Origin of the sequence: Streptomyces sp. NBC_00370 (genome assembly GCF_036084755.1) — a bacterium.
GTDB lineage: Bacteria > Actinomycetota > Actinomycetes > Streptomycetales > Streptomycetaceae > Streptomyces.
Genome location: NZ_CP107968.1, coordinates 2,052,501 through 2,107,750, shown reverse-complemented (window position 1 = coordinate 2,107,750; position 55,250 = coordinate 2,052,501). Strand labels below are relative to the sequence as shown.

59 protein-coding genes and 1 riboswitch (2 of these 60 cut by a window edge) are annotated in these 55,250 nt (G+C 71.0%); of the genes, 32 read left to right on the top strand and 27 right to left on the bottom strand.

Annotation, left to right across the window (positions count from 1 at the left end; translation table 11 throughout):
* The 5 genes from OHS57_RS09125 to OHS57_RS09105 form a co-directional block, all read right to left on the bottom strand.
* Positions 1-453 carry the start of a putative cobaltochelatase gene (locus OHS57_RS09125; protein ID WP_328581590.1) on the bottom strand. 1,521 nt of this gene lie to the left of the window's left edge, so the window shows 453 of its 1,974 coding nt (coding positions 1-453); it begins with the start codon at positions 451-453; its stop codon lies beyond the left edge, outside the window.
* Positions 454-997: 544 nt separating this feature from the next.
* Positions 998-2,530: a cobyric acid synthase gene (locus tag OHS57_RS09120; RefSeq protein ID WP_328581589.1), complete on the bottom strand. Its 1,533-nt coding sequence runs from the start codon at positions 2,528-2,530 to the stop codon at positions 998-1,000.
* The gene (locus tag OHS57_RS09115; protein WP_328581588.1) at positions 2,527-3,534 is read right to left on the bottom strand and encodes a cobalamin biosynthesis protein; all 1,008 of its coding nucleotides are present in this window, start codon (positions 3,532-3,534) and stop codon (positions 2,527-2,529) included. The genes OHS57_RS09120 and OHS57_RS09115 overlap by 4 nt, the downstream gene beginning before the upstream one ends.
* Before the next feature lie 33 nt (positions 3,535-3,567).
* A riboswitch (cobalamin riboswitch) is annotated at positions 3,568-3,690 on the bottom strand.
* 112 nt (positions 3,691-3,802) lie between these two features.
* Complete coding sequence (locus OHS57_RS09110) at positions 3,803-4,000, bottom strand: hypothetical protein (RefSeq protein WP_041991036.1); 198 nt, start codon at positions 3,998-4,000, stop codon at positions 3,803-3,805.
* 12 nt (positions 4,001-4,012) lie between these two features.
* A complete protein-coding gene (locus OHS57_RS09105) occupies positions 4,013-5,251 on the bottom strand; it encodes an inorganic phosphate transporter (RefSeq protein WP_041991038.1) in 1,239 nt (412 codons plus the stop codon).
* A gap of 207 nt (positions 5,252-5,458) precedes the next feature.
* Here OHS57_RS09105 and OHS57_RS09100 point away from each other — a divergent pair, with 207 nt between their 5' ends.
* The 3 genes from OHS57_RS09100 to OHS57_RS09090 all read left to right on the top strand — a co-directional run bounded on the left by OHS57_RS09100 (position 5,459) and on the right by OHS57_RS09090 (position 8,838).
* Complete coding sequence (locus tag OHS57_RS09100; protein WP_041991040.1) at positions 5,459-6,109, top strand: class II aldolase/adducin family protein; 651 nt, start codon at positions 5,459-5,461, stop codon at positions 6,107-6,109.
* 81 nt (positions 6,110-6,190) lie between these two features.
* A complete protein-coding gene (locus OHS57_RS09095; protein WP_041991042.1) occupies positions 6,191-7,318 on the top strand; it encodes an alpha/beta hydrolase in 1,128 nt (375 codons plus the stop codon).
* Positions 7,319-7,452: 134 nt separating this feature from the next.
* On the top strand, positions 7,453-8,838 hold the full coding sequence (locus OHS57_RS09090) for a hypothetical protein (RefSeq protein WP_443042858.1): 1,386 nt from the start codon (positions 7,453-7,455) through the stop codon (positions 8,836-8,838).
* Positions 8,839-8,903: 65 nt separating this feature from the next.
* Here the strand turns inward: OHS57_RS09090 and OHS57_RS09085 are convergent, their stop codons facing one another.
* Positions 8,904-9,305 (bottom strand): VOC family protein, encoded by a 402-nt coding sequence (locus tag OHS57_RS09085; RefSeq protein WP_041991045.1) that lies wholly within the window; start codon positions 9,303-9,305, stop codon positions 8,904-8,906.
* A 255-nt stretch (positions 9,306-9,560) separates the two neighbouring features.
* Here OHS57_RS09085 and OHS57_RS09080 point away from each other — a divergent pair, with 255 nt between their 5' ends.
* The 3 genes from OHS57_RS09080 (at position 9,561) to OHS57_RS09070 (ending at position 12,693) form a co-directional block, all read left to right on the top strand.
* A complete protein-coding gene (locus OHS57_RS09080; RefSeq protein WP_041991046.1) occupies positions 9,561-11,159 on the top strand; it encodes an ABC-F family ATP-binding cassette domain-containing protein in 1,599 nt (532 codons plus the stop codon).
* A 375-nt stretch (positions 11,160-11,534) separates the two neighbouring features.
* Positions 11,535-11,756: a helix-turn-helix domain-containing protein gene (locus OHS57_RS09075; protein WP_006123601.1), complete on the top strand. Its 222-nt coding sequence runs from the start codon at positions 11,535-11,537 to the stop codon at positions 11,754-11,756.
* Between the two features lie 145 nt (positions 11,757-11,901).
* The gene (locus OHS57_RS09070) at positions 11,902-12,693 is read left to right on the top strand and encodes an enoyl-CoA hydratase/isomerase family protein (RefSeq protein ID WP_328581586.1); all 792 of its coding nucleotides are present in this window, start codon (positions 11,902-11,904) and stop codon (positions 12,691-12,693) included.
* Between the two features lie 44 nt (positions 12,694-12,737).
* Here the strand turns inward: OHS57_RS09070 and OHS57_RS09065 are convergent, their stop codons facing one another.
* The gene (locus OHS57_RS09065; RefSeq protein WP_328581585.1) at positions 12,738-13,451 is read right to left on the bottom strand and encodes a hypothetical protein; all 714 of its coding nucleotides are present in this window, start codon (positions 13,449-13,451) and stop codon (positions 12,738-12,740) included.
* Positions 13,452-13,544: 93 nt separating this feature from the next.
* On the opposite strand from OHS57_RS09065, the gene OHS57_RS09060 reads away from it, so the two are divergent.
* From OHS57_RS09060 to amaP, 5 genes are read left to right on the top strand one after another with little or no spacing between them, the layout of a single operon-like run.
* On the top strand, positions 13,545-14,021 hold the full coding sequence (locus tag OHS57_RS09060; RefSeq protein WP_041996718.1) for an Asp23/Gls24 family envelope stress response protein: 477 nt from the start codon (positions 13,545-13,547) through the stop codon (positions 14,019-14,021).
* 42 nt (positions 14,022-14,063) lie between these two features.
* A complete protein-coding gene (locus tag OHS57_RS09055; RefSeq protein WP_041991053.1) occupies positions 14,064-14,255 on the top strand; it encodes a hypothetical protein in 192 nt (63 codons plus the stop codon).
* Between the two features lie 5 nt (positions 14,256-14,260).
* Positions 14,261-14,608 carry an Asp23/Gls24 family envelope stress response protein gene (locus OHS57_RS09050; RefSeq protein ID WP_107070202.1) on the top strand — a complete coding sequence of 116 codons (348 nt, stop codon included), beginning with the start codon at positions 14,261-14,263 and terminating at the stop codon, positions 14,606-14,608.
* Positions 14,605-15,306: a DUF6286 domain-containing protein gene (locus OHS57_RS09045; RefSeq protein WP_107070112.1), complete on the top strand. Its 702-nt coding sequence runs from the start codon at positions 14,605-14,607 to the stop codon at positions 15,304-15,306. Before OHS57_RS09050 ends, OHS57_RS09045 begins: the two co-directional genes overlap by 4 nt.
* Positions 15,307-15,310: 4 nt before the next feature.
* A complete protein-coding gene (amaP, locus tag OHS57_RS09040) occupies positions 15,311-15,889 on the top strand; it encodes an alkaline shock response membrane anchor protein AmaP (RefSeq protein WP_328581584.1) in 579 nt (192 codons plus the stop codon).
* Positions 15,890-15,940: 51 nt separating this feature from the next.
* Here the strand turns inward: amaP and OHS57_RS09035 are convergent, their stop codons facing one another.
* The gene (locus tag OHS57_RS09035) at positions 15,941-16,771 is read right to left on the bottom strand and encodes a helix-turn-helix transcriptional regulator (protein ID WP_328581583.1); all 831 of its coding nucleotides are present in this window, start codon (positions 16,769-16,771) and stop codon (positions 15,941-15,943) included.
* A gap of 101 nt (positions 16,772-16,872) precedes the next feature.
* Between OHS57_RS09035 and OHS57_RS09030 the strand changes: the two genes are divergently transcribed.
* A complete protein-coding gene (locus OHS57_RS09030; RefSeq protein WP_041991060.1) occupies positions 16,873-17,580 on the top strand; it encodes an SDR family NAD(P)-dependent oxidoreductase in 708 nt (235 codons plus the stop codon).
* Between the two features lie 56 nt (positions 17,581-17,636).
* On the opposite strand, the gene OHS57_RS09025 is transcribed toward OHS57_RS09030, so the two are convergent.
* From OHS57_RS09025 to OHS57_RS09010, 4 genes are all read right to left on the bottom strand, one after another.
* Positions 17,637-18,392 carry an SDR family oxidoreductase gene (locus tag OHS57_RS09025; protein ID WP_041991062.1) on the bottom strand — a complete coding sequence of 252 codons (756 nt, stop codon included), beginning with the start codon at positions 18,390-18,392 and terminating at the stop codon, positions 17,637-17,639.
* Positions 18,393-18,397: 5 nt separating this feature from the next.
* Positions 18,398-20,182 carry a glycoside hydrolase family 15 protein gene (locus OHS57_RS09020; RefSeq protein ID WP_328581582.1) on the bottom strand — a complete coding sequence of 595 codons (1,785 nt, stop codon included), beginning with the start codon at positions 20,180-20,182 and terminating at the stop codon, positions 18,398-18,400.
* A gap of 43 nt (positions 20,183-20,225) precedes the next feature.
* Positions 20,226-21,023, bottom strand: coding sequence for an SURF1 family cytochrome oxidase biogenesis protein (locus OHS57_RS09015; protein ID WP_328581581.1), 798 nt, complete (start codon positions 21,021-21,023; stop codon positions 20,226-20,228).
* A gap of 139 nt (positions 21,024-21,162) precedes the next feature.
* Entirely contained in the window at positions 21,163-22,155 is a 993-nt protein-coding gene (locus OHS57_RS09010) for a DEDDh family exonuclease (protein ID WP_328581580.1), read from the bottom strand.
* 64 nt (positions 22,156-22,219) lie between these two features.
* On the opposite strand from OHS57_RS09010, the gene OHS57_RS09005 reads away from it, so the two are divergent.
* Complete coding sequence (locus tag OHS57_RS09005) at positions 22,220-22,942, top strand: VIT1/CCC1 transporter family protein (RefSeq protein ID WP_041996724.1); 723 nt, start codon at positions 22,220-22,222, stop codon at positions 22,940-22,942.
* A gap of 56 nt (positions 22,943-22,998) precedes the next feature.
* On the opposite strand, the gene OHS57_RS09000 is transcribed toward OHS57_RS09005, so the two are convergent.
* Entirely contained in the window at positions 22,999-24,540 is a 1,542-nt protein-coding gene (locus OHS57_RS09000; RefSeq protein ID WP_328581579.1) for a S8 family peptidase, read from the bottom strand.
* A gap of 238 nt (positions 24,541-24,778) precedes the next feature.
* On the opposite strand from OHS57_RS09000, the gene OHS57_RS08995 reads away from it, so the two are divergent.
* From OHS57_RS08995 to moaA, 3 genes are all read left to right on the top strand, one after another.
* Positions 24,779-25,192, top strand: coding sequence for a DUF485 domain-containing protein (locus OHS57_RS08995; protein WP_078863703.1), 414 nt, complete (start codon positions 24,779-24,781; stop codon positions 25,190-25,192).
* Entirely contained in the window at positions 25,189-26,820 is a 1,632-nt protein-coding gene (locus OHS57_RS08990; protein WP_041991072.1) for a solute symporter family protein, read from the top strand. Before OHS57_RS08995 ends, OHS57_RS08990 begins: the two co-directional genes overlap by 4 nt.
* Before the next feature lie 184 nt (positions 26,821-27,004).
* Positions 27,005-27,994 carry a GTP 3',8-cyclase MoaA gene (moaA, locus tag OHS57_RS08985; RefSeq protein WP_041991074.1) on the top strand — a complete coding sequence of 330 codons (990 nt, stop codon included), beginning with the start codon at positions 27,005-27,007 and terminating at the stop codon, positions 27,992-27,994.
* Here moaA and OHS57_RS08980 read toward each other — a convergent pair.
* Both OHS57_RS08980 and OHS57_RS08975 read right to left on the bottom strand, forming a co-directional pair.
* Positions 27,977-28,201, bottom strand: a complete 225-nt coding sequence (locus tag OHS57_RS08980; protein ID WP_041991076.1) for a hypothetical protein — start codon at positions 28,199-28,201, stop codon at positions 27,977-27,979. The two genes, moaA and OHS57_RS08980, sit on opposite strands and share 18 nt — an antisense overlap.
* A 268-nt stretch (positions 28,202-28,469) precedes the next feature.
* Positions 28,470-28,829 (bottom strand): DUF3099 domain-containing protein, encoded by a 360-nt coding sequence (locus tag OHS57_RS08975; RefSeq protein WP_041991078.1) that lies wholly within the window; start codon positions 28,827-28,829, stop codon positions 28,470-28,472.
* A gap of 202 nt (positions 28,830-29,031) precedes the next feature.
* Between OHS57_RS08975 and OHS57_RS08970 the strand changes: the two genes are divergently transcribed.
* Entirely contained in the window at positions 29,032-29,310 is a 279-nt protein-coding gene (locus tag OHS57_RS08970; protein ID WP_041991080.1) for a GlsB/YeaQ/YmgE family stress response membrane protein, read from the top strand.
* A gap of 50 nt (positions 29,311-29,360) precedes the next feature.
* On the opposite strand, the gene tyrS is transcribed toward OHS57_RS08970, so the two are convergent.
* The 3 genes from tyrS to OHS57_RS08955 all read right to left on the bottom strand — a co-directional run bounded on the left by tyrS (position 29,361) and on the right by OHS57_RS08955 (position 33,652).
* Positions 29,361-30,638, bottom strand: a complete 1,278-nt coding sequence (gene tyrS / locus OHS57_RS08965; RefSeq protein ID WP_041991082.1) for a tyrosine--tRNA ligase — start codon at positions 30,636-30,638, stop codon at positions 29,361-29,363.
* 90 nt (positions 30,639-30,728) lie between these two features.
* The gene (locus OHS57_RS08960) at positions 30,729-32,132 is read right to left on the bottom strand and encodes a metallopeptidase TldD-related protein (protein WP_041991084.1); all 1,404 of its coding nucleotides are present in this window, start codon (positions 32,130-32,132) and stop codon (positions 30,729-30,731) included.
* Positions 32,129-33,652: a TldD/PmbA family protein gene (locus OHS57_RS08955; RefSeq protein WP_328581578.1), complete on the bottom strand. Its 1,524-nt coding sequence runs from the start codon at positions 33,650-33,652 to the stop codon at positions 32,129-32,131. Before OHS57_RS08955 ends, OHS57_RS08960 begins: the two co-directional genes overlap by 4 nt.
* Positions 33,653-33,889: 237 nt before the next feature.
* Between OHS57_RS08955 and fabG the strand changes: the two genes are divergently transcribed.
* From fabG to OHS57_RS08940, 3 genes are all read left to right on the top strand, one after another.
* The gene (gene fabG, locus OHS57_RS08950; protein ID WP_041991088.1) at positions 33,890-34,609 is read left to right on the top strand and encodes a 3-oxoacyl-[acyl-carrier-protein] reductase; all 720 of its coding nucleotides are present in this window, start codon (positions 33,890-33,892) and stop codon (positions 34,607-34,609) included.
* Between the two features lie 4 nt (positions 34,610-34,613).
* Entirely contained in the window at positions 34,614-35,381 is a 768-nt protein-coding gene (gene fabI, locus OHS57_RS08945; protein ID WP_041991090.1) for an enoyl-ACP reductase FabI, read from the top strand.
* Between the two features lie 202 nt (positions 35,382-35,583).
* Positions 35,584-36,051, top strand: a complete 468-nt coding sequence (locus OHS57_RS08940; RefSeq protein ID WP_328581577.1) for a hypothetical protein — start codon at positions 35,584-35,586, stop codon at positions 36,049-36,051.
* Here OHS57_RS08940 and OHS57_RS08935 read toward each other — a convergent pair.
* The gene (locus OHS57_RS08935) at positions 36,026-36,700 is read right to left on the bottom strand and encodes a FadR/GntR family transcriptional regulator (RefSeq protein ID WP_041991092.1); all 675 of its coding nucleotides are present in this window, start codon (positions 36,698-36,700) and stop codon (positions 36,026-36,028) included. The genes OHS57_RS08940 and OHS57_RS08935 overlap by 26 nt on opposite strands.
* 78 nt (positions 36,701-36,778) lie before the next feature.
* Here OHS57_RS08935 and OHS57_RS08930 point away from each other — a divergent pair, with 78 nt between their 5' ends.
* The 4 genes from OHS57_RS08930 (at position 36,779) to OHS57_RS08915 (ending at position 39,362) form a co-directional block, all read left to right on the top strand.
* On the top strand, positions 36,779-38,077 hold the full coding sequence (locus tag OHS57_RS08930) for a CynX/NimT family MFS transporter (RefSeq protein ID WP_328581576.1): 1,299 nt from the start codon (positions 36,779-36,781) through the stop codon (positions 38,075-38,077).
* Between the two features lie 4 nt (positions 38,078-38,081).
* A complete protein-coding gene (locus OHS57_RS08925; RefSeq protein WP_277816765.1) occupies positions 38,082-38,198 on the top strand; it encodes an SGM_5486 family transporter-associated protein in 117 nt (38 codons plus the stop codon).
* 347 nt (positions 38,199-38,545) lie between these two features.
* The gene (locus OHS57_RS08920; RefSeq protein ID WP_041991096.1) at positions 38,546-38,752 is read left to right on the top strand and encodes a hypothetical protein; all 207 of its coding nucleotides are present in this window, start codon (positions 38,546-38,548) and stop codon (positions 38,750-38,752) included.
* Positions 38,753-38,843: 91 nt separating this feature from the next.
* Positions 38,844-39,362: a SixA phosphatase family protein gene (locus tag OHS57_RS08915; protein WP_041991098.1), complete on the top strand. Its 519-nt coding sequence runs from the start codon at positions 38,844-38,846 to the stop codon at positions 39,360-39,362.
* Positions 39,363-39,473: 111 nt separating this feature from the next.
* Here OHS57_RS08915 and serB read toward each other — a convergent pair whose 3' ends face one another.
* Positions 39,474-40,709, bottom strand: coding sequence for a phosphoserine phosphatase SerB (gene serB / locus OHS57_RS08910; RefSeq protein ID WP_041991100.1), 1,236 nt, complete (start codon positions 40,707-40,709; stop codon positions 39,474-39,476).
* A gap of 174 nt (positions 40,710-40,883) precedes the next feature.
* Here serB and OHS57_RS08905 point away from each other — a divergent pair, with 174 nt between their 5' ends.
* Positions 40,884-43,433: an ABC transporter ATP-binding protein/permease gene (locus OHS57_RS08905; protein ID WP_328581575.1), complete on the top strand. Its 2,550-nt coding sequence runs from the start codon at positions 40,884-40,886 to the stop codon at positions 43,431-43,433.
* Positions 43,434-43,511: 78 nt separating this feature from the next.
* Here OHS57_RS08905 and OHS57_RS08900 read toward each other — a convergent pair whose 3' ends face one another.
* From OHS57_RS08900 to OHS57_RS08890, 3 genes are all read right to left on the bottom strand, one after another.
* The gene (locus OHS57_RS08900; RefSeq protein ID WP_041991104.1) at positions 43,512-44,294 is read right to left on the bottom strand and encodes a transglycosylase SLT domain-containing protein; all 783 of its coding nucleotides are present in this window, start codon (positions 44,292-44,294) and stop codon (positions 43,512-43,514) included.
* A gap of 271 nt (positions 44,295-44,565) precedes the next feature.
* The gene (locus OHS57_RS08895; protein ID WP_328581574.1) at positions 44,566-45,675 is read right to left on the bottom strand and encodes an S-adenosylmethionine:tRNA ribosyltransferase-isomerase; all 1,110 of its coding nucleotides are present in this window, start codon (positions 45,673-45,675) and stop codon (positions 44,566-44,568) included.
* Positions 45,672-46,370 carry an SDR family NAD(P)-dependent oxidoreductase gene (locus OHS57_RS08890; RefSeq protein ID WP_328581573.1) on the bottom strand — a complete coding sequence of 233 codons (699 nt, stop codon included), beginning with the start codon at positions 46,368-46,370 and terminating at the stop codon, positions 45,672-45,674. Before OHS57_RS08890 ends, OHS57_RS08895 begins: the two co-directional genes overlap by 4 nt.
* A gap of 198 nt (positions 46,371-46,568) precedes the next feature.
* On the opposite strand from OHS57_RS08890, the gene OHS57_RS08885 reads away from it, so the two are divergent.
* From OHS57_RS08885 to OHS57_RS08875, 3 genes are all read left to right on the top strand, one after another.
* On the top strand, positions 46,569-47,726 hold the full coding sequence (locus OHS57_RS08885; protein ID WP_041991108.1) for a GAF domain-containing sensor histidine kinase: 1,158 nt from the start codon (positions 46,569-46,571) through the stop codon (positions 47,724-47,726).
* Positions 47,719-48,363, top strand: a complete 645-nt coding sequence (locus tag OHS57_RS08880) for a response regulator (protein ID WP_041991109.1) — start codon at positions 47,719-47,721, stop codon at positions 48,361-48,363. The genes OHS57_RS08885 and OHS57_RS08880 overlap by 8 nt, the downstream gene beginning before the upstream one ends.
* Before the next feature lie 140 nt (positions 48,364-48,503).
* Positions 48,504-48,779 (top strand): chaplin, encoded by a 276-nt coding sequence (locus OHS57_RS08875; protein WP_041991110.1) that lies wholly within the window; start codon positions 48,504-48,506, stop codon positions 48,777-48,779.
* A gap of 433 nt (positions 48,780-49,212) precedes the next feature.
* Here the strand turns inward: OHS57_RS08875 and OHS57_RS08870 are convergent, their stop codons facing one another.
* Entirely contained in the window at positions 49,213-50,004 is a 792-nt protein-coding gene (locus OHS57_RS08870; RefSeq protein ID WP_328581572.1) for a hypothetical protein, read from the bottom strand.
* A 126-nt stretch (positions 50,005-50,130) separates the two neighbouring features.
* Between OHS57_RS08870 and OHS57_RS08865 the strand changes: the two genes are divergently transcribed.
* The 4 genes from OHS57_RS08865 to OHS57_RS08850 all read left to right on the top strand — a co-directional run bounded on the left by OHS57_RS08865 (position 50,131) and on the right by OHS57_RS08850 (position 53,355).
* Positions 50,131-50,922: an ABC transporter ATP-binding protein gene (locus tag OHS57_RS08865; protein WP_041991113.1), complete on the top strand. Its 792-nt coding sequence runs from the start codon at positions 50,131-50,133 to the stop codon at positions 50,920-50,922.
* Positions 50,923-51,057: 135 nt separating this feature from the next.
* Entirely contained in the window at positions 51,058-51,486 is a 429-nt protein-coding gene (locus tag OHS57_RS08860; protein WP_328581571.1) for an NfeD family protein, read from the top strand.
* A gap of 111 nt (positions 51,487-51,597) precedes the next feature.
* Positions 51,598-52,527 (top strand): SPFH domain-containing protein, encoded by a 930-nt coding sequence (locus tag OHS57_RS08855; RefSeq protein WP_041991117.1) that lies wholly within the window; start codon positions 51,598-51,600, stop codon positions 52,525-52,527.
* Positions 52,528-52,587: 60 nt separating this feature from the next.
* Entirely contained in the window at positions 52,588-53,355 is a 768-nt protein-coding gene (locus tag OHS57_RS08850) for a sulfite exporter TauE/SafE family protein (protein WP_328581570.1), read from the top strand.
* 33 nt (positions 53,356-53,388) lie between these two features.
* Here OHS57_RS08850 and OHS57_RS08845 read toward each other — a convergent pair whose 3' ends face one another.
* From OHS57_RS08845 to OHS57_RS08835, 3 genes are all read right to left on the bottom strand, one after another.
* Positions 53,389-53,898 (bottom strand): HNH endonuclease, encoded by a 510-nt coding sequence (locus OHS57_RS08845; RefSeq protein ID WP_041996737.1) that lies wholly within the window; start codon positions 53,896-53,898, stop codon positions 53,389-53,391.
* 153 nt (positions 53,899-54,051) lie between these two features.
* Entirely contained in the window at positions 54,052-54,591 is a 540-nt protein-coding gene (locus OHS57_RS08840; protein ID WP_041991121.1) for a YbhB/YbcL family Raf kinase inhibitor-like protein, read from the bottom strand.
* Between the two features lie 62 nt (positions 54,592-54,653).
* On the bottom strand, positions 54,654-55,250 hold the 3' portion of the coding sequence (locus OHS57_RS08835; RefSeq protein WP_041991123.1) for a sporulation protein. The gene runs 186 nt beyond the window's last position; 597 of the gene's 783 nt are visible here — the last part of the coding sequence; its start codon lies off the right edge, out of view; it ends in the stop codon at positions 54,654-54,656.

Below are 55,250 nucleotides of genomic sequence, written 5' to 3'. Positions count from 1 at the left end.
CAGCAGCAGGTCGACCAAGTGGTCGTGCAGCAGGTTGACTTCGTCCACGTACAGCACCCCGCGGTGCGCGTCGGCCAGCAGACCGGGCTCGAACGCCTTCACCCCCTCGGAGAGGGCGCGCTCGATGTCCAGTGCCCCCACCAGCCGGTCCTCCGAGGCACCGACGGGCAGCTCGACCACCCGGGCGGGCCTGTCCACCCCGTCGACCACCGCGTGCGGCCCGTCGGGGCACGCGGGATCGGGCGAAGCGGGATCACAGCTGAACCGGCACCCCGGAACGACGGACACCTCCGGCAGCAGCGCCGAAAGCGCCCGCACGGCGGTGGACTTGGCGGTGCCCTTCTCGCCACGCACCAGCACACCGCCCACGGCGGGACTCACCGCGTTGAGCAGCAGCGCGAGCCGCAGATCGTCCATCCCCACGACGGCGGTGAACGGAAAGGGTGTGCTCATGTATGACTCCTCCGTGCTGACGGATCTTGGCTGCGGTGTCGCCGTCCGGCGGGGGCGGCCGGGTTCGGTGGTTGCGGTTGTCGGTACGTGTGCCGGGTTCCGGGTCCTGCGGAGGGGGGTGTCCGGACTGCTTGTCGCATGAGCTCCTTCGCTTTACGTCCGGACACCCCCCTCCTCCGGCCCCGGCCCCCTCCCGTGGGCGGGTCCACCCAACCGCCCGCGTCAGCGCGGGTGAGCGGTGCCCTGCGGTCCGGGGGACACGTCCCTGGCGCGAACGCCCGGCCAACTGCCCTCGGTGGTCCGGCACACGTGTCCCGGACGGTCGGGGTGAAGGGGGTCGTGCAGGGGTGGTGTCCGGAGCGTAGAGCGTGATTTGTGGCGCATCTCGGCGGTGGCTCCGCGTCTCGGGAGTACGCGCCGTAAATCATGCAGCGCAGGACACGACCCCGGAACGGCACCCGGCAACCACCGCAACCACAACCGCCAACCGAACCGCGCCGGACGGCGACACCGCGCAGGACGGCGACACCCCGCCGCACGGCCGTCACGGCGCACCCGGCGGAACGAACGGCAGCCCCGTCGGCGCCCCGTCCTCGATCAGCCGCATCAGCGCGGCCGTATCGGCGTGCTCCTCGACCAGATCACCCAGCAGGTCCAGCTGCGCCTCCCGCAGCTCCCCGAAACTCGTGTCGGGCGCCGGCACGAACCGCCGCCCCGCCTCCCGCGCCACCTCCGTGAGGAACCGCCGCCGGAACGCGTCGCTCTCCAGCGCCCCGTGCCAGTGCGTGCCCCGCACCGCACCCACCCGGCAGCCGTCCAGCGCCCGCCCCTCCCCGTCGACCACGAACGGCTCGCCGCCCCGCACGTCCGCCACGCCGTGATGGATCTCGTACCCCTCGACGGCCTCGCCCAGCGCGTGACCCACCGGCCGGGCCAGCGTCTTCGCCACGGCGAACCGCACCCGCACCGGCAGCAGTCCGAGCCCCGGCACCACGCCGGCCCGCGACTCGACGTCGTCCTCGACCCGTTCGCCGAGCATCTGGTACCCGCCGCAGATCCCCAGCACCGGCCTGCCGTCCGCCGCCCGCCGGGCTATCGCGTCGGCCAGGCCGCGCTCCCGCAGCCAGCCGAGCGCCTTCACCGTGCCGCGCGTGCCGGGCACCACCACCAGGTCGGCGTCGGCCAGTTCCTCGGGCCGGTCGACGAACCGCACCACCACACCCGGTTCGGCCGCCAGTGCGTCCACATCGGTGAAGTTGGACATCAGCGGCACCGCGCACACCGCCACCCGCAGCACGTCCTCGCCGTACGGCGGCGCGACGCGCGACTCGCGTACGGTGCCGTGCTGCGACACCCGCAGCCCGTCCTCCTCGTCGATGCCGAGCCCGGTCCGCCACGGCAGCACCCCGTAGGTGGCGCGCCCGGTCAGCCCCTTCAGCATGTCGAGCCCCGGTTCGAGCAACGACACGTCGCCGCGGAACTTGTTGATCAGATACCCGGCGACCAGCGACTGGTCCGCCTCGCTCAGCAGCGCCGTCGTGCCGAAGAAGGAGGCGAAGACCCCGCCCCTGTCGATGTCCCCGACGATCACGACCGGCAGTTGGGCGGCCCGCGCGATGCCCATGTTCACGATGTCGGTACGGCGGAGGTTGATCTCGGCGGGACTGCCGGCGCCTTCGCAGATCACCGCGTCGTACGTGCTCCGCAGCTCATCGAGGCAGTCCAGCACGGGCTGGAGCAGTTCGGCCTGCCGGCCGCCGTGGTAGCCGCGCGCGCTCAGCTCGCCCACCGGCCGCCCCATCAGGATCACTTGGCTGCTGCGGTCGCCGCCCGGCTTGAGCAGTACCGGATTCATCAGCGCCGTCGGCTCGACCCTGGCGGCCTGTGCCTGCATGGCCTGGGCCCGGCCGATCTCCGCGCCCTCGCGCGTCACGAACGAGTTGAGCGACATGTTCTGCCCCTTGAAGGGCGCGACCTTCACCCCCTGGCGCACCAGCCACCGGCAGATGCCCGCCGTAACGACGCTCTTGCCCGCGTCGGACGTCGTGCCCGCGACCAGCAGTCCGCCGCCCCTCATATCGACCCCCTCCGACCAACAACTCCGGACCGGAACCTGGACCCGGCCCCGAACCCGGCCCCGACCGCGAACCGCCCCACCGCACAGACGCCCAGCGTGAGCCAGGTGACGCGTCGCGACAGGCGTACCGCACGCTCGATGTCGGCCACCTCGACCGGCCGCCCCGCCGCCCCGTTGAGCACCGGCCGGTGCTCGACCCGGCCGCCGTACGCGAGGGTGCCGCCGAGCCGTACCCCCAGCGCACCGGCGAACGCCGCCTCCACCGGGCCCGCGTTGGGGCTCGGATGGCGGGCCGCGTCGGCGCGTACCGCCCGCAGGGCGCCGCGCGGATCGCCACCGAAGGCGGTCGCCAGCGCGGCGGTGAGCCGGGCCCCGGGCCAGCCGGCCACGTCGTCGAGCCGGGCCGAGGCCCAGCCGAAGCGTCGGTAGGCGGCGGACTTGTGGCCGACCATCGCGTCGAGAGTGTTCACGGCGCGGAATCCGACCAGTCCCGGCACCCCGGCGACCGCGCCCCACACGAGCGCGCCCACCACGGCGTCGGAGGTGTTCTCGGCGACGGACTCGACCACGGCGCGGGCCATCTGTCGCTCGTCCAGGGCCTGCGGATCACGTCCGCAGAGCCGGGGGAGCAGCGTACGGGCCCGCTCGGTGTCCCCGGCGCTCAGCGCTGCTCCGACGGCGCGCGCCTCCCGGCCCAGCGATGTGCCGCCCACGACCGACCAGGTGGCTGCCGCGGTCAGGACGACGGACGCGGCGCGCCGGTCCCGTACGAGCCGACCGGCGAGCGCGGCGGCGCCGGTGGCGCCCGCGACACACACCGCCGTGTGCAGGGCGCCCCAGCCCCGGTGGTCGCGCCACAGGACGCGCTCGACGGCGCCTGCGGAGCGGCCGAAGGCGGCGACGGGGTGTCCCCGCCGTGGGTCGGCGAACAGCAGGTCGGCCAGGAGTCCGGCGGTGGCGCCGTAGGCGAAGACCCGCTCGGCGGCTGAACCGCGGCCAGGCATGGCGAAGTGTCCTCACTCAGGGTCCGCGCCCCGGCTCGACGTGAAGCGGCGGCGAGAGTTCCTGGCTCCTGGGCGCTGCGCTCTCCCAGTGACAGTGGCGGGACCGCGCCGGACTCGCACCGGCTTCCTCTGCTTGCCACCGCGGGACCGGCGCGAACCGGTCCCTTTTGGCCTCGGCAGTCCACCACGCTGTGAGAACAGCCGTCAACTCACCCTTGACCTGCGGTCGAGGGTGAGCGGGACGGTGCGGGCAGGGCCAGGGGCCGGGTCAGGCGACGATGAGGAAGATCCCGTACGCGACGGCGGCCGCGCACAGGGCGAAGCAAGCGTACGCGCCGGACACGGCGGTCGCCGAGCCCTGCTTGGAGAGGCCGATGACCCCGAGGGTGAACAGGCCAACCAGCGCGACGGTGGCCACGAGGCTGACCCCGAAGACGGAGCCGAGAGCCGCCCAGTCGATTTCCATGCTGTTCCGTCCTTACGCCGTGGCCGAGGCCGCTGTGGTGGGAGCCGCCGCGGTCGCGGCCGTGGTCGCGGCCCCGGGGACCGGAGCGGGGGCCGGGATGGTGGCCGACAGATCCTGCGGGAGTCCGACGGACACCGGAACCACGTCGTCCGTACCGCCGACCACATTCGTGGCGTCGACGGGCCGGCGACGGGAGGCCCGCCAGATCACCGCGGACACCAGGATGAGCAGCGCGGCGACGACGGCGACGCCCCAGGGGCCCCGTCCGGTCAGGAACTCCGCGCCCGCCGCGACCAGACCGGCCGCGGGCAGTGTCAGACACCAGGCGACGGCCATCCGGGTCGCGGTGGACCAGTGGACCACCCCGCCCTTGCGGCCGAGCCCCGCGCCCATCACGGCACCGGAGCACGCCTGAGTCGTGGAGAGCGAGAAACCGAGGTGGGAGGAGGCCAGGATGACGGTCGCGGCACTGGTCTGGGCCGCGAAGCCCTGCTGCGGCTTGAGGGTGGTGAGTCCGGTGCCCATGGTGCGGATGATGCGCCAGCCGCCGAGGTAGGTGCCGAGCGCGATGGCCGTGCCGGCCGAGACGATGACCCACAGCGGCGGGTTGGACCCGGGCGCCAGCACACCGCCGGTGACCAGGGCGAGGGTGATCACACCCATGGTCTTCTGCGCGTCGTTGGTGCCGTGGGCGAGGGAGACCAGGGCGGCGGAGGCGATCTGCCCCGCCCGGTACCCCTTGGCGGTGTCCTTCTCGTCGGTGTGCCGTCCGATCCGGTACGTCAGACGGGTGGCGGCCGTCGCGGCGAGCCCCGCGACGACCGGCGCCGCGAGCGCGGGGATGAGCACCTTGGTGACGACGACCCCGCCGTTGACCCCCGACGTACCGACGGACATCAGGGTGGCGCCGATCAGGCCTCCGAAGAGGGCGTGCGAGGAGCTGGACGGCAGGCCCAGCAGCCAGGTGAAGAGATTCCACAGGATGGCGCCGACGAGTGCGGCGAAGATGACTTCGGTCCTGATGCCCTGTTCGTTGATGAGGCCGCCGGAGATGGTCTTGGCGACCTCGACCGACAGGAAGGCGCCGACGAGATTGAGGGCGGCGGACATGGCCACCGCGATCTTTGGCTGGAGAGCGCCGGTCGAGATGGTCGTAGCCATCGCGTTGGCGGTGTCGTGGAAACCGTTCGTGAAATCGAACACGAGAGCCGTCGCGATCACGATCGCGAGCAGCAGCGTGAGGTGCTCCATGCCGTTCAGGCAATCGAATAAGAGTGAACGGAAGATGAACTAGGCAGGTATTTGAGGTGTCTCTCCACGGGGGAGGCCACGGACCGCACCGCACTGCCCGAATTGCGGCCCGCCTGACAGGATCTGCGCATGACAGAGCACCGGACACAGCCGCCCCCGCCAGCGTCGCGGCCACGGCCCCAGCCACGCTCGCGGCAACGGACCTCCGTGGACGACGACGCGGTCAGGCAGGCCTGGCAGGACGTCGTTGCCACCGCCCGCAGGACGGCCGCCGAAGGCCTCGTCGTCGGCACGTCGGGCAACGTGTCGGCCCGCGTCGGCGATCTCGTCCTCGTCACCCCGAGCGCGGTGCCGTACGACCGGCTGACCCCCGACGACACCGTAGCGGTCCGGCTCGACGGGGAGCAGGTCGCCGGATCCCTCCCGCCGACCAGCGAACTGCCGCTGCATCTGGCGGTCTACCGCAGCACCCCGGCCGCCGCCGTCGTCCACACCCACGCCGTGCACGCCACCGCCGTCTCCACGCTCGTCCCCGAGCTGCCCCTGATCCACTACATGGCGGCCGCCCTGGGCGGTCCGGTCCGCGTCGCGCCGTACGCCACGTACGGGACGGACCAGCTCGCCACGTACATGCTCGAAGCACTCCGCGACCGCAGCGCCTGTCTGCTGCGCAACCACGGCACGGTCGCCCACGGCGCCACCCTCGACCAGGCGTACGACCGCACGGCCCAGCTGGAGTGGATGTGCCGCCTGTGGCTGACCGCGTCGGCGGTGCCGGGACACACCCCGACGCTGCTCTCCGAGGCGGAGCTGGCCGAGGTGACGGAGAAACTGAAGGGGTACGGCAAGCAGAGCTGACCCCCGCGACCGGCCGTGTCGAATGTCACCGGTGGTCCCCGTCCACTGGCGGGCCGGGCCGACGGTCACCACACTGTGAGGGTGCGCCCGGCAACAGCGACGGCAGCAGCCGTCACCACGATGATCGGTGTCGGCGCGGCCGCAGTCGCGGCCGGCCGGTACGCCAGCGACGCGGCGCTCAAGCCGCCGCCCGGGCGCGCCCTGCCCGGCGACCCCCGACTGACCGTGCACGCGACGGCCGCGGGACAGATCACCCTGACCCGCTCCTTCGCCTCCCTGCGTCCCGGCACGTACGGACTCCAGGGCCCCGGCATCCACGCCGTCGTCGGACCTGTGCTGCCCGACGTGGACCACTCCCCGGACACCGTCGTACGCCGTCTTGAGCGCGTCAGCCACGGCAAACTCACCCCGGGCAGCCGGGTGCGGCTCACCCCGCAGGTGCACAGCGGCGACCCGGCGACCGCCCTCGGCCTCGACCACCAGGACATCGAGATCCCCGGCGAACTCGGCATGCTGCCCGCCTGGTTCGTGCCCGGCCTCCGCGAGACCTGGGTGATCACCACGCACGGCCTCGGCACGACGCGCGAACACCCCCTGAACCTCATGGACTTCCTCGCGGCGCAGCGCTTCCCCGTGCTGGACCTCGCCTACCGCGGCGACGCCGGAGCGCCCAAGTCCCCCGACGGGATCGGCCATCTCGGCGACTCCGAATCGCGCGACCTGGAGGCGGCCGTCCGGCACGCGGTCCGGCACGGCGCGCAGAGCGTCCTGCTGTACGGCTGGTCGACCGGCGCCTCGATGGCGCTGCGGGTGGCGACCGACTCCGCCATGGCCGGCCGGGTCAGCGGCCTCATCCTGGACTCGCCCGTACTGGACTGGCAGGCCACCCTGCGGGCCCTGGCCACCGCCCGCCGCACGCCGGGCCCGCTGCTGCCCCTCGCCGTACGCGCGGCCCAGGGCAGGACGGGACTGAGCGGCAACCGGCTGCTGCGCGCCACCGACGCCCGGCACCTGCGGGTGCCGACCCTGATCATCCACGGCCCCGACGACACGCTCGCCCCGTGGGGCCCGTCCCGGCAGCTGGCCGCGCACCGCCCCGAAATGGTCACGCTGCACACCGTTCCGCAAGCGCCGCACGCCGCGATGTGGAATGCGGATCCCGACGGCTACGAAGAGACGCTGCGGCGCTTCCTCACCCCCCTGATGTAACGCCCGGAGCAGCCCGAACGCCGCCGCGTCCACGGCGGTTCCGGGCCCGGCCCGCGCACCCCGCCACGCCGTCGCCGGACCGATCCGGCAGGTTCCGTTTGGGCTTTCGGGCAGTCACCGGGAAGACTGCCCCCGTGACGTCCCGAAAGCCTGATGAGCAATTGGCGCGCAACTCCAGACTCCGAATCGTCCGTTCGCGGCCGGTGGCCTCGGCGCGACGGGCCGTGACCGACGGGCGGAACCGGCCGGCCCCCCGCCCGCCCGAGGGCACTCCGCCCCAGGCGGAGCTGGCCCGCCAGGCGAGGGCGGTGCTCGCCGACGCCGTACGGATCGCCCGATGGGCGGCCGTCGACCGGGACCCGGGAGCGGGCAGGCTCGGCGAGCAGGCCCAGGAACGGGCCGCTGCCGCGCTGGAGTTGTCACCCGCTCAGGTGCGCGCCGCGTGGGACCGGGCCAGGCTGGCCGGACTCGTCGAGCTGCACGACGGCGCGGTGCGCCCCGGCTGGCGGCTGCACGCCTGGGACCGCGACGACAGCGCCGTACTGCGCGGCTGGGTCGCGCTCTTCGACGCCTGGTCGCTGGTCCATCTCGCCCCCGCCGACGTCGAACCCGCGACCGTCGCCGAGGTCGTCGAAGCCCTGCCGCAGGTGCTTTCCCTCCTCCAGCTCTCGGCCGGGCCCGTGACGGCCCCCGCCCTGCTCGACCTGTTGCGCAAGCGCGTCGCCGAACTCCACGAGGAGCGCTGCGAGGTGCCGTACGGACCCGGCGCCGACGCCGCGGAGGCGACCGCCGTCACCGTCCCCCTCTCGCCGCTGCTGCACTGGGCCCTGGAAGGCCTGGCGTCGGTCGGCGCGCTCACCCTCGGCGAGGGCCAGGCGACCCTCACCCCGCTCGGCAACTGGGCGGTGTGGGTCAAGCTGGAGCAGATCTGCGTCGCCGCCCAGAGCCCGGCCGGCAACATCGAGCAGTCCGCGCAGGAGATGCTCCGCGGCTGCGCCGGCCTCACCCCCGGCCCCGCCCGCGCCGAGTACCGCGCCTGGCTCGCCGCCCGCACGGCGAGCAGCGCCATCAGCGAACTCCTCACCGTCGCACGGGGCGAGGACGCACTGCTGCGCGGTCTGGCCTTCGAGGCGCTGCGCGTCGTCGGCGCCCCCGCCGAACCCGGCGTACGGGCAGCGGCCGCCGACACCTCACTGCGCCCCTACGCGCTCCTCTGGCTCGCCGAGTACGAGGGCGCCGACCCCGACGACGCCTCCGAGGTCCTCACCCGCGAGGAGTCGACCTGGCTGTGGGTGGACACCGCGGCGGCCGTGGCCGACCACGGCGAGAGCGCGCTTCTGGTGCGCCACCTGGACTCGGCGGTGCAGGGCAACGTCCCCGCGCTCCTCGAAGAGGTACGCGCCGTCGGCCATCCCCGTACGGTCCAGGTGCTGGTCGCCCTGGCGGCGGCGCACCCGGACCCGGCCCTGGCCAAGGCGGTCCGCAGGGCGGCCTTCCAGGTCCACAACGGAGGCGCCTGAGCACCGGCCCCCGGCCCCCGGCCCCCGGTCCTCCCGCCCCCACCTGGGCCCGCACTCCGGCCCCCTCAGACCTCGGCTCCCGGCGCGTACGTACCGAAGCTCCAGACATTGCCTTCGGCGTCCCGCGCGATGTAGTCACGGGAGCCGTAGTCCTGGTCCGTGGGGGCCATCAGGATCTCCACGCCCTGCTCGACCGCCCGCGCGTGATGCGCGTCCACGTCCTCGATTACGACATAGACGCCGACCGGGCCGCCGTCCCCCATCGCCTTGGCGAAGACGCCCTCCCGGCCCTTCGCCCCCAGCATCACCATCCCGTTCCCGCACGACAGCTCCGCGTGGGCCACCGTGCCGTCCTCGGCCTCGTACACCGCGACTTCGGTGAATCCGAAGCCCTCTTTCAGGGTCCTGATGGCGGCCTTCGGGTCCGCGTACAGAATCGTCGGGTAAATGCTCGGAACCCCGGCCATGTGGACCAGCCCCTTCGCAGACTCGATAGCGCAAGCTCGAATGTGACCTGGATCTCAGTCTCGCACCGACCACCGACAATCCGCCCCCCGTCGCCTGGTCAGCCGGGGGAGGGGCGGCGCGACGTGGCGGGAAGGCAGTCGCGCCGGGCGGTTAGACTGGGCGTCATGGCATTTCTCCTCCTTGTGCATTAGCCGGCGTCGAAGTACTTCCTCCGCCTGTCCTTCCGCCGTCCAATACCGCCCTGGAGTCTTTCCGTGATCACCGCAACCGGTGTCGAACTGCGCGCCGGCGCCCGCGTCCTCATCGAGTCCGCCTCGTTCCGCATCGCCAAGGGCGACCGCATCGGTCTCGTCGGCCGTAACGGAGCCGGCAAGACCACGCTCACCAAGTGCCTCGCGGGTGAGGGCATCCCCGCCGCCGGCACCATCACCCGCTCGGGTGAGGTCGGCTATCTGCCGCAGGACCCCCGCACCGGTGATCTCGACGTCCTCGCCCGCGACCGCGTCCTGTCGGCCCGCGACCTCGACTCCGTGCTGAAGAAGATGCGCGAGAACGAGGAGCGGATGGCGAACGGCAAGGGCGCCACCCGCGAGAAGGCGATGCGCAAGTACGAGCGCCTGGAGACCGAGTTCCTGACCAAGGGCGGCTACGCGGCCGAGGCGGAGGCCGCCACCATCGCCGCCGCGCTCGGCCTGCCCGACCGGGTGCTCGGCCAGCCGCTGCACACCCTCTCGGGCGGTCAGCGGCGCCGGATCGAGCTGGCCCGCATCCTCTTCTCCGACGCCGACACCCTGCTCCTCGACGAGCCGACGAACCACCTCGACGCCGACTCCATCGCCTGGCTGCGCGACTACCTCAAGACCTACCGCGGCGGCTTCATCGTGATCTCCCACGACGTCGAATTGGTCGAGACGGTCGTCAACAAGGTCTTCTACCTGGACGCCAACCGCTCCCACATCGACGTCTACAACATGGGCTGGAAGCTCTACCAGCAGCAGCGCGAGTCGGACGAGAAGCGCCGCAAGCGCGAGCGCGCCAACGCGGAGAAGAAGGCCGCCACGCTGAACTCGCAGGCCGACAAGATGCGGGCCAAGGCCACCAAGACCGTGGCCGCGCAGAACATGGCCCGCAGGGCCGAGCGGCTGCTGTCCGGCCTTGAGCAGGTGCGGATGTCCGACAAGGTCGCCAAGCTGCGCTTCCCCGAGCCCGCCCCCTGCGGCAAGACACCGCTGACGGCCGAGTCCCTGTCGAAGTCGTACGGCTCACTGGAGATCTTCACCGATGTCGACCTGGCCGTCGACAAGGGCTCACGCGTGGTCATCCTCGGCCTCAACGGCGCGGGCAAGACCACGCTGCTGCGGCTGCTCGCGGGCGTCGAGAAGCCGGACACCGGACAGGTGACCCCGGGGCACGGTCTCAAGCTCGGCTACTACGCCCAGGAGCACGAGACCCTCGACCCCGAGCGCACGGTCCTGGAGAACATGCGCTCGTCGGCCCCCGACCTCGATCTGGTCGAGGTCCGCAAGACCCTCGGCTCCTTCCTCTTCTCCGGCGACGACGTCGACAAGCCGGCCGGAGTGCTCTCCGGCGGTGAGAAGACCCGGCTCGCCCTGGCCACCCTCGTGGTGTCCGCCGCCAACGTGCTGCTCCTCGACGAGCCGACGAACAACCTCGACCCCGCCAGCCGCGAGGAGATCCTCGGCGCGCTGCGCACCTACAAGGGCGCCGTCATCCTCGTCACGCACGACGAGGGCGCGGTCCACGCGCTGGAGCCGGAGCGGATCATCCTGCTGCCCGACGGGGTCGAGGACCTGTGGGGCGCCGACTACGCGGATCTTGTCGCGCTCGCCTGAGCCACGGCGATGCCCGTCCATCCCGCTGATCCAGGCTGATCGACTCCTTGTCGATCATTCGTATGGATCATTCGGCTGAGCGGTGATCCATCATCTGAGTGAGGGCGTCTACTCTTCCGGCGTGGCAACGCGTCGATCAGGCCTTGATCGTCCTTGTTCTGGCGTTTTCTCTGACACGCGCCGCTGACCTGGCATTTTTCCGGAAAATTCGAGCAAGATCCGTTGGTGCGACGTCTGGAATAGTGGATTCCGTTCGTGCTGGAGCCTTGAAGTGAGCCAAAGCTCGTCGTACGGACCTTGCCGAATGGGTGGCCAGGACGCCCCGGAGGGGTGATCATGAGAAGTCCAGAGCGCACTTCCCATGAGGAGGCACGGGTGGCCGAGACTCTGAAGAAGGGCAGCCGGGTAACCGGCGCCGCGCGCGACAAGCTCGCGGCAGACCTGAAGAAGAAATACGACTCCGGTGCGAGCATCCGGGCGCTGGCCGAGGAAACCGGCCGCTCCTACGGATTCGTCCACCGGATGCTCAGCGAGTCCGGAGTCACGCTGCGGGGACGCGGCGGAGCCACGCGAGGCAAGAAGGCCGCTTCGGCCTGACGACCGAGCGTCGCTTCTCCGGCCACCGGTTCGGACGGTGGCCACCCGGTCGGTCAAGCGATCACCCGGGTGGTTACTGTGCAGTCACTTAGCTCCATGCGTGCTGCGCTGACTGCGCGCCGTCTGCCCGAACCGGAGGCGTCCCATGACTTCACTCGATCCCCTACTCGACAAGGACGGCGTACGGCTCACTGTCGATGACGCCGTTGCCACGGTAACGCTGACCAATCCGGCCAAACGCAACGCCCAGTCTCCCGCTCTGTGGCGGGCGTTGACCGAGGCCGGAACGGCACTGCCGGGCAGTGTGCGGGTCGTCGTGGTGCGGGGCGAGGGCAAATCCTTCTCCGCCGGCCTCGACCGGCAGGCGTTCACCCCTGAGGGCTTCGACGGCGAGCCGTCCTTCCACGACCTCGCGCAAGGTTCCGACGCGGACCTTGACGCGGCCATCGCCGGCTACCAGGCCGGATTCACCTGGCTGCGGCAGAGCGACATCGTGTCGGTCGCCGCGGTCCAGGGCCATGCGATCGGCGCCGGATTCCAGCTCGCGCTCGCCTGTGACCTGCGGATCGTCGCCGAGGAGGTGCAGTTCTCGATGCGCGAGACAAGCCTCGGCATCGTTCCCGACCTGGCCGGCACCCATCCGCTGGTCGGGCTCGTCGGCTATGCCCGCGCACTGGAGATCTGCGTGACGGGCCGCTACGTGCAGGCAGCGGAGGCCGAGCGCGTCGGCCTCGCCAACCTGGTGGTGCCCGAGGCCGAACTCGACGCCGCCGTACGGGACTTGGCGGCCGCGCTGGTCGCGGCGCCGCGTCAAGCGGTCATCGAGACGAAGGCGCTCCTGCGGGGCGCTTCGAGCCGTACGTACGACGAACAGCGCGCGGCGGAACGCGCGGCCCAGGCCCGCCGCCTGCGCGACCTGGCGGGCCTCGGCGACTAGCCGGCCGGGCACGGCCCAGGGCGCGCCCTCGCTTCCCTTCCCGGTCACTCCCTTCCGGGGCGCTCCACCGCCGTGATCACCACGGCCACCGGAAGGGCGCCCGGTACGGCTGCCGTGACCGCGGCGCGTACCGCCCGTGCCACGTCCGGCGGGCGGTGCCCCGCCGCCGTCGCCAGCTCCACCCGTACGTGGTCGGCGGCGACCTCCACCGCCTCGCCCAGCGTTCCGGTCAGATGCGCGACCCCGGGCACCTCCGTCACCGCGAACGCCGCCGCGCTCTGCGGATCGACCGCGGGTACCCCGACCGGCCCAGCGGGCGCCGTCGAATCGTCAGGGCCGTCCAGCAGACCCGTGACCCGCAGATCCACCTCGTCCACCAGCAGCCCGAGCCGCTCCGTCGCGCAGGCGAGCAGCGCCGCGCGCAGCCGGGTCGCCACGGCCGGCAGCGGCTCGCCCACCAGCGCGCCGAACTCCCCCTCGATCAGTAGCGGCCCCGGCGGCAGCGCGCTCGGCGGGGCCGGTACCGCCGGTGTTCCCGCGCCTGCCGGGTCGTGCAGGGATACCCGCAGCCGGCCCGGCACCACGCCGGGTACGGCCGCAGCGGCCAGCCGCAGCTCGGCCGTCGCCGCCTGCTCGGCCAGCCATGCCCCGTCGGCGGCGGCGCCCAGCGGCAGCAGCCTGCCCAGGCCCAGCCGCTCCCGTACCGCCGCCGTCCATCCGTCGGAGCTGTGCCCGTCGGTGCTCTGCGCAGTCGTCATTGCTCCAGCCTGCCGTATCGGTGGCGCGGGACGCCGTAAGCACACCTAATGTGAGCGATGAAGTCCGAACCGTCAGGAAAGGGACGAATGGCGATGTCAGAGACCACAGCGCGTAACCAGTCGGATTCTTCTGAGCCGTCCGACAGGGCACAGTCCCTGACGAAGCGCGGCGGCGGCCCCGCGGGGACGCGCGGCCGTACCACCATCGCCGACGGCGTGGTGGAGAAGATCGCCGGGCTCGCCGCACGTGACGTGTTCGGCGTGCACGCCATGGGCAGCGGTATGTCCCGCACCTTCGGCGCCGTGCGCGACCGGGTGCCCGGCGGCGGCAAGTCCGTGAGCCGCGGGGTGAAGGCCGAGGTCGGCGAGGTGCAGACGGCCCTCGACCTGGAGATCGTCGTGGACTACGGCGTGGCGATCGCCGACGTGGCCCGCGAGGTGCGCGAGAACGTGATCTCCGCCGTCGAGCGGATGACCGGGCTTGAGGTCGTCGAGGTCAACATCTCGGTCAGCGACGTGAAGCTGCCCGACGAGGAGGACGACGACGACCAGGAGTCACGGCTCCAGTAACGGGCGGGCGGCGTGGCTGAGCGCGGACGACAGGAGATCAGGATGAGTATGGCGATGGTCGGCCTGTTGGCCGGAATGGCTCTCGCGTTCGCCGGGTACTTCGGCGGGTTCGGTGCCTTTGTGCTGGTGGCCGCTCTGGGGGCGATCGGATATGTGGCAGGCCGGTTCGCCGACGGCGATCTGGAACCGGGCGACTTCTTCCGCAGTCGCGACCGCGACGACCGGCGGCGGTGACGCGCGTGGCCGTTGACCGGGTGGCACCTGCCGAGCGCGGAGCGACCGCCATCGCCGACCGGGTGGTCGCGAAGATCGCCGCGCAGGCGGCGCGCGAGGCGCTCGACGGCGTGCCGGACGACGCGGAGCCGCCGCACGCCACGGTGTCGGTCAAGCACGACACCGCCCGGGTGCGGATCGGCGTCGAGCTGGACTACCCCTGCGACATCGGCGCGCAGTGCGGCGCCGTACGGCACCAGGTCGCCGAGCGCGTGCACACGTTGGCGGGGATGGAGGTGCCCGAGGTGGCGGTACGGGTGGAGCGGCTGCACTCCGTGCACTCCCGTGGCGTGGAGAACGGGAGGATCCGATGAGCGAGCGAGCGGCCGAAGAGGGCCGGTCGGCGTCCGCCACGCGGTACGACCCGTCGCGGCCGGACGGACCGGACGGACCGGAAGGCGCCGGCGGCCAGGGCGGGCCGGGCGGACCCGACGGCCTGGACGAAGGCGCGACCGCCGCGACCAACGCGAAGGCGGGCCGCTTCTGGTCGGCGCGCCGGGTGCCCGCGGCCATCGTGGCGGCGATCCTGCTCGGCGCTTCCGGGCTGCTGCTGTACGACGTCGTCGCCGTACGGGCGGGCCGTCCCGCGATGTACTGGCGGCGCGAACTCGCCAAGAAGCTCGCCCAGGAGCACCTGGACGACACCTGGGCACTGGTCGGCGCCGGTATCGCGATGGCGCTCGGCCTGTGGCTGCTCGTACTCGCCCTCACCGCGGGCCTGCGGTCGCTGCTGCCCATGCGGCGCGGCTCCACCCAGGTGCGGGCCGGCATCGACCGGGACGCGGCGGCGCTGGTGCTGCGCGACCGGGCGATGGAGGTCTCCGGTGTCCAGTCGGTACGGGTCAAGATGAAGCGCCACAAGGTCAAGGCCCGCGCCCAGTCGCACTTCCGTGAACTCGACGACGTACGGGCCGACCTGGACGACGCGCTCGGCGCGGGCGTCGACGAACTCGGCCTGGCGAAGCAGCCGGGACTCAAGCTCCATGTCCGCAGGCCCAAGAAGAAGGGGTGACCGGATGCTCCGGCTGGTCAACCGTGTACTGCTGGGCCTCGTCGGCCTGGTGCTGCTCTGCGGAGGCGGCATCGTCGTCGCGCGGGGCGCGGACTGGTCCGTACCGTCCTGGTGGCCCTACTCCGGCAAGCACGACGTCCTGCTGAGCCACGCGGACCGCTACCGCTGGCGCGACCAGGGCTGGTGGTGGCCGGTCGTCATCGCGGTGCTGGCGGTCGTGCTGCTGCTCGCGCTGTGGTGGCTGCTGACGCAGCCGCGTCGCGCCAGGCTGGGCGAGCTGCTGGTCGACAGCGGGGACGGCGAGGGCGCGGTGCTGCGTGGCCGGGCGCTGGAGAACGTCCTGGAGAACGAGTCCCAGTCGCTGGACGGCGTGGCCCGCGCCCGGGTCCTGCTGACGGGCCGCCGCCGAACCCCCGCCGCGCGGGTACGACTCCAGCTGCAACCCCACGCCTCCCCGGGCGAAGCGCTCCGCCGCCTGACGACGGAGGCGGTGGCCAACGCCCGCGACTCGGCGGGCCTGGACAAACTCCCCACGGAGGTCCGGCTCAAAGCGGCGAAACACCACGCGGACCGCGTGACGTAACGCGACGAGTCGCCGTCCGGCCGACGTGGCCGACGTGGGGCCTGGGGCGGGCTAGCCGACCAGGCTCTGCGTGCCCAGGACGCCCAGCAGCGCCAGGCGTTCGGCGTCCGCCGTGCCGGGCTCGGCCGTGTAGATCATGATCCGGACGTCGCTGCCCGCGACGCTCAGCACGTCGCAGTCCAGGGTCAGCGGGCCCACCCGCGGATGGTCGACGGTCTTGCGTGACGCCTCGATGTGGCCCACCGCGCCGGCGTCCCACAGCTCCGCGAACCGGGCGCTGTTCGCGCGCAGTTCGGCGATCAGCCGGCGCAGCCGCCGGTCCGCCGGGTAGTGGCTCTGCGCCGCGCGCAACTCCGCGACCTGCGCCGTCTCCAGTGCGCGCAGCGACTCGGGGGTGTGGCGTACGCGGCTGCCCGAGCCGAGGAAGTTGCGCCACACGCCGTTGCGTTCGTCGCCGCGCCGCTCGCCCATCAGCGCCGTGTACAGCGGATTGGCCAGCAGCTGTGTCCAGCTGGCGTCGAAGACCGCGACGGGCGTCCCGGCCAGCCGGTCCAGCAGACGCTGGACGCTCGGTGTGAGGTACGCCGGTACCGTGCCCTGCCCCGGCGGTACGAGTCCGGCGGCGTGGAACAGGTGCTCGCGCTCCGGACCCGACACGCGCAGGGCCCTGCCCAGGGCCTCGACGACCTGTTCCGACGGGTTGGCCGCCCGGCCCTGTTCGAGGCGGGTGACGTAGTCGACGGAGATCCCGGCCAGCAGCGCCAGCTCCTCGCGGCGCAGCCCGGGAGCGCGCCGGTGCTCCCCGGCGGACAGCCCCGCCGCCTCGGGCGGGACCCGGTCCCGCCAGCGCCGTACCGTGCGACCGAATTCAGTGGTGGCCATGAGACCACTGTGCACCGCCGGAGTCGGATCGTCCTGGTACCAGCAGTCCCAGGAAGACCGGACTGCTGGCTGACCTCCCGGGCGCGGCGCATGGTGGAGCTATGACATCAATACTGATCACAGGAGCGAACAAGGGAATCGGCTTCGAGGCCGCCCGCCAGCTCGTCGCCGCAGGCCACACCGTCTACGTCGGGAGCCGGGACGCCGAGCGCGGCCGGCAGGCCGCCGAGCGGCTGGGCGCGCGTGCGGTCCAGCTCGACATCACCGACGACGCGTCCGTCGCCGCGGCCGTGAAGACCGTCGAGGCGGACGGAGGCCTTGACGTACTGGTCAACAACGCCGGCGTCGAGGAGCGGGGCGAGAACAACGTCGTGATCGGCCCCGCCGACGTGACCGCCGACCTCATGCGCACGACGTTCGAGACGAACGTCTTCGGCACGGTCCGCGCCCTGCACGCCTTTCTGCCGCTGCTGGAGCGTTCCGCCGCGCCCGTCGTCGTCAATGTCAGCAGCGGCCTCGGCTCGATGACCCAGGTCACCGACCCCAGCGGTTTCACCTACGCCTACCCGGGCGTCGCCTACCCGGCGTCCAAGACCGCCGTCAACATGATCACCGTGCAGTACGCGAAGGCGTTCCCGCACATCCGGATCAACGCGGTGGACCCCGGCTTCACCAAGACCGACCTGAACGGGAACACCGGCGTCCAGACCGTCGCACAGGGCGCCGAGGTCATCGTGCGCATGGCGCAGACGGCCCCCGACGGGCCCACCGGCGGCTACTTCGACGCCAAGGGCAGCATCAGCTGGTAGCTGGTAGCTGGTAGCAGGGATCAGCAAGGGCCGGCGAGGATCAGCCGGAAGCGGCCTCAGTAGCCGTGCCTCGCGCCGCCGTCCACCGGCACCATCAGACCCGTCAGATACGACGCCGCCGGTGACAGCAGGAACGCGGCCGTCCTGCCGAACTCGTCGGCGGTGCCGTACCTGCGCAGCGGGATACGCGCCTCCTGCGCGGCCTTCGCCGCCGCCGGGTCACCGCCCAGCGCGTCGAGTTCGCGCACCCGGTCCGTGTCGATACGGGACGGCAGCAGCCCGACCACCCGGACACCGCGCGGACCGACCTCGTCCGCCAGGGACTTCGCGAACCCCGCGAGCCCCGGGCGCAGTCCGTTGGAGATCGTCAGACCGGGGATCGGCTCGTGCACGGAGCCCGACAGCACCAGCCCGACGACACCGCCCTCGCCCAGCTCCCCGGCCGCCGTGCGGGCCAGCCGTACCGCGCCGAGGAAGACCGTCTCGAACGCCGTCCGCCACTGCTCCTCCGTGGTGCCGGCCGCGGAACCGGGCGGCGGGCCGCCGACGCTGATCAATACGCCGTCGAATCGGCCGAACCGCTCGCGGGCGACATCGATCAGCCGCCGGGCCGCCGCCGGATCGGCGTTGTCGGCTGCGACGCCCAGCGCACCCGCGCCGAGTTCCGCAGCCGCCTCGGCGACCCGCTTGCCGTCCCGCGCCGAGACGACCACCTTCGCCCCGTCGGCGACCAGCGCACGCGCCGTGGCGTGCCCCAGCCCCCGCGAACCACCCGTCACGACATACACACGGTCCCGCAGTCCCAGATCCATGCCGCCTATCCTGCCGTGCCGTCTTCGGCGAGAGCCAGGGCGGTCACCACCAGGCCGATATGGCTGAACGCCTGCGGGAAGTTGCCGAGCTGCCGGCCCGCCGCCGGGTCGTACTCCTCGGACAGCAGCCCCACGTCGTTGCGCAGCGCCAGCAGCCGCTCGAAGAGTTCCTTCGCCTCCGCCGTGCGCCCCGTCATGTGCAGCGCGTCGGCCAGCCAGAACGAGCAGACCAGGAAGGTGCCTTCGGAGCCCGGCAGCCCGTCGGTCTGCGGGCCCGTCGTCGTGTAGCGGCGGACCAGACCCTCGCGGCCCAGCTCCGCCCGTACCGCGTCGACCGTCCCCACCACCCGGGGGTCGTCGGGCGGCAGGAACCCGACGCGGGGGATGAGCAGCGTCGCCGCGTCCAGCTCCGCCGAGCCGTACGACTGCGTGAAGGTGTTGCGTACCGGGTCGAACCCCTTCTCGCACACCTCCCGGTGCACTTCGTCCCGCATGGCGCGCCAGCGCTTCACGTCCCCCTCCAGCGAGGGGTCCGACTCCAGCGTCCGTACGGCCCGGTCCGCCGCCACCCACGCCATGACCTTGGAGTGCACGAAGTGCCGGCGCGGCCCCCGCACCTCCCACAGCCCCTCGTCCGGCTCGCGCCACTTGGATTCGAGGAAGCCCAGCAGGCTCAACTGGAGTGCCCAGATGTGCCGCTCGGTGGGGATGCCCGCCGCCCGTGCCACATGGAGGGAGTCCATGACCTCCCCGTACACGTCGAGCTGGAGCTGGTTGACCGCCTCGTTGCCGATGCGTACGGGCGCGGAGCCGGCGAATCCGCTCAGCCAGGGCAGCTCCATCTCCGGCAGCCTGCGTTCACCGCCGAGCCCGTACATGATCTGCAGATCCGCCGGGTCGCCGGCGACGGCGCGCAGCAGCCAGTCGCGCCAGGCCACCGCCTCCTCCTGGTAGCCGGCCGCCAGCAGCGCCCCCAGTACGAGCGTCGAGTCGCGCAGCCAGCAGTAGCGGTAGTCCCAGTTGCGGACCCCGCCCATCTCCTCGGGCAGCGAGGTCGTGGGGGCGGCCACGATGCCGCCGGTCGGCGCGTAGATCAGCGCCTTGAGCGTGATCAGCGAGCGCATCACGGCCGCCCGGTGCGGGCCCTCGTACCGGCAGTGCGTGGCCCACTTCTCCCAGTCCTCCAGGCTGTCCGCCAGCTGCTCGAAGGGGTCTATGAGCGGCGGGCGTTCGCGGTGCGACGGGTGCCAGGTCATGATGAACGACACCTTCTCGCCCGCGCCGACCGTGAAGGACGAACAGGTGCTGTAGTGCTGGCCCCAGGTCTTGACCTCGGGCTCGCTGCGCAGCCAGACGGCGTCCGGTCCGGCGACCGCGACCCGGTGGCCGTCCGAGCGGCGCATCCACGGCACGATCGAGCCGTAGTCGAAGCGCAGCCGCAGCGTGGACGACATCTCGACGGAGCCGCTGACGCACTCGACGATCCGCACGATGTCCGGGGCCACGTCGCGCTGGGGCATGAAGTCGGTGACCCGGACGGTGCCGGTACGGGTCTCCCAGACGGATTCGAGGATCAGCGACTCGCCGACGTAGCTGCGGCTCGTGCAGTCGCCGGCGCCGGTCGGCGCCAGCCGCCAGTGGCCGTTCTCCTCGTCGCCGAGGAGGGCGGCGAAGCAGGCCGCCGAGTCGAAGCGCGGCAGGCACAGCCAGTCGATGGAGCCGTTCCTGCCGACGAGGGCCGCGGTCTGCAGATCGCCGATGAGTGCGTAGTCCTCGATGCGTTGGGTCACGCCTGGGCCTCTTCCCGCCCGACAGGCGGGTTAAGCAGGGACGTTACACAGCGGCCGGGGTGGTGGGCGCCTGTTCGGGGGCGCTTTCGGCGGCGGCTGCCTGCCGGTCGCGCTTCTCGCGCCGTACGAGCACCACCCAGCCGACCGGCACACCCGCGACGAACAGCCACCACTGCACCGCGTACGCCATGTGCGGCCCGATCGAGCTGTGGTCGGGGTCGTGGATCTGCTCGGGGCTGCCGCCGTGCGGTACGGGGGCGGTCTGCGCGATGTAGCCGCCGAGCACCCGGAGCCCGGTGAGCCGCTCCTGCTGCTTGCTGTTGATCAGCATGACCTGGCGCGGCGGCAGACCGCTGACGTCCTTGATGCCGCTGGCCGCCGTCGTCTCGTCACCCTGGAGCAGCCCCGTGACGGTGACCACACCCTTCGGGGTGGCCGGGATCTTGGGGAAGGCCCGCTGGTCGCCGTTGGACGGGATCCAGCCGCGGTTGACGATGACCGCCCGGCCGTCGCGCAGGACGAGCGGGATCAGCACGTGGTAGCCGACCTCGCCGTCGTTGGACGTCCTGCGCCGCACGACGACCTCGTGCGCGGGGTCGTACGTGCCGGTGGCGGTGACCCGGCGCCAGTAGTCGGCCTCGGGCACGGTGTGGCCGGGGGACGTGAGGTCCTGGACGGGGAGGGGCTTCGCCTGGAGGTTGTCCGCTATCAGGGTGTTCTGCGCGACCTTGCTCTCGTGCCGGTGAAGCTGCCAGAAACCCAGCTTGATCATCACGGGGATGAGCACGAGGGCGAGAAGGGTGAGGGTCACCCACTGCCGGGACAACAGGAAGCGGTACACGCCTTCGACGGTACCCGCCGCCGAACGCCCCCCGAACGCGGGGTGCCGCCGACGCGCCCGGCCGGGTCGGGGCCGGCCGCCCGCGCGGCTCCGGCCGGACCCGGGTCACCACCCCCGGACGCGCCCGCGCTCCCGTGCGTCAGGCCCTGTCGGACGGGGACTTTCCGCTCGCCGGGGCCACGTCCCGCAGCAGCTGCGTGAACGCCGCCTCGTCGATCACCGGCGTCCCGTACGCCGCCGCCTTGACGTTCTTCGACGTCGTCGACCTCGGGTCGTTGGTGACCAGCAGGCTCGTCAGCCGGGACACGCTCGTCGCGACATGCAGGCCCGCTTCGACCGCGCGGTCCTCCAGCAGCTCCCGGTCGACGGACGTGTCGCCCGAGAACGCCACACGCATGCCCTGCGTCAGGGGACCGCCCGGCTCGTACCTGCCCGGGTTCGGGTACGGGCACGTGGGGCGTTTGCGGGAGGGGCGCCAGCTCGTCTGCTGACGGTACGACGGCTGATAGCCGACCCGGGGCCGGGCCGGGGCGTCCGACCACTCGGTGAGCGGCAGACACTCCAGCAGCGGCAGCCGTACGCCCGTCCTGGCCGCGGTGAGCAGGCTCGGCCGGAACGCCTCGGCGAGCACCCGGGCGTCGTCCAGCGCGTGGTGCGCGCGCTGCTGGACGACCCCGAAGTGCGCGGCCAGCGACTCCAGTTTGTGGTTGGGCAGCGGCAGCGCCAGCTCCTTGGAGAGCGCGATGGTGCACAGCCGCTGCCGGGTCGGCGCCGTACGCCCCGCCCGCGCGTACTCCCGCGCGATCATCGACCAGTCGAAGATCGCGTTGTGCGCGACGAGCACCCGTCCTTCGAGCCGCTCCGCGAACTCCGCCGCGATCTCGGGGAACAGCGGGGCGCCTTCGAGCACATCACTCGTCAGACCGTGGATCCATACGGGTCCTGGGTCCCGCTCGGGGTTGACGAGCGTGTACCAGTGGTCCTCGACCTCGCCGCGCCCGTCCAGCCGGTAGACGGCAGCCGACACTATCCGGTCGTCCCGGGCGAGTCCGGTGGTCTCGACGTCCACGACCGCGTAACCCTGGGGGTAGGCGGTCGGCCACGTCGCTGCAGTCGTATGGTCGTCGAGCATGGTCACAGAGAATACGGGCCGCGGCTGACAGTCCGGCCCCCCGGTCGGATGAGACCCTCCCGTGGTGACTGACACGAATCTTGCCAAGTCCGGCGGAGAGCCGCACAACTCGACCCTCGGCTCCCGGCTCAACTGGCTGCGGGCCGGGGTGCTCGGCGCCAACGACGGCATCGTCTCCACGGCCGGGCTCGTGGTCGGAGTGGCCGGAGCCACCGACTCCCGCTCCGCGTTGCTGACGGCGGGACTCGCCGGGCTGCTGGCCGGTTCGATGTCGATGGCGGCCGGCGAATACGTCTCGGTCTCCACCCAGCGGGACTCCGAGAAGGCGGCGCTGGCGCTGGAGAAGCGCGAGCTGCGCGAGCAGCCCGAGGCCGAACTCGAAGAACTCACCGGGCTGTTGGCCGAGCGGGGGCTGTCACGTGAGGTGGCGCGCGAGGCGGCCCGGCAGCTGACGGAGCGTGACGCGCTGCGGGCGCACGCCAGTGAGGAGCTGGGCATCGACCCCGACGACCTCACCAACCCCTGGCACGCGGCGGGCGCGAGCTTCCTCGCCTTCACGGTGGGCGCGCTGCTCCCGCTGCTCGCCATCGTGCTGCCGCCGCACGGACTGCGGCTGCCGGTGACGGTCCTTTCGGTCCTGGCTGCGCTGGCCCTGACGGGCTGGGGGAGCGCCCGGCTCGGCGCCGCGCCGGTCGGCCGCGCCGTGCTGCGCAACATGGGCGGGGGAGCGGTCGCGATGGCGGTCACGTACGCCGCAGGAGCGCTGCTGGGGGCCGCGGGGGCATGAGAACGCGGGCCGCCCCCCGGAGGGGACGGCCCGCGCCTGTGGTGTCCGCCGTGCTGTTACCAGCGCACCGCGTCCAGCGCGTCCACGAGGCCCGCCCCGTAGAAGCCGTTGTACTGCTTGCCGCCCTGGCACACCGCGTCGGCCGTGCCGTCACCGTCGATGTCGTACGGGTCCGGGCAGGCCGTCGCGTCGGCCTCGGCCAGCAGCAGCGCCTTCACCACGGCGGCGGAGGCGTGCGGATGGCGCGACTTGATCAGCGCGGCGACACCGGCGACGTGCGGGGACGCCATCGACGTACCGGCCATGTAGCCCCACGAACCGCCGGGCAGCGGGCCGAGGATGAGCCCGCTGGTGGCCGGGGCCTGCGGCGGCTGGAGTGACGTGCTGTCACCGCCGGGACCGGCGATGTCGATGATGCCGCGTCCGTAGTTGGAGAACGACGACTTCAACCCCTTGGCCCCGGTGGAGGCGACGGTCACCACACCCGGCAACTGGGTCGGGATGTCGAAGCACTTGGACGGGTCGATGTCCCGGCTGCCCGGCGTGGTGTCGTTCGGGCTCGACGGGTCGGTGATCGAGTCCGACGCGAGGTCGTAGCTCTCGTTGCCCGCCGCGGCCACGTTGACCGTGCCCTTGCTCTCTGCGTACCTGCTGGCCCGGGTGATCGCGTCGACCAGGGCCTTCTGGTCCGGGTCGGTGGTGCAGTTGAAGTACCACGGGTCGGTGTAGTAGCTGTTGTTCGTCACGTCGACGCCGTGCTCGGCGGCCCACACGAAGCCGCAGACGACGGCCTCCGTGTAGAAGAAGCCCTCCGTCGTGGCGACCTTGATGCCGGCCACCTTCACACCCGGCGCGACACCGGTGACGCCGATGCCGTTCTTCGCCGCGGCGATCTCGCCCGCCACATGCGTGCCGTGCGGGCTCTCCGCCGCGCTCGGCCGCCAGGCGCCGTCAGCCGTGTTGGGCTTGCCGCCCACACAGTTGACCGATGCCTTGCGGTCGAAGTTCGGCGCGATGTCCGGGTGGGTGTCGTCGACACCCGTGTCGATGACGGCGACCGTGACGGCACGGCTGCCGAGCGTCTTCTCGTGGGCCTTGTCCGCCTTGATGGCGGGCAGGTCCCACTGCAGGGGCTCCAGCGGGTCCTGGGCCGCCGTCTTCTTCGCCGTCGCCGCCGCGACCTCCTTGGCGGAGAGCACCTTGGGCGTGTCGGTGTCCGTCGTGGACTGGGCGGGCAGCGGCGCCGTACGGGTGGCACCCGCCGACGAGACGCCCCTGGCCTTGCGGACGGTCGTGGCGAAGGCGGGGTTCTTCGAGGTGACGACCGTGACTCCTATCCGGTCGTACGACGTCACCATCGTGCCGCCGGCTCTGACGATCGCTCTCTTCACCGAATCGGCGGTCGAACGGCCGGTCCCGCTGTTGACGACATAGGTCAGCGCCGGTCCGTCCGCGGCGGGCGCGGCGGCGGCACCGGTGCCCCTGCCCGCCTCCGTCGTCGCCGAGGCCGAAGCGGCGGGCAGGGCGAGCGAAGCGGTGAGCGCCAGACCAGCGGTCAGCGCCAGTACGCGCCGCCGTCCGGAACGCAGATGAGCCATGGGGTCTCCACATCATCCGTCGAACCCTCCCGCGCATGCCGCGCGGGACGGGTGGTGTGCATGACGAGCGAAGTTATCCCCGATCGACCGTGACTCTCAATCATTTCCGGAAGAAAAAGGCCCGGGTTGAACCGGTGCGCCGAGACGGCCGTGCGGTTGGCAGAGGGACGAGTTCCGCTCGCCCGTACCGTCCGCCCGTCCGTAACGCGTCACACCGACGTCACCACGAGGAGAGTCCGTGGCCACCGAAGTACCGCCGCCGCCCGATGGCGGTCAGGACACCAAGCCCGCCGAGGCGACCCCGACCCTGCCCAAACAGGCGGGACCGCCGGCGACAGGCCCCAGCACGGCACAGTTCGTCACGGTGCAGGAGAGCGCCGAGTTCGGCGAACTCCGCCGCACCTACCGCTCCTTCGCCTTCCCGCTGACCGTCGCCTTCATCCTCTGGTACCTGCTGTACGTGCTGCTGTCCAACTACGCGGGCGGCTTCATGGGCACCAAGGTCTTCGGCAACATCAACGTCGCCCTGGTCTTCGGTCTGGCCCAGTTCCTCACCACCTTCCTCATCGCCTGGTTCTACGCGCGGCACGCGGCCCGGAAGCTCGACCCGAAGGCGGACGCCATCAAGTCCCGTATGGAGGCCGACGTATGAGCGCATCGACCCACCTGCAGCTCGCGGCGGCCGCGGACGTCAGTGACCACCGGACACTGATCATCACGCTGTTCGCCGTCATCGTCGCCGCGACCCTCGCCATCACGGTCTGGGCGGGACGGCAGACCAGGAGCGCCGCCGACTTCTACGCCGGCGGCCGGCAGTTCTCCGGCTTCCAGAACGGCCTCGCCGTGTCGGGCGACTACATGTCGGCCGCTTCCTTCCTCGGTATCGCGGGCGCCATCGCGATCTTCGGCTACGACGGCTTCCTCTACTCCATCGGCTTCCTCGTCGCCTGGCTGGTCGCGCTGCTGCTCGTCGCCGAGCCGCTGCGCAACTCCGGCCGTTACACGATGGGTGACGTGCTCGCGTACCGGATGCGCCAGCGCCCCGTGCGGACCGCGGCCGGTGTATCGACGATCGTCGTCTCGATCTTCTACCTGCTGGCGCAGATGGCCGGCGCGGGTGTGCTCGTCTCGCTGCTGCTCGGCATCACCAGCGACGCCGGGAAGATCGCCATCGTCGCGCTGGTCGGCGTCCTGATGATCTTCTACGTCACCATCGGCGGGATGAAGGGCACCACCTGGGTGCAGATGGTCAAGGCCGTCCTGCTCATCGCGGGCACGATCCTCATCACCTTCCTGATCCTGCTGAAGTTCAACTTCAACCTGTCCGACCTGCTCGGCACGGCGGCGAGCAACAGCGGCAAGGGCTCCGCGTTCCTGGAGCCGGGGCTCAAGTACGGCGCGACGGGCACGTCGAAGCTGGACTTCCTCTCGCTGGGCATCGCGCTCGTCCTCGGCACCGCAGGACTGCCGCACATCCTGATCCGCTTCTACACCGTGCCGACGGCCAGGGCCGCGCGTAAGTCGGTCATCTGGGCGATCGGCATCATCGGCGCCTTCTACCTGATGACGATCGTCCTCGGCTTCGGCGCCGCCGCCATCCTCAAGCCCGGCGACATCATCGCGTCCAACCCGGCGGGCAACACGGCAGCTCCGCTCGCCGCGCTGGAGATCGGCGGCGGCGGTGACTCCACCGGCGGCGCCGTCCTGCTGGCGGTGATCTCCGCGGTCGCCTTCGCGACGATCCTCGCCGTCGTCGCGGGACTGACGCTCGCCTCGTCGTCGTCGTTCGCGCACGACATCTACGCCAACGTCATCCGCAGGGGCAAGGCGACCGAGAAGGAGGAGATCCGCGCCGCCCGCTGGGCGACCGTCGCCATCGGCATCGTCTCCATCGCGCTCGGCGCCCTCTCCAGGGATCTGAACGTGGCGGGGCTCGTCGCGCTCGCCTTCGCCGTCGCCGCTTCGGCGAACCTGCCGACGCTCCTCTACAGCCTGTTCTGGAAGCGCTTCACCACCCAGGGCGCCCTGTGGTCGATCTACGGCGGTCTCGCCTCGTCCGTCCTGCTGGTGCTGTTCTCGCCCGTCGTCTCCGGCAAGCCGTCGTCGATGTTCCCCGACGTCGACTTCCACTTCTTCCCGCTGGAGAACCCGGGCCTGATCTCGATCCCGCTGGGCTTCCTGCTCGGCTGGCTCGGCACCCTGTTCTCCAAGGAGGAGCCGGACACCGGCAAGTACGCCGAGCTGGAGGTCAAGTCGCTCACCGGGACCGGAGCCCAGTAGACCCTTCCTGGTCACCGTCCTGACCAGCGGAAACAGCCCACCGGCGCGGCCGTGTCGTAGAGACCTACGACACGGCCGCGCCGTTCCTTGTGGCAAGCGGGGCAAGAGCGATGTCGGTGCACTGACGTAGTCTCGAAAGTGACCTGATCCATTGGAAGGTCACCGAAATGGGAGGGAGGCCGCCATGCTCATCGACACCTATGGCCGCGTGGCCACCGACCTGCGCGTCTCGCTCACCGACCGCTGCAATCTGCGGTGTACGTACTGCATGCCCGAGGAGGGCCTGCAATGGCTCGGCAAGTCCGATCTGCTGAGTGACGACGAGATCGTCCGGCTGATCACGATCGCCGTGACCACCCTCGGCATCACCGAGGTCCGCTTCACCGGCGGCGAGCCGCTGCTCAGGCCCGGCCTCGCCGGCATCGTGGAGCGCTGCGCCGCGCTGGAGCCGCGCCCCCGGATGTCGCTGACCACCAACGGGATAGCCCTGGCCCGTACCGCCCCCGCCCTCAAGGCCGCCGGGCTCGACCGGGTCAACGTCTCGCTCGACACACTGCGGCCCGACGTCTTCAAGACCCTCACCCGCCGTGACCGGCACGCGGACGTACTGGCCGGGCTCGAAGCCGCTCAGCGGGCCGGGCTGAACCCCATCAAGATCAACACGGTCCTGATGCCGGGGCTCAACGACGACGAGGCCCCCGAGCTGCTCGCCTGGGCCGTCGAGAACAGCTACGAGCTGCGCTTCATCGAACAGATGCCGCTCGACGCCCAGCACGGCTGGAAGCGGGACGGCATGATCACGGCCGGCGACATCCTGCGCTCACTGAGCGAGCGCTTCACCCTGACGCCGGAGAGCCAGGAGACCCGGGGCGCCGCGCCGGCCGAGCGCTGGATCGTGGACGGCGGACCGCACCGCGTCGGTGTCATCGGCTCCGTCACCCGCCCGTTCTGCGCCGCCTGCGACCGCACCCGGCTCACCGCCGACGGCCAGGTCCGTAACTGCCTGTTCGCCAGTGAGGAGACCGATCTGCGCGCCGCGCTCCGCTCGGACGCGCCCGACGAGGACGTGGCGGCGCTTTGGAAGCAGGCCATGTGGGGCAAGAAGGCCGGCTCGGGCCTCGACGACCCCGCGTTCCTCCAGCCGGCGCGGCCGATGTCAGCGATCGGCGGCTGACTCCTCCCACTCCCGCAGGGTGACGACGTCCTTGAGGAAGCCGCGCACCCCGAGGAACGACGACAGATGCTCGCGGTGTTCGTCGCAGGCCAGCCAGGTCTTGCGGCGCTCGGGAGTGTGCAGCTTGGGGTTGTTCCAGGCGAGCACCCACACGGCGGCGGCGCGGCAGCCCTTGGCCGAGCACACCGGGGCCCCGTCGCCCGTCATGTCAGGGCGGGGACCGAAGAAACCGAGTGGATCGGAGGAGTCTGGGGAGGTCACACCTCAACCCTAGATGCCGTGCCCCACAGCCCGAAATGGCGACGCCGAGCAGCCACGGGGGGAGCTGCCCGGCGTCGGTCCGTCGCTCCGACGGGGGATGCGGAGCGCCTAAGAAGTATGTCATGGGCAGTCGGGTGCCCGGCACCGGAACTTCGGGATTGATCTGAGCTTTTCCTGAGCTTACGTAGGCCTTGCGATCAGGTCCGTACCAGCGTCACACCACCGGAGCCGACGGTCCCTCACCTTCGGCCGGCTTCGGCTCCACCGGGCCCGCCACCGGCGCGATCATCGGCCGGGTCGGCGCCGTCACGAAGGTCGAAGGCAGCGAGGACGCGTTCTCCCGGCCCCCGTTGGCGATCACCACAGCCACGTACGGCAGCAGCAGCCCCAGCGCCAGCGTGACGATCGCGACGGGCCGCTCCACGTTCCACAACACAGCCGTCAGGATCACCGCGAGTGTCCTGATCGACATCGAGATCACATAGCGCCGCTGTCTGCCGCGCACGTCCTCGGCGAGCCCCGTCCGCGCCCCGGTGATCCGGAAGACCTCGGCGCCGCTCTGCTTCCGCGTCACAACCCACCACCCGATTCCACTGCCGGGCCCCCCGGCCGTCCGGGCCTGCCCGCCCCACACGGTACGCCGCGCCGGGCCCGTTCACGAGGGTGGGGCGGAGGTGTGGCCGGACCCGTACGGCGCCGTCCGGCGTGCGTGGTACCGGCCCGCGCCACAGACTGAGCCAGACGTGCGCAACTCGCGCCGCCTGAGGAGGGCGTCCATGAACTGGTTGTGGATCATCATCGTGGGCCTGGTGCTGGGTCTGCTCGCCAAGGCGATCATCCCCGGCAAGCAGCGGATCCCGCTCTGGCTGACCGTCGTCTTCGGCATCCTCGGCAGCCTTCTCGGCAACGCGGCCGCAGGCTGGTTCGGCGTCGCCGACACCAAGGGCATCGACTGGACCCGGCACGTGCTCCAGCTGATCGGCGCCGTCCTCGTCGTCTTCGTCGGCGACATGATCTGGAACTCGATCAGAGGCAACCGGCGACAGCGCGCCTGACCCGCGAGGGCAGGGACACAGGACCCGGGGTCACGGGCGGGACAGCGTGGTCAGCCGCCCGTGACCTCGTCACGTACCTCGATCGCCGCCAGGTTCTTCTTGCCCCTGCGCAGCACCAGCCACCGGCCGTTCAGCAGCTCCGCACGGTCGGGTACGGCCTCGGCGTCCGCCACCTTCACGTTGTTCACGTACGCCCCGCCCTCCTTGACGGTGCGCCGCGCGGCCGACTTGCTCGGCGCGAGACCCACCTCGGTGAAGAGGTCCACCACCGGGCCGAGTTCGGCCACGGTCGCCCTCGGCACCTCGGAGAGCGCCGCGCTCAGCGTCGCGTCGTCCAGCTCGTCGAGCTGCCCCTGCCCGAACAGCGCACGGGAGGCGGCCACCACGGCGGCGCACTGCTCGGCGCCGTGCACCAGCGTCGTCAGCTCCTCGGCCAGCGCCCGCTGCGCTGCGCGCGCCTGCGGGCGCTCCCGGGTCAGCTCCTCCAGCTCCTCGATCTCCGTGCGCGAGGCGAAGCTGAAGATCCGCAGGAACTTGGAGATGTCCCGGTCGTCGGCGTTCAGCCAGAACTGGTAGAAGGCGTACGGCGTCGTCATCTCCGGGTCGAGCCAGATGGCGCCGCCCTCGGTCTTGCCGAACTTCGTGCCGTCCGCCTTGGTGATCAGCGGAGTGGCCAGCGCGTGTGCCGAAGCGCCCTCGACCCGGTGGATCAGGTCGATACCGGCCGTCAGATTGCCCCACTGGTCGCTGCCGCCGGTCTGCATCGTGCAGCCGTACTCCTGGAACAGCTTCAGGAAGTCCATGCCCTGGAGGATCTGGTAGCTGAACTCCGTGTAGCTGATGCCCTGGTCGGAGTTGAGCCGGCGCGCCACCGCCTCCTTCGCGATCATCTTGTTGACCCGGAAGTACTTGCCGATGTCGCGCAGGAACTCGATCGCGGAGAGCCCCGACGTCCAGTCCAGGTTGTTCACCATGGTCGCCGCGTTGGGACCCTCGAACGAGAGGAACGGCTCGATCTGCCCCTTGACCCGCTCGACCCAGTCGGCGACGGTCTCGGGCGCGTTCAGCGTCCGCTCCGCCGTGGGCTTGGGGTCACCGATCAGCCCGGTCGCCCCGCCCACCAGCGCCAGCGGGCGGTGGCCCGCCTGCTGGAGCCGCCGGATGGTGAGGATCTGCACCAGGTTGCCCAGATGCAGGCTCGGCGCCGTGGGGTCGAAACCGCAATAGACCGTGACGGGGCCGTCCGCGAACGCCTTGCGCAACGCGTCCTCGTCAGTGGATACGGCGATCAGGCCGCGCCACTGAAGCTCGTCGACGATGTCCGTCACGGGTCTCGTGTCTCCTCTGGTGAGTGCCGAAGCGATGGAGCGATGCCTACCGGCGGCGCGAAGGGCGCGCCGACGTCCAGTGTATTGGGGTCACACCCCCTGGCTGACCGAGCTCATGTTGAAATCGGGGATCCGCAGGGCGGGCATCGCCGCCCGGGTGAAGTAGTCCCCCCATTCACGCGGCAGCGTCTTCTCGGTACGGCCCGCCTCGGTGGCCCGCGACAGCAGACCGACCGGCGACTCGTTGAACCGGAAGTTGTTCACCTCGCCGACGACCTCGCCGTTCTCGACGAGATACACCCCGTCCCTGGTCAGCCCGGTCAGCAGCAGCGTCGCCGGATCGACCTCGCGGATGTACCACAGGCACGTCAGCAGCAGCCCGCGCTCCGTGGCGGCGACCATCTCGTCCAGCGAGCGCTCACCGCCGCCGTCCAGCACCAGATTGCCGATGCCGGGCGCCACGGGCAGCCCGGTCAGCGCCGCGCTGTGCCGGGTGGTGACCAGGTGTTCCAGACGGCCGTCCTTGACCCAGTCCGTCGCCGACAGCGGCAGACCGTTGTCGAAGACCGAGGCGTCGTCGCCCGAGGCGTGCGCCAGCACGAACGGCGCCGACTCCAGGCCGGGCTCGTCCGGGTCGCTGCGCAGTGTCAGCGGCAGCTCGGAGAGCGTCTCCCCGACGCGGGTGCCGCCGCCGGGGCGGGAGAAGACCGTACGGCCCTCGACCGCGTCGCGCGCGGCGGCCGACCAGAGCTGGTAGATCAGCAGGTCGGCCACGGCGGTCGGCGGCAGCAGCGTCTCGTACCGGCCCGCCGGCAGGTCGATCTTCCGCTCGGCCCAGGCCAGCCGCTTGGCCAGCTCGGCGTCGAGCGCTCCCGGGTCGACGTCCTTGAAGTCGCGGGTGGCGCGGCCCGCCCAGGCGGAGCGGGTGCGGTCGGGCGACTTGGCGTTCAGCTCCAGCGTGCCGTTGGGCTGGTCGTGCCGTAGCCGTACGCCCGTCGACGTACCGAGGTAGGCCGACGACAGCTCGTGGTTGGCGAAGCCGTACAGCTCACGGCCGCCCGCGCGGGCCCGCGCGAAGGCCTCGCCGAGGGCGGGCGCGAAGTCGGCGAAGACCGCTGACGTCGTCTCGACGGGCGCGTCCGTGAAGTCGCCCGAGGCCTCTCCCGCGGCGACGAGCGGGGTGGCGTCCTCGGCGGGACCCGCGCCGCGCGCCGCCGCCTCGGCGGCCCGTACCAGCGGCTCCAGGTCGTCGGCGGTCACCGCGGAGCGCGAGACGACACCGGAGGCGGTGCCCTCGGCGCCGTCCACGGTCGCGATGACGGTGAGCGTACGGCCGCGGGTGACCCCGTTGGTGGTGAGCGCGTTGCCCGCCCAGCGGAGGTTGGCCGACGAGTGCTCCTCGGCGATGACCACACACCCGTCGGCCGTCGACAGGCCGAGAGCGCGCTCGACGATCTCGTGCGGCTTGCTGACGCCGCTCGTGGCTGCCTTCATCGCCCTGCCTCCTGCGTGGTGTTGAGGATGTTCACGCCGCGGAACAGCGCCGAGGGGCAGCCGTGCGAGACCGCGGCCACCTGGCCCGGCTGGGCCTTGCCGCAGTTGAAGGCACCGCCGAGGACATACGTCTGCGGTCCGCCGACCGCCTCCATCGAGCCCCAGAAGTCGGTGGTCATCGCCTGGTAGGCCACGTCGCGCAGCTGGCCCGCCAGCTTGCCGTTCTCGATGCGGAAGAACCGCTGCCCGGTGAACTGGAAGTTGTAGCGCTGCATGTCGATGGACCACGAACGGTCACCGACCACATAGATCCCGCGCTCGACCCCGCCGATCAGATCGTCCGTGCCGAGCCCGCCCGGATCGGCCGCCAGCGACACGTTCGCCATCCGCTGCACCGGCACATGGCCGGGGGAGTCGGCGTACGCGCAGCCGTTGGAGCGGTCGAAGCCGGTGAGCTTCGCGATCCTGCGGTCCAGCTGGTACCCGACGAGCGTGCCGTCCTTCACCAGGTCCCACGACTGGCCCTCGACGCCCTCGTCGTCGTACCCGATCGTGGCGAGCCCGTGCTCGGCGGTCCTGTCGCCCGTCACATTCATCACCGACGAGCCGTACGCCAGCTTCCCCAGCTGGTCGAAGGTGGCGAACGAGGTGCCCGCGTAGGCCGCTTCGTAGCCCAGCGCCCGGTCCAGCTCGGTGGCGTGACCGATCGACTCATGGATCGTCAGCCACAGGTTGGACGGGTCGACGACAAGGTCGTACGTCCCCGCCTCGACGCTCGGCGCGCGCATCTTCTCGGCGAGCAGTCCCGGGATGCGCTCCAGCTCGCCGTCCCAGTCCCAGCCCGTCCCGGTCAGATACTCCCAGCCCCTGCCGACCGGCGGGGCGATGGTGCGCATCGAGTCGAACTCGCCGCTCTTCTCGTCCACGGCGACCGCCGTGAGCTGCGGATGCAGCCGCACCCGCTGCTGCGTCGTGACGGTGCCCGCGGTGTCCGCGTAGAACTTGTTCTCGTGCACGGTCAGCAGCGAGGCGTCCACATGCGTGACGCCGTCGGCGCGCAGCAGCCGGGCGCTCCACTCGGCGAGCAGCCCGCTCTTGTCCTCGTCGGGCACCGTGAACGGATCGATGTCGTACGCCGACACCCACGTCTTCTCGGCGTGCACCGGCTCGTCCGCCAGCTCCACCCGCTCGTCGGAACCCGCCGCCGCGATCACCTTCGCCGACAGCTTCGCCATCGCCACCGCCTGGCCGGCCACCCGGGCCGCCGCGTCCATCGACAGGTCGACACCGGAGGCGAACCCCCAGGCGCCGCCGTGCACGACACGGACCGCGTACCCGACGTCCGTCGAGTCCGCCGAACCGGCCGGCTTGGCGTCCCGCAGCCGCCAGGCGGCGCTGCGTACCCGCTCGAACCGGAAGTCGGCGTGGTCGGCGCCGAGCGCACGGGCCCTGGCGAGCGCCGCGTCGGCCAGCGCCCTCAGCGGCAGGGCCAGAAACGACTGATCTACCTCATGGGGCACTGCGGCCTCTCCTTCGCACGCCCCGGGTCTCGTCCCGGGGACACGTATCCGGCAGTGAATCACGCGAGGCGGCCCGTACGAAGCAGGATTCCGGTCCGTACGGTGAACTCGGCCGGGTGCGGCATCTGTAGGAAACCAACAGGGACCGTACCGAGGGCCTGTCGGTGCCGATTCCTCTCCCGCAGGCCGGTAGCGATAGGTTTTCGCTGTACAGACCGCCGAGGAAAGGGTGATCCGTTGAGCCGCTCGGTTCTCGTCACCGGAGGAAACCGGGGCATCGGCCTCGCCATCGCCCGCGCCTTCGCCGACAACGGCGACAAGGTCGCCGTCACGTACCGCACCGGCGAACCGTCGGCCGAGCTCGTGAAGTCGGGCTGCCTGCCCGTACGTTGCGACATCACCGACGCCGAACAGGTGGAGCAGGCATACAAAGAGATCGAGGAGAAGCACGGTCCCGTCGAGGTGCTGGTGGCCAACGCCGGTATCACGAAGGACCAGTTGCTGATGCGGATGAGTGAGGAGGACTTCACCTCCGTCCTCGACACGAACCTCACCGGCACCTTCCGCGTCGTCAAGCGCGCCAACCGCGCGATGCTGCGGGCCAAGAAGGGCCGGGTCGTCCTGATCTCGTCCGTCGTGGGGCTGCTCGGCTCGGCCGGGCAGGCCAACTACGCCGCCTCCAAGGCCGGTCTCGTCGGTTTCGCCCGCTCGCTCGCCCGCGAGCTGGGTTCGCGCAACATCACCTTCAACGTCGTGTCGCCGGGCTTCGTCGACACCGACATGACGAAGGTGCTCAGCGACGAGCAGCGGGCGGGCATCGTCTCGCAGGTGCCGCTCGGCCGCTACGCGCAGCCGGAGGAGATCGCCGCGACGGTGCGGTTCCTCGCCTCCGACGACGCCTCGTACATCACTGGAGCCGTCATTCCCGTTGACGGCGGATTGGGCATGGGTCACTGATCACATGAGCGGAATTCTCGACGGAAAGCGCATCCTCATCACGGGTGTGCTGATGGAGTCCTCCATCGCCTTCCACGCCGCCAAAGTGGCCCAGGAGCAGGGTGCCGACGTCATCCTGACGGCCTTCCCGCGGCCGACGCTCACCGAGCGCATCGCCAAGAAGCTGCCGAAGCCCGCCAAGGTCATCGAGCTGGACGTGACCAACGCCGAGCACCTGGAGCGGCTGGCGGGACTCGTCAGGGACGAACTCGGTTCGCTGGACGGCGTCGTGCACTCCATCGGCTTCGCCCCGCAGGACGCCCTCGGCGGGAACTTCCTCAACACGCCGTTCGAGTCGGTCGCCACGGCGATGCACGTCTCCGCGTTCTCGCTGAAGTCGCTCACCATGGCGTGCCTGCCGCTGATGAGCGCGGGCGGCTCGGTCGTGGGACTGACCTTCGACGCGCAGTACGCCTGGCCGCAGTACGACTGGATGGGCCCGGCCAAGGCGGCGCTGGAGGCCACCTCCCGCTACCTCGCCCGCGACCTCGGCGAGCGGGACATCCGCTGCAACCTGATCTCGGCGGGACCGATCGGCTCCATGGCCGCCAAGTCCATCCCGGGCTTCGGCGAGCTGGCCGACGTGTGGAACCACCGCTCCCCGCTGGCGTGGGACATGGCCGACCCGGAGCCGGCCGGACGCGGCATCGTCGCGCTGCTGTCGGACTTCTTCCCGAAGACCACGGGCGAGATCGTGCACGTCGACGGCGGCGTCCACATGATGGGTGCCTGACCCCGCACCCGCAGGAAACCCCGCGCACTCAGGCCGGGTGACCGTCCCACGGGACGGTCACCCGGCTTCCGTATGTCACGGACCGTGTCCGTCCGAGTCGAAAAGCGCACGGATTCCCCGCACACTGAACGAACCGGATCATTTCGGGCCGGGTCGTTCCGGGTTCCGTCGTTCCGGGCATCGCGGGGGAGGAGGTCCGAGCATGCGTGCGCTACGCCGACGTACCGCGGCTCTCACCACGGCCGCCCTGATCACCGCCGGATTCGCCGTCTCCTCCGAGGTGCGGCACGCCACGGCGCCCACCGCCGCCTCGGGCCCTGCCGCGGCCCCGGCGGCGGACCGGCCGGACCACGAGAGGTACCGGGCCAGCTGCCGCACCCAGATCCACGGCTCGCACGCCGTCGCCTACTGCCACAACCCGTACCCGGAGACCGACCGGGTGAGCCTGCACGTCGAATGCGCCCGCTGGTGGGACATCGACGCGGACAGCGCGCCCGTCACGATCGGCGCCGCCGGGTACGTCCAGCTCACCGACCGGTGCTGGAAGGAGATCCGCTCGGCGTGGGTCAGTCATGAACCGGTCGGACCGGGGAAGCCCGGCAAGACCGGAAAGCCCCGTAAGGCCGGCAAGCCGGGCAAGCCCGTCAGACACGCTCACGCAGACAGCTGAAGGCGTGCCCCGCCGCCTCGCGCCCCGCCGTCTCCACATCACCCGCGTGGATCGCCTCGACCAGCCGCGCGTGGTCCAGCAGGTCCTCGGCCCGCAGCACCTGCCCCACGTCGTCCCGCAGCGCGCTGCGTACGAGATCGCCCAGGTCCGCGTAGAGCGCGCTCAGCACGTCGTTGTGGGAAGCCGCCACCACCGCCAGATGCAGGGACGTGTCGGCCGCGACGAACTGCTCGGCGTCCCCGGCGGCCCACACCTCCTCCCGGCGCGCCAGCAGGGCGTCCAGCTGCCGCAGATCCCGCTCCGTACGGCGCTCGGCGGCCAGCCTCGCCGCTGACGCCTCCAGCGTGGAGCGCAGCTCGGCGACATGGCGCGGATCGGCGCCGGCGAACCTGCGGTGCATCACCCCCGCCAGCTCGCTGGTGGCCGCCACATAGGTCCCCGAACCCTGCCGGATGTCCAGCAGTCCGTTGTGGGCGAGTGCGCGCACCGCCTCCCGGACGGTGTTCCGGGCCACCCCGAGCTGCTCGACCAGCTCGGGCTCGGTGGGGATACGGGAGCCCACCGGCCATTCGCCCGACGTGATCTGGTTCCGCAGCTCCGTGATGACCTGGTCGGAGAGTGCGGAACGCCGGGGAGAGGTCAGCGCCATGGTGCTCCTTGCCTCGATGACGGGAAAGTCTCGCACGGGATTGGACAACCAATCATCCCATGATTCTATGATGGCCGCATGCCCGACGAGATAACGACCGACGAGACCCGGCCCCCGACCCACCGGACCGACCGGGCGAGTGATGTCCCCGCGCCGCACGCCCCGGCCGCCTCGGTATGGCTGACCAGGCTCGTCGTCGTCGGCCTCTTCCTCGCCGCGCTCAACCTTCGCCCGGCCATCACCAGCCTCGGCGCGCTGCTCGAAGACGTACGCGACGGGCTGCACATGAGCGGCAGCGTCGCCGGTGTCCTCACCTCCGTACCGCCCGCCTGCTTCGCCCTCTTCGGCTTCGCCGCGCCCCGCCTCGCCAGGCGCTTCGGCCCCGGCGCCGTCGTCTGCGCCGGGATGCTGGCCATCACGGCGGGCCTGGTGATCCGCCCCTTCGCCGGCGGCACGGCGGCCTTCCTCGCGGCCAGCGCGCTCGCGCTGATGGGGATCGCCGTCAGCAACGTACTCATGCCGGTGATCGTCAAGCGGTACTTCCCCGACCGCGTCGGCACCATGACCGGTCTCTACTCGATGGCCGTCGCCCTCGGCACCGCCCTCGCCGCGGCGGCGACCGTGCCCATGGCCGAAGCCCTCGGCGGCGGCTGGCGCACCGGGCTCGGCATCTGGGTCGTCCCCGCCGTCGTGGCCGTACTGCCCTGGCTCTTCCTCGTACGGGACCGCACCGCAGCCGTCGCACCGGCCGCGCGGCCGGAGAGCACGGCGGACGCCACCCCCGTACCGAGCCTCACCCGCAGCCCCACCGCCTGGGCGATGGCCTGCTTCTTCGGACTGCAGGCCACCGGCGCCTACATCACCATGGGCTGGATGCCGCAGCGCTTCCGCGACGCGGGCATCTCGGCCGGTACCTCGGGTCTGCTGCTCGCCGTGATCATGGTGATGGGCGTGCCGCTGGCCTTCGTGATCCCCCGGCTGGCCACCCGGATGAAGCAGCAGGGCCCGATCGTGGTGGCCCTCGGCGTCTGCGGTCTGATCGCCATCGGCGGCCTGTACGTGGCCCCGGTCGGCGGCGCCTGGCTGTGGGCGGTACTGCTGGGCGTCTCGAACTGCTCGTTCCCGCTGGCCCTGACCATGATCGGCATGCGGTCGCGGTCCGGCGCCGGTGTCGTACGCCTCTCCGCGTTCGTCCAGAGCACCGGCTACCTGATCTCGATCCCGGGCCCGCTGCTGGTCGGAGTCCTCTACCAGCACAGCGGCGGCTGGGGGCTGCCGCTCACGCTGATGGCGGCGCTGCTGGTGCCGCAGATGGCGGCGGGTGTGGTGGCTGGGCGGGACCGGACGATCGAGGACGAATCGCGGGTGCGAGACTGAGCGCATGCCAGTCCTCGACCCGAATCCCCAGAACGGCCAGCAGAAGCTGCTCATCGTGTTCGGCACGATCATCGGCATCATGGTCGTCATCGCCATCATCGCCACCCTGGCGTCGCCCTGATTTTTTGGGGCTCGGTTCGCCTCCGGGGCGCCCAGGGGTTCACTGTTCGTCCCGGGCCCGCCCCGATCACGTGGCGAGTGAGCCGAAGGGGCGCGCCGCTGTCGAAAGGGAGAGCGCGCGCGGGCCCGCGAGGTACGAGTGGGGCGAGCACGGTCGACCGTCGACAGGGGCTTAAAGCGCCCCGGAGGCGAACCGAGCCCTAAAAAGAGGGGGCTAGCACCCCTGTCCCTTAGGGGGGCAGGTTCAGGGTTGAGTGGGTGGGTCACCGGATGGGCTCCGGAGGTCATGATCCGTAGATTCGGACCCATCGAATCGCAGACCCACCCCGCAGCCCACCGGAGGCGGCCATGACGGCCCCAGCGCACCCCCGATCCGCCCGTCCCGCCCAGGGCAGCACGGAGATCAGGCTGCCGTGGTGGGCCATCGCCCTGCCCGCCGTCGCCTTCGCCGCGCTGCTGCTGCTCATGACCGGTACGGGGCAGGCCGAGGCGGCCGCAGGCGATCCGGCCGTCGGCCGGATCCTGGCGCACCTCTTCCAGCTCCTGACCCCGTGACGACCCCGATTTCCGGGTGTCCCGCGACCTCTCCCGTGGAGCCCGTCAACACCCTGCGCCCGGCGGCGCATTTCATGCGAAGCTGGGGTGCATGAGCGTCGATACACCCCGCAGGATCGTCCTACTCCGGCATGCGAAGGCCGACTGGCCCCAGGTGTCCGACCATGAACGGCCGCTGGCCGAGCGGGGCCGCCTGGACGCCTCGATGGCCGGACGCAAGCTCGGTGAGACCGGTATCCCCTTCGACCTGGCAGTCTGCTCGACCTCGGTCAGGACCCGGGAGACCTGGAAGCTCGCCGTGCACGAGATGCCGCACCGGCCCAGGACCGTCTACGAGGAGCGGCTGTACGACGCGTCGCTCGGCGACCTCCTCGCGCTGATCAACGAGACCGCCGACGAGGTGCGGGATCTGCTGGTCATCGGTCACAACCCCGGCATGCACACGCTCGCCGACGCGCTGTCCGGCGGCTCCGAGGGTGACGCGCTCGCCCGTATGACGCAAGGCGGCTTCCCGACCGCGGGATTCGCCGTCGTCGGCTTCACCGGCACCTGGAAGTCGGTGGAACACGGCGTGGGCAAGCTCGTCGACTACTGGGCACCGCACGACTGATCAGCGGCCGCTGACCCCTGACATCACCCGGCCCCGGCGCGGACGATCCGCGCCGGGGCCTCGTACGTCCGCAGCCGGCCGGTGTACTGCCGGTGCATGGCCGGTCCGCGCTCAGTACTCCTCCGTGACACCGTCCTCGTCGTCCGCCGTCTCGACCTCGTCGCGTGTGATGCCCAGCAGGTACAGGACGGTGTCGAGGAACGGCACGTTCACCGCCGTGTGCGCCGCCTCGCGCACCACCGGCTTGGCGTTGAACGCGACCCCGAGCCCCGCAGCGTTCAGCATGTCGAGGTCGTTGGCGCCGTCGCCGATCGCCACGGTCTGCGCCAGCGGCACCCCCGCCTCGGCTGCGAACCTGCGCAGCAGCCTGGCCTTGCCCGCGCGGTCGACCACATCGCCGACCACCCGTCCGGTGAGCTTGCCGTCCACGATCTCCAGTGTGTTGGCGGCGGCGAAGTCGAGCCCGAGCTGTTCCTTGAGCGCGTCGGTCACCTGGGTGAACCCCCCCGAGACCACGCCCACTTGGTAGCCGAGCCGCTTGAGCGTACGGATCAGGGTGCGGGCCCCCGGTGTGAGCCGTACCTCCGTACGCACCTTGTCGACCACCGAGACGTCGAGCCCGGCGAGCAGCGCCACCCGCGCGTGCAGGGACTGCTCGAAGTCCAGCTCGCCGAGCATGGCCCGCGCGGTGACCTCGGCGACCTCCGCCTCACAGCCCGCGTGCGCCGCGAAGAGTTCGATGACCTCGTCCTGGATCAGGGTCGAGTCCACGTCCATGACCACCAGCCGCTGGGCCCTGCGCTGGAGTCCGGCGGCGACCACCGCCACATCCACACCGATCTCGGCGGCCTCGGGTGCGAGCCGGCTGCGCAGCTGCTCGGTGGGCGCGCCGGAGACCGCGAACTCGACCGCCGTGACGGGGTACTTGGCCAGTCGGAAGATCCGGTCGATGTTCCCGCCGACCGAGGTGATGCCGGCGGCGATGGCGGCGGTCGACTCGGCCGTCAGCGGGTTGCCGAGCACGGTGACATGTGAACGGCCGCTGCCGCGCGGCCGGTTGTCGCCCATGCCGGAGATGATCTCGGCCTGGAGTTTGAGGGATTCGGTCCAGCTGTGCACGGTGGCCCGCAGTTCGCCCTCGGTCGTGCCGCCGACCGTCGGCGCCGTGATGAGCGCGCACAGGACGATACGGCCACGGGTGACGACCTGCTCGATGTCGATGACGTCGACGGAGTAGGCCGCGAGGGTGTCGAAGAGGCCGGCGGTGATCCCGGGGCGGTCCTTCCCGAAGATCTTTACCAGAAGAGTGGGGACGTCAGCGGTCTGATTCGGCTGCGATGCGCTCATGGTGATCCCACCGTAGCGGGCGGCGCCCCGGGACCGGCCGGCCGTCCCGCGTGCCGGACAAACACGGTATTCGGTGGGCCCGACTTTCCGAGGAAGGGCCGAGCCTGAAATAGTTCCCCCCGATGTTCGCCATCCCTAGACTCCCTGTGATGGGGGTACCTCGGGGGAAAACTAGTGGGGCGCGGAGTGCCGGAACTCGTACTGGAATTGAACGGAAGGACCTGGACTCTCGATCCGTCCAGGTCGTACACACTTGGCCGGGATCCACAGGGGGACCTGGTGATCGACGACGCCAGGGTCTCGTGGCGTCACGCCACCATCAGCCGGGGAGCCCGCAGTTGGGTCATGGAGGACCACGGCAGCACCAACGGCACCTACTCACAGGGCCAGCGCGTGCAGCAGTTGGAGCTGGGTCCCGGCTCCGTGGTGCATCTCGGTAATCCCACCGACGGGCCGCGGATGAGTCTCACGGCGGCCCCGCAGTCGGCGCCGGCGCAGGCCGTGCCGCAGCAGGCCCAGCCGGCTCAGCAACAAGCCATGGCCCCCGCGGCGCCGCAGGCAGCCGCGGGGGCGCCACAGGCCCCGGCCCAGCCGCAGCAGGGCTGGCCGCAGACACCGCAGACACCGGCACCGCAGGCACAGTTCCCGCCCGCGCCCGTGCCGCAGCAGAGTTCCGCAGCGGGCGGCGCCGCGGGGGCGCCGCCGGTGTACGGGGACCGCAGCCCCACCACGTTCCACCAGCTCTCGCTCGGCCGGGTCATGCGCATCGGCCGTGCCCTGGAGAACGAACTGGTCGTCTCCGACCTCCAGGTCTCCCGGCTGCACGCCGAGTTCACCGCGATGCCCGACGGCCGCTTCGAGATCCGCGACCTCGGCTCGCACAACGGCACGTACGTCAACGGGCAGCCGATCGCCAAGTCCGGCACGGTCCTCCTCAGCCCCGACGACGTCGTCGGTGTGGGGCACTCGGCCTTCCGGCTCGTCGGCGACCGCCTTGAGGAGTTCGTCGACACCGGCGAGGTGTCCTTCTCCGCCCGCCATCTCACCGTGACGGTCGACGGCGGCAAGCAGATCCTCAAGGACGTCTCCTTCGGCGTCCCCGAGAAGTCGCTGATCGCGGTCATCGGCCCGTCGGGCTCCGGCAAGTCCACCCTGCTCAAGGCGCTGACCGGCTACCGGCCCGCCGACCAGGGCGACGTCCTGTACGACAACAGGAACCTGTACAAGCAGTTCGCCGAGCTGCGCCAGCGCATCGGTCTGGTCCCGCAGGACGACATCCTGCACAAGGAACTGACCGTCAGGAAGGCGCTCAAGTACGCGGCCAAGCTCCGCTTCCCCGGTGACACGGCGGAGGCCGAGCGCGAGTCCCGTATCGACGAGGTGCTGCGCGAGCTGAAGCTCGACGTGCACAAGGAGAAGAAGGTCACCTCCCTCTCCGGTGGCCAGCGCAAGCGCGTCTCCGTCGCGCTCGAACTGCTCACCAAGCCGTCGCTGATCTTCCTGGACGAGCCGACCTCGGGCCTCGACCCGGGCATGGACCGCGACGTCATGCAGCTGCTGCGCGGCCTCGCCGACGACGGCCGTACGGTCCTGGTCGTCACCCACTCCGTGGCCGAGCTGGCGATCTGCGACAAGCTGCTCGTCATGGCGCCCGGCGGCTCCGTCGCGTACTTCGGCCCGCCGGAGGAAGCGCTCAACTTCTTCGGCTACGGCAGCTGGGCGGACGTCTTCTCGGCGTTCGAGAACTACCGCGACTACGACTGGGCGGGCCGCTGGCGCGGCTCCGAGCACTACCAGATATACGCGGCCGACATCGACGCCGTCGCCGTCCAGACCGCGCAGCTCCCCTCGCGGGCGCAGATGCGGCCGCCGAAGCCGCAGAGCTGGGGCTCCCAGCTGTGGACGCTGATCCGGCGCTATGTCGCGGTGATCGCGTCCGACCGCGGATTCCTCGGACTCATGGTGCTGCTGCCCGCGATCCTCGGCGGGGTGAGTGTGGTGATCCCGGCGAAGTTCGGACTGGGCCCGCCCACACCGCCCGCGCGCTTCAACGGCGGCGCCGGCATGATCATGATGATTCTCGTGGTCGGCATGTGCTTCTCGGGCTCGGCCAACTCCGTACGAGAGCTGATCAAGGAGCGGGTGATCTACGAACGGGAACGGTCGGTCGGCCTGTCCCGCTCCGCGTACCTGATGTCCAAGGTCATCGTGCTCGGTGTGATCACGGCCCTGCAGGCCGTCATCATCTGCGGCATCGGCTTCTCGGTGCGCGACCTGCCGGCCGAGGGGCTGGTCACCAACCCGGCCGTCGAACTGTGCCTGGCGATCATCGGCATCGGCTTCACCTCGATGATGTTCGGTCTGGTGATCTCCTCCCTGGTCAAGACGGCCGAGAAGACCATGCCGCTGCTCGTGATGTTCGCGATCGTGCAGCTCGTCTTCACCGGCACGCTCTTCCAGATCTTCGGCAAGGCCGGGCTCGACCAGTTCGCCTGGCTGATGCCCTCGCGCTGGGCACTCAGCGCGGCGGGCGCGACGCTCGACCTGTCGCACCTGATGGCGCCGTGGGACCCGGAGAAGCCGAACGACCTCGACCCGCTGTGGGAGCACTCGGCCACCCAGTGGAGCATCGACATGATCGCGCTGATCGCGCTCGGGGTCATCTGCGGCTTCATCGTGTCGCGGCTGCTGCGCCGCCACGAGCCCGAGGTCATGCGCAAGTAGCGCATCGCCAGGAGACGTACACGCGCCGGAGGGCGGCACCCCAGCGGGTGCCGCCCTTCGGCGTACGGATGGCGCGGCTCAGTAGGCGCTGTTGACGTTGTCCATCGAGCCGTACCGGTCGGCCGCGTAGTTGGCCGCGGCGACGATGTTGGCGACGGGGTCGTAGATGTTATTGGGCGTTCCGGAGACGTGGTACGTCTTGAACGTCGGGGGGATGACCTGGAGCAGGCCCTTCGACGGTATACCGTTGCGGGCGTTGATGTCCCAGTTGTTGATGGCCATCGGGTTGCCCGACGACTCACGGATGATGTTGCGGTGCAGCCCGTTGTACGAACCCGGGATGCCGTGCTTCTTCATGATCGACAGGGACTCACGGATCCAGCCGTCGAGGTTGTTGGCGTAGACCGGCTTGCGAACCGTCGAGCGGTTGGCGGCCTGGCCCTTGGCGCGCTTCTTGGCTGCCGCGGCCTTCGCCTTGGCGGCCGCCTTGGCCTTGGCTGCCTTCTCGGCCTTGGCCTTCTTGGCTGCCTCGGCCTTGGCCTTGGCGTCCTTCTCCGCCTTGACCGTCTTGGCGTGGGACGCCGCCTTGGCGAACGCCTGGGCCTGGACCTTGGCGGCGTTCTCGGCGGAAAGCTGCTGCTTGGCGATGCTCGCGTGGAGCGCTGACGCCTGGGTTCCCGAAGTGGAGTTCCAGGCCACCGGCGCTGCGGCGGCCACGGAGTGGGAATCGACGTCGGCGGATGCGTTACCGGGGACCAGGGAGAACGCCAGTGAGGCGGCGCCGATCGCGGCGATGCCGGCGATCGAAACCTTGTGGGTCTTGCTCAGGCGACTGTGACCAGGGGTGCGTGACGCGGACATAGAGACGTACCTCTTCGAATAGCGGGAGTCGCGGAGGCCGGGAGGCCCACTGCCTTCCGGCGGCGACGGACGCAATTCTTAGCGGTAGCAAAAACCTGTGGCAAAGGTGTGACGTACGAAGCTGGATAGTGGGACGGGGTGTGGGGCAGGGGGTAGTCAAGTCGCCCATTTACCCACTTATGCCGAGCTAACACCCGGGACATTGTCGACTAATCCCCTTCGTAAGTGATGTGCGTCCTATGTGCGGCGTCACATCGGGGCGATGACAGTTTCACCAAACGTCGCGTTCGCAACGCACAGCGTGAGTGGTCTCATCCCCCAGGAGGAGATGGACGTCGCCGAACTCGTGCCAGAGGTAGCGCTCACGCAGTGCCTCGGTATAACCCCGGCTCAGCGCGGCCCGCCCCGCGACGGCCTCCAGCATCAGCAGATGGGAGGCCGCCGGCTCGTGCAGCCCCGTCAGCAGCCCGTCCACCGCCAGCACCCCACGGCGCGGCGTGATCACCAGATCCGTCCACCCCGAAGCCGCCCGCACCACCCCGGTGGGCCCCGCAGCCGACTCCAGCGCCCGCACCGCCGTCGTACCGACGGCCACGACCCGGCCGCCACCCGCACGCGCCGCGTTCACCAGCCGCGCCGACGCGGCGGGCACCGCGAACCGCTCCGGGTACGGCGGCTCGTGCGCCTCCGCCGACGCCACCCCCGTATGGAGCGTGATCGGCGCGAACTGCACCCCCCTGCTCACCAGCTCCGCCACAAGACCCGCGGTGAAGGGCCGCCCGGCGCTCGGCATCTCCGCGGAACCCGAGCCGTCGGCCGCAGGCAGCGCGAAGACCGTCTGGTACGCCGACAGCGGCTGGTCCCGCTCCGTGTACCCGTACCGGATCGGCCGCCCGTACGCCCGCAGCAGCCCCGGCACGTCGACGTCCTCGGCCCGCGCCCACCACAGCCGGTCGCCCGCCGGGTCCAGCGGCCGCTCCAGCACCAGCCGTCCCCCGCCCGGCAGCCGGACGACCGTGCCGGCGGGGCCGCCCGCGCGCGGCAGCGTCGTACCCCCGGCAGCCGGGTCGGGGGTGCGCAGCTCGACCGCCCACCGCCCGTCGTCACCCCGCGTCGAGAAGTGTGTGACGACCCGCTCACCACGGATCCGCCCGTTCACCGCCGCCGCCAGCGTCGCCGACGTGTTCACCACCAGGACGTCCCCGGCCCGCAGCTGCCCGGGCAGCTCGCGGAAGACATGGTGCGAGACGCGGGTGCCGTGCGACACCAGCAGTCGTACGTCGTCACGGCCCGCCCCGCGCTGCTCGGCCGGTACCCGCGCCGACAGCTCGGCCGGCACCCGCGGAATGTCCAGACCCCGCTCCACCGGTGCCCGCCTCACACCGTCCACCCCTTCAGCGAAGGGGCCGTGTACCGGCCGCTCGCCGGACGGCGCTCCAGCAGCCGCAGGAAGCCCGGCACCACCGACGCCGGCTCGGGACGCGGATCCGTGTCGTCCGGCACGGCCGCCGCGTACAGCTCGGTCCGCATGTCACCCGGATCGACCGCCCACACCCGCAGCCCCGGCTCCTCCACGGCGAGCACAGCCGCCAGATGGTCGAGCGCCGCCTTCGACGCCCCGTAACCGCCCCACGTCTCGTACGCCTCCGCCGCGGCGTCCGAACTCACCGCGATCACCGTCCCCGCAGTACTCGCCCGCAGCAGCGGCAGCGCCTCCTGCACCAGCCCCAGCGCCGCCACCACATTCGTCTCCAGCGCCGCCCGCAGCCCCGCGAGACCCAGCCGCTCCAGCCGCACCAGCGGCTGCGCCCCCAGCGCGCTCGCGTTGCTCACCAGCAGATCGAGCCCGCCGAGCCCGGCGGCGGCCGCCACCAGCTCCGCCCGGTGCCCGCCGTCCGTGACGTCCCCCGCGACCGCCACCACCCGCGTCCCGTGCCGCCCGGCCTCCCGCGCCGCCTCGTCCAGCGCCTCCGGGGTCCTGGCGTCCAGCACCAGATCCCAGCCGCGCTCGGCGAGCCCGTCGGCCAGGGCCCGGCCCAGCCCCTTCGAAGCCCCCGTGATGATCGCTACCGGCATGACAACCGCTCCCTCTCCCGTCGCGACGGGACCGTCTGCGAACACCCGTCGATGCCCTCAACGTAGGAACGCCGCACCGCCCGCCGCCTCGGCCGCGGGCACCCGCGCCGCAGGGCATTTGGACCTAGGTCCCAAGGCCCGTCGACAGGGTGCGTCCGGCCGATCCGCCGGGCCCGCCGGCGCCGGTACGGTGAGGCCATGACCCACAGTCCGAGCTCCGGCCTCGCCGCCGTGAGCACCGCGCTCCTCGCGATGAGCAGGCATCTGGAGGTGCGCGACGTCCTCAAGACGATCGTCGTGTCCGCCCGTGAACTGCTCGACGCCGAGTACGCGGCGCTCGGCGTCCCGGACGACCACGGCGGCTTCGCCCAGTTCGTCGTGGACGGCGTCAGCGACGAACAGTGGAAGGCCATCGGGCCGCTGCCCCGGCAGCACGGCATCCTCGCCGCGATGCTCAGGGACGAGCAGGTCGAACGGCTCGACGACGTACGCGAGGACCCCCGCTTCGGCGGCTGGCCGTCCGCCCACCCCGACATGTCCGACTTCCTCGGCATGCCGGTCAGGGACGGCGACGAAACACTCGCCGCCCTCTTCCTGGCCAACAAGCGCTGCCCGGACCGCACCCCCGGCGACGCCAAAGGCTGCGCCTTCACCGAGGAGGACGCCGAACTCCTCGAAATCCTCGCCCAGCACGCGGCCATCGCCCTCACCAACGCCCGGCTCTACGAGCGCAGCCGCGAGCTGACCATCAGCGAGGAACGCTCACGCCTCGCACACGAACTCCACGACGCCGTCAGCCAGAAACTCTTCTCGCTGCGGCTGACCGCCCAGGCCGCCGCCACCCTCGTCGACCGGGACCCGGCACGCGCCAAGGGCGAACTCCAGCAGATCGTCACCCTCGCCGCCGAAGCCTCCGACGAACTGGGCGCCGCCGTGATCGAGCTGCGCCCGGCCGCCCTGGACGAGGACGGACTCGTCAACACCCTGCGCGCCCACATCAAGGTCCTCGACCGCGCCCACGCCGCCCGCGTCACCTTCGACACCTGCGGAGTACGGGCCCTGCCGTCCGCCCAGGAGGAAGCGCTGCTGCGCGTCGCCCAGGAAGCCCTGCACAACGCGCTGCGGCACTCGGCCGGCGACCGCGTCGACGTCTCCCTGATGCGCCGCGGCCCGGGCGCCGTGCTCAGCGTCACCGACAACGGCAAGGGCTTCGAACCCCGGACGGTCCGCCGAGCGGGCCGGCACCTCGGTCTCGTCTCGATGCGGGACCGGGCGAGCGGCGCCGGCGGCAGACTCACCGTGCAATCGGCGCCCGGCCAGGGCACCACGATCGAGATGGAGGTGCCCGGTGGGTGACAAGGCGATCCGTGTCCTGCTCGTCGACGACCACCAGGTGGTCCGGCGCGGCCTGCGCACATTCCTGGAGGTCCAGGGCGACATCGAAGTCGTGGGCGAGGCGGGCGACGGCGCCGAAGGCGTCGCCGGCGCGGAGGCGCTGCGGCCCGACGTCGTCCTGATGGACATCAAGATGCCGGGCATGGACGGCATCGAGGCGCTGCGCAAGCTCCGCGAACTCGCCAACCCGGCGAAGGTGCTGATCGTCACCAGCTTCACCGAGCAGCGCACGGTGGTCCCGGCGCTGCGGGCCGGCGCCGCGGGATACGTATACAAGGACATCGACCCCGAAGCGCTCGCCGACGCCATCCGCTCCGTACACGCGGGCCACGTACTGCTCCAGCCCGAGGTCGCGGGCGCCCTGCTGGCCCAGGACGACCGGGGGAGCGGCCAGGGGCGCGGCACGACACTGACCGAGCGGGAACGCGAGGTACTGGTCCTGATCGCCGACGGCCGCTCCAACCGGGAGATCGCCCGCGCCCTCGTTCTCTCCGAGAAGACGGTCAAGACCCACGTTTCGAACATCCTGATGAAACTCGATCTCGCCGACCGGACCCAGGCGGCGCTGTGGGCCGTCCGACATGGGATAACCGGCTGATACGGATCGGCGACCACCAATCTGAGATTCATACCGTCGGGTGTATGTCACCCACACGGCGCAACCTGAGCGAGGTCCCGGCGTTCTCCATGGCGTGCTGCGGCGTACCGGCCGCAGCCTTTGCGAGGAGGATTCCAATAATGAAGAACCTGAAGAAGGCCGCCGCCCTCACCATGATCGCCGGCGGCATCGTCGCAGCGGGCGCGGGCGCCGCGTCCGCCACGGAGGGCCCGCAGGGCCACCAGGGCCCGGCGGCGCACGCCCAGGCCGACGGCCAGGCCGTGCAGTCCCCGGGCATCGCCTCCGGCAACCTTGTGCAGATCCCGGTCCACGTGCCGGTCAACGTGGTGGGCAACACGGTCAACGTGATCGGCCTGCTGAACCCGGCCTTCGGCAACAGCGGCCTGAACGCCTAGCGGCCCCTCTTTTTTAGGGCTCGGTTCGCCTCCGGGGCGCTTTTAGCCCCTGTCGACGGTCGACCGTGCTCGGTCCGCTCGTTCCTCGCGGGCCTGCGCGCGGTCTCTCTTTCGACAGCGGCGCGCCCCTTCGGCTCACTCGCCACGGGGCGGGCCGGGACGGTCAACGCGGCGCTTTGCGCCTCTGTCGACGGTCGGGGCCTGTGCGCGGTCTCCCTTTCGACAGCGGCGCGCCCCTTCGGCTCACGCCCCTCTTTTTTAGGGCTCGGTTCGCCTCCGGGGCGCCTTATGCCCCTGTCGACGGTCGACCGTGCTCGGTCCGCTCGTTCCTCACGGACCTGCGCGCGCTCTCCCTTTCGACAGCGGCGCGCCCCTTCGGCTCACTCGCCGGGGCGGGACGGTCAGTACGGGCCGTCCCGCCCCCGGCGGGGGCTTAATACAATCCGTCGCGCTCGCGTTCCTCCACGTACGCGTTGTACGACGCCACCTGCGCGCGGCGCGCCACTCGTTCCACCGGGCGTAGCGCCGCGACCCGCGCGGACATCTCCGACGCGCTCACCGCGCCGCCCGGGCCGTGTTCGTACGCCAGTGACACCAGCAGTCCGATGCGCTCCGCGAGCAGAAGCACCCGCGCCGCGCGCGGCGGATAGCCCGGGGCCAGCACATCGCGGCCCCGCTCCGCCCGTGCCCGGTACGCGTCGAGCGCCGCGTCTGCCACCGGGCCCGACGCCGCCACGTCCAGCCGCGACAGCACCTCCGTCGCGTCCCGCAGCGCCTCGGCCAGTTCCCGCTCCGCCTCGCCGAGCGACGGCACGTCCGCCGGCGGCGCCTCGCGTACCGGCAGGCAGTGCCAGACGACCTCGACGTGCCGGTCCCCGTCGGGGCCGACCGCTGTGACCTCCGGCACCAAGCCGTACGGCGCCCCCGAGGCGACCACCGCCTCCTCCGCCTCCAGCGCACGCGCGTTGAAGTCCGGCGGCCCGCTGAGCCCCAGCGGATGGCCCGGCGCGGGCAGCGCGACCCGGTAGCCGGTCACCCCGAGCGCCCGCAGCCGGCCGAAGGCCAGCGTCAGTCCCACCGGGCCCGGCTCACCCGGCAGCCCCTCCACCCGGTGCACCGCATCGTCGCCGACGACGGCGTCCGCCGCGTCGTCCGGCGACACAAACCCGGCCAACAGGGCGTTCCCCCATGCGGCCAACAGTCCTGAGCGTGGTTCCAGAAGCATGGGACCAGCCTAGGTAATGGACCTCAGGACCGGACCACCCAACCGGTGGCGTAGGTTTTGCCCTGGGAGCTGCGCCTACAGGCGCACCCGAAACTCAAGACGATTGCATGGGGAGACAACGCGCTCATGAGCGATGTACTGGAGCTGGTGGACGTATCCGTGGTCCGCGAAGGACGCGCTCTGGTGGACGATGTCTCCTGGTCCATCAAGGAAGGCGAGCGCTGGGTGATCCTCGGCCCCAACGGCGCCGGCAAGACCACCCTCCTCAACCTCGCCTCCAGCTACCTCTTCCCGACCAGCGGCACCGCCCGCATCCTCGGTGAGCAGCTCGGCAAGGTCGACGTCTTCGACCTGCGCCCCCGGATCGGTGTCGCCGGCGTCGCCATGTCCGAGAAGCTGCCCAAGCGGCAGACCGTCCTGCAGACCGTGCTCACCGCCGCGTACGGCATGACGGCCACCTGGAACGAGAACTACGACGAGGTCGACGAGCAGCGCGCCCGCGCCTTCCTCGACCGCCTCGGCATGACCGACTTCCTGGACCGCAAGTTCGGCACCCTCTCCGAGGGCGAGCGCAAGCGCACCCTGATCGCCCGCGCGATGATGACCGACCCGGAGCTGCTGCTCCTGGACGAGCCCGCCGCAGGACTCGACCTCGGCGGTCGCGAGGACCTGGTACGCCGGCTCGGCCGGCTCGCGCGCGACCCGTACGCGCCGTCCATGATCATGGTCACCCACCACGTCGAGGAGATCGCGCCCGGCTTCACGCACGTCCTCATGATCCGCCAGGGCAAGGTCCTCGCGGCCGGCCCCATGGAGACCGAGCTGACCTCCCGCAACCTCTCCCGCTGCTTCGGCCTGCCGCTCGTCGTCGAGCGCACCGGCGAGCGCTGGACCGCGCAGGGCCTGCCCCTCAAGTAAGCACGAGCACACGGCACGAGCACACAGCGCAAGCGCACCGAACGGGCACGTCCACCCGTCGCCCCGTCAAGTCGCCCTCAAGTGACCTGATATGGCCACTGTCCCGACCGGGATCGCCGGACCTACCATGACGTTGTGGAAATCGACGCGTGGGTGTGGTGGCTGATCGGCGCTGTCGGGCTGGGGATCCCGCTCGTCATGACCGCGATGCCCGAGTTCGGAATGTTCTCGGCCGGAGCCGTCGTGGCGGCCGTCGTCGCCGCGCTCGGTGGCGGCATCGTCGCCCAAGTCCTCGTCTTCGTCGTGGTGTCCGTCGCGCTCGTCGCCGTCGTACGGCCCGTCGCGGCCCGGCACAACGCCCAACGCCCCAATCTGCGCACCGGAATCGACCGGCTGAAAGGCCGCTCGGCCGTCGTACTGGAACGGGTCGACCGCGGTGGTGGCCGGATCAAGCTGGCCGGTGAGGTGTGGTCGGCGCGCTCGTTCGACGCCGACCAGTCGTACGAACCAGGCCAGGAGGTCGACGTCGTCGAGATCGACGGCGCGACGGCGGTGGTCATGTGAGCCAAACCCCTGGTCATGTGAGCCAACCTGGGTGAACAGCCCCCGCTCACGCCCCTGTTCTGCGAAACTCGATCATCAGAATATCCGGCAGCGAAGGGCCCGAGGAACGCGATGTCAGCAATCATCATCGTCCTGGTCATCCTGGTGGTGCTTGTCTTCATCGCCCTGATCAAGACGATCCAGGTCATCCCGCAGGCAAGCGCCGCCATCGTCGAGCGGTTCGGCCGCTACACCCGCACACTCAACGCGGGCCTCAACATCGTCGTCCCGTTCATCGACTCGATCCGCAACCGGATCGACCTGCGTGAACAGGTCGTCCCCTTCCCGCCCCAGCCGGTGATCACCCAGGACAACCTGGTCGTCAACATCGACACCGTCATCTACTACCAGGTCACCGACGCCCGCGCCGCGACCTACGAAGTCGCCAGCTACATCCAGGCGATCGAGCAGCTCACCGTCACCACGCTGCGCAACATCATCGGCGGCATGGACCTGGAGCGGACCCTGACCTCCCGCGAGGAGATCAACGCCGCACTGCGCGGAGTCCTCGACGAAGCCACCGGCAAGTGGGGCATCCGCGTCAACCGCGTCGAGCTCAAGGCCATCGAACCGCCCACCTCCATCCAGGACTCGATGGAGAAGCAGATGCGCGCCGACCGTGACAAGCGCGCCGCGATCCTCACCGCCGAAGGTATCCGGCAGTCCCAGATCCTCACGGCCGAAGGCGAGAAGCAGTCCGCGATCCTGCGCGCCGAAGGTGAGGCCAAGGCGGCGGCGCTGCGCGCCGAAGGTGAAGCCCAGGCGATCCGTACCGTCTTCGAGTCGATCCACGCGGGCGACCCCGACCAGAAGCTCCTCGCCTACCAGTACCTCCAGATGCTTCCCAAGATCGCCGAAGGCGACGCCAACAAGCTCTGGATCGTGCCGAGCGAGATCGGCGACGCCCTCAAGGGGCTCAGCGGCGCCTTCGACAACCTCGGATCGGGCATGCCCGGCTTCAACACGGGCAAGGAACGCAGGCAGGACACCCCGCTCGACTGACCAAAAGACCCTTTCGGGCATGATGCGGTGCGTCCGGCACCGCATACCGAAAGGCTCACCGTGACCATCTGGGAGATGCTCGCCGTCTTCGTCGCGGGGATCAGTGCCGGAACCATCAACACCATCGTCGGTTCCGGCACCCTGATCACCTTCCCCGTCCTGCTGGCGACGGGCCTCCCCCCGGTCACCGCCACCGTCTCCAACGCACTCGGCCTGATCCCCGGCTCGATCAGCGGAGCCATCGGCTACCGCGCCGAACTCACCGGCCAGCGCCCCCGCATCCTGCGCCTCGGCGCCGCCGCACTCGTCGGCGGACTCACCGGCGCCGTCCTGCTGCAGGTCCTGCCGTCAACGGCCTTCGAGACGATCGTGCCCGTCCTCGTCGCCCTCGCGCTCGTCCTGGTCGTCCTGCAGCCCCGGATCACCAAGGCCGTCCAGGAACGCCGGGTGCGCGAGCAGAAGACCGCCCGCCCCAACGGCGGCCCGCTGCTCTTCATCGGCCTGCTGCTCGCCAGCGTCTACGGCGGGTACTTCACCGCCGCCCAGGGGATCATCTACCTCTCCCTCATGGGCATGCTGCTCGACGACACCCTGCAACGCCTCAACGCCGTCAAGAACGTCCTCGCCGCGATCGTGAACACCGTCGCCGCGATCCTCTTCCTCTTCGTCGCCGACTTCGACTGGACAGCCGTCGTCCTCATCGCCGTCGGCTCCGCCATCGGCGGACAGATCGGGGCCAAGATCGGCCGGCGTCTGCCGCCGGTGGCGATGCGCGCCATCATCGTCGTCGTCGGAACGGCCGCCATCGTCCAACTGCTGCTGCGCTAGGCGCCTTTACCTGCCGCCTCGCGCCACCACGCGCTACGCGGCGGGCTGCGCCGCCAGCCACAACGGCAGCTCCGAACGCTCACCGGCCCGCAGCGACAGCAGCATCGCGTCCGCGGGGGACGGCACGAACGGCGGGTGCAGCAACGGCATCCCCGCCTGCTCCGGCGTACGGTCCGCCTTGCGGTGATTGTCCTCCGCGCAGGAAGCGACCGTATTCAGCCAGCTGTCGCCGCCCCCACGCGACCTCGGCACCACATGGTCCACCGTCGTCGCACGCCTCCCGCAGTACGCGCACCTGTGCTGGTCCCTGATGAGCACCCCGCGTCTCGACCACGGCGCCTGTCTTCGGAACGGCACTCGTACATAACGGCAGAGCCTGATCACCCGCGGCACCGGAAGCTCGACAGCGGCGGCCCGCACACGGAGATCGGGGTGCGCCTGCTCGACAACGGCCTTGTCCTGCAGCACCAGCACCACCGCACGGTTGAGAGTCACCGTCGACAGCGGCTCGAAGCTCGCGTTCAGTACCAGCGTGTCCCGCATCTCGCCCACCTCCCGTGTGCCGACCCGGCCCCGTTCGGGGGCTGCGGGCTGTGGATCAACTCTGGCCGGGCACGCCGAGAGGGACAACACAATAAAAAAATGCCCTGCTCTGATCTCTCCAAGACCAGGGCAGGGCAAACAACACACAAACGGTCAGCTGTCGGCCGGTGCCGCGTACTCCCCGACGAGCTGCGCACGCGCCAGCGTGTGGAACCGCAGGTTGAAGCCCACGAACGCGGGCGAAGCCGCACTGTCAGGACCGAGCTGCTCGGTGTCCACCGCGTAGACGGTGAACACATAGCGGTGCGCCGGGTCCCCGGCGGGCGGAGCGGCGCCGCCGAAGTCGTTCGTCCCGTAGTCGTTCCGGGCCTGCACCGCACCCTTCGGCAGCCCGTCGAACCCGCCACTGCCGGCCCCGACGGGAAGCTCGGTGACCGACGCCGGGATGTCGAAGACCACCCAGTGCCAGAACCCGCTGCCGGTCGGCGCGTCCGGGTCGAAGCACGTCACGGCGAAGCTCTTCGTCTCCGCGGGAAAGCCCTCCCACCGCAGCTGCGGCGAGGTGTTGCCCTCCGCGTAGACCTGGGCGTCCTTCAGGACCGCCCCGGCCGACACGTCGTCGCTCACCACGGTGAACGACGGCACCTGCGGATGGAAGTCATGGGGGAGCGGAGCCCTCTGCCCGTCAGTCACGTCTGAACCTCCGAATATCGGCAACGACTGTCCTGCTCACCGCCCGAGCCTATGCCTCAGGCTCAGAACCAGTTACGACGGCCGCCCACCTCGGCGAGCCACTGGTTGAGATACGCGGACCAGTCGGTGGACGCGAAATCGTTGAGCCCGACCTGGAACGCCCGGAACGAGTCACTGCCCTCGCTGAAGAGCCCCGGCTTCTTGTCCATCTCCAGAACGACGTCCATCTCCCGGTCGTCGGCGACGAACGTCAGCTCCACCTGGTTGAGCCCCCGGTACTGCTGCGGGGCGTGGAACTCGATCTCCTGGTAGAACGGCAGCCGCTGACGCGTACCGCGCACATGCCCGCGCTCCATGTCCGCGCTCTTGAAGCGGAACCCGAGCTGGATGAACGCGTCGAGGATCGCCTGCTGCGCCGGCAGCGGGTGCACCGTGATCGGGTCCAGATCGCCGGAGTCCAGCGCCCGCGCGATCTCCAGCTCCGTGGTCACACCGATGTTCATCCCGCGCAGCTGCTGCCCGTCGACCGCGGTGACCGGCGTCTCCCACGGGATCTCCAGCCCGAACGGGACCACATGGACGGCCCCCGCCTGAACGGTGAAGGCGCCGCCGATCCGCTGCTTGGTGAACTCGATGTTCTGCTTGAGCTCCTGGTCGTT

Coding starts and splice junctions, on each gene's coding strand:
- OHS57_RS09120 (WP_328581589.1), bottom strand. CDS start 2,530: ATGAGGGGCGGCGGACTGCTGGTCGCGGGCACGACGTCCGACGCGGGC.
- OHS57_RS09115 (WP_328581588.1), bottom strand. CDS start 3,534: ATGCCTGGCCGCGGTTCAGCCGCCGAGCGGGTCTTCGCCTACGGCGCC.
- OHS57_RS09110 (WP_041991036.1), bottom strand. CDS start 4,000: ATGGAAATCGACTGGGCGGCTCTCGGCTCCGTCTTCGGGGTCAGCCTC.
- OHS57_RS09105 (WP_041991038.1), bottom strand. CDS start 5,251: ATGGAGCACCTCACGCTGCTGCTCGCGATCGTGATCGCGACGGCTCTC.
- OHS57_RS09085 (WP_041991045.1), bottom strand. CDS start 9,305: ATGGCCGGGGTTCCGAGCATTTACCCGACGATTCTGTACGCGGACCCG.
- OHS57_RS09070 (WP_328581586.1), top strand. CDS start 11,902: ATGACTTCACTCGATCCCCTACTCGACAAGGACGGCGTACGGCTCACT.
- OHS57_RS09065 (WP_328581585.1), bottom strand. CDS start 13,451: ATGACGACTGCGCAGAGCACCGACGGGCACAGCTCCGACGGATGGACG.
- OHS57_RS09060 (WP_041996718.1), top strand. CDS start 13,545: ATGTCAGAGACCACAGCGCGTAACCAGTCGGATTCTTCTGAGCCGTCC.
- OHS57_RS09055 (WP_041991053.1), top strand. CDS start 14,064: ATGAGTATGGCGATGGTCGGCCTGTTGGCCGGAATGGCTCTCGCGTTC.
- OHS57_RS09045 (WP_107070112.1), top strand. CDS start 14,605: ATGAGCGAGCGAGCGGCCGAAGAGGGCCGGTCGGCGTCCGCCACGCGG.
- amaP (WP_328581584.1), top strand. CDS start 15,311: ATGCTCCGGCTGGTCAACCGTGTACTGCTGGGCCTCGTCGGCCTGGTG.
- OHS57_RS09035 (WP_328581583.1), bottom strand. CDS start 16,771: ATGGCCACCACTGAATTCGGTCGCACGGTACGGCGCTGGCGGGACCGG.
- OHS57_RS09030 (WP_041991060.1), top strand. CDS start 16,873: ATGACATCAATACTGATCACAGGAGCGAACAAGGGAATCGGCTTCGAG.
- OHS57_RS09025 (WP_041991062.1), bottom strand. CDS start 18,392: ATGGATCTGGGACTGCGGGACCGTGTGTATGTCGTGACGGGTGGTTCG.
- OHS57_RS09010 (WP_328581580.1), bottom strand. CDS start 22,155: ATGCTCGACGACCATACGACTGCAGCGACGTGGCCGACCGCCTACCCC.
- OHS57_RS09000 (WP_328581579.1), bottom strand. CDS start 24,540: ATGGCTCATCTGCGTTCCGGACGGCGGCGCGTACTGGCGCTGACCGCT.
- OHS57_RS08990 (WP_041991072.1), top strand. CDS start 25,189: ATGAGCGCATCGACCCACCTGCAGCTCGCGGCGGCCGCGGACGTCAGT.
- moaA (WP_041991074.1), top strand. CDS start 27,005: ATGCTCATCGACACCTATGGCCGCGTGGCCACCGACCTGCGCGTCTCG.
- OHS57_RS08980 (WP_041991076.1), bottom strand. CDS start 28,201: ATGACGGGCGACGGGGCCCCGGTGTGCTCGGCCAAGGGCTGCCGCGCC.
- OHS57_RS08970 (WP_041991080.1), top strand. CDS start 29,032: ATGAACTGGTTGTGGATCATCATCGTGGGCCTGGTGCTGGGTCTGCTC.
- OHS57_RS08960 (WP_041991084.1), bottom strand. CDS start 32,132: ATGAAGGCAGCCACGAGCGGCGTCAGCAAGCCGCACGAGATCGTCGAG.
- fabI (WP_041991090.1), top strand. CDS start 34,614: ATGAGCGGAATTCTCGACGGAAAGCGCATCCTCATCACGGGTGTGCTG.
- OHS57_RS08940 (WP_328581577.1), top strand. CDS start 35,584: ATGCGTGCGCTACGCCGACGTACCGCGGCTCTCACCACGGCCGCCCTG.
- OHS57_RS08935 (WP_041991092.1), bottom strand. CDS start 36,700: ATGGCGCTGACCTCTCCCCGGCGTTCCGCACTCTCCGACCAGGTCATC.
- OHS57_RS08930 (WP_328581576.1), top strand. CDS start 36,779: ATGCCCGACGAGATAACGACCGACGAGACCCGGCCCCCGACCCACCGG.
- OHS57_RS08925 (WP_277816765.1), top strand. CDS start 38,082: ATGCCAGTCCTCGACCCGAATCCCCAGAACGGCCAGCAGAAGCTGCTC.
- OHS57_RS08920 (WP_041991096.1), top strand. CDS start 38,546: ATGACGGCCCCAGCGCACCCCCGATCCGCCCGTCCCGCCCAGGGCAGC.
- OHS57_RS08915 (WP_041991098.1), top strand. CDS start 38,844: ATGAGCGTCGATACACCCCGCAGGATCGTCCTACTCCGGCATGCGAAG.
- serB (WP_041991100.1), bottom strand. CDS start 40,709: ATGAGCGCATCGCAGCCGAATCAGACCGCTGACGTCCCCACTCTTCTG.
- OHS57_RS08900 (WP_041991104.1), bottom strand. CDS start 44,294: ATGTCCGCGTCACGCACCCCTGGTCACAGTCGCCTGAGCAAGACCCAC.
- OHS57_RS08890 (WP_328581573.1), bottom strand. CDS start 46,370: ATGCCGGTAGCGATCATCACGGGGGCTTCGAAGGGGCTGGGCCGGGCC.
- OHS57_RS08885 (WP_041991108.1), top strand. CDS start 46,569: ATGACCCACAGTCCGAGCTCCGGCCTCGCCGCCGTGAGCACCGCGCTC.
- OHS57_RS08875 (WP_041991110.1), top strand. CDS start 48,504: ATGAAGAACCTGAAGAAGGCCGCCGCCCTCACCATGATCGCCGGCGGC.
- OHS57_RS08870 (WP_328581572.1), bottom strand. CDS start 50,004: ATGCTTCTGGAACCACGCTCAGGACTGTTGGCCGCATGGGGGAACGCC.
- OHS57_RS08865 (WP_041991113.1), top strand. CDS start 50,131: ATGAGCGATGTACTGGAGCTGGTGGACGTATCCGTGGTCCGCGAAGGA.
- OHS57_RS08855 (WP_041991117.1), top strand. CDS start 51,598: ATGTCAGCAATCATCATCGTCCTGGTCATCCTGGTGGTGCTTGTCTTC.
- OHS57_RS08845 (WP_041996737.1), bottom strand. CDS start 53,898: ATGCGGGACACGCTGGTACTGAACGCGAGCTTCGAGCCGCTGTCGACG.